The sequence below is a fragment of the Novosphingobium sp. ZN18A2 genome (genome assembly GCF_036784765.1).
Classification (GTDB): domain Bacteria; phylum Pseudomonadota; class Alphaproteobacteria; order Sphingomonadales; family Sphingomonadaceae; genus Novosphingobium.
The window spans coordinates 896,031-951,108 of record NZ_CP136651.1; the positions used below are offsets into that span (position 1 = coordinate 896,031).

Genomic DNA, 55,078 nt, shown 5'->3' on the forward strand with positions numbered 1-55,078 from the left:
CACCCGATCCACTTGCACGGGTTCCTGTTCGATCTCGTCAACGGCAAGGGGGACCGGCTGCCGAAGAAGCACACCGTCAATGTGCTGCCGGGCGGCTTCGTCGCGTTCGACCTTACCGCGGACGAGCCGGGGGACTGGGCATTCCACTGCCACCTGCTGCTGCACATGATGTCGGGGATGTTCAACGTCGTGACCGTGCGCCCGCTCGATGGAGGTGCGGCATGAAACAGGCACTCGCAATTCCCGCCGCACTCGCCGCCGCGCTTTGGCTTACGCCCGCACTGGCCCAGTCACCCAGTCATGACGGGCACGGCATGTCGGGCATGGACATGCCTGGCATGAAGGACAGTCCGGCTGCCGAACCGTCCGATGCGAAGCCCGATGCGATGCAGGGCATGGATCATTCGGGGCACACCATGACGATGGATGCCAGCCCGATGCACGCCATGCCGATGAAGTCAGACGGCGCAATTCCGCAATCGCCGCCGCCCCCCGCCGCGCAGTCCGGTCCCGCCCACGCCGCGGATGCCTTCTACCCGGACGGCGAGATGGCCCATGCGCGCGAAATGGTGACGCATGAGATGGGCGGCCTGAAAACGACCGTCGTTATGGTCGACCGGCTGGAAGCGCAGACCGGAAAAGGCGGCGGCAGCTGGGCCTGGGAGGGCGCCTTGCGCACCGGCGGAGATATCGACCGGCTGTGGATCAAGACCGAAGGCGAAGGCGAGCTTGACGGGGGAATAGACGATTCCGAAGTTCAGGCGCTGTGGGGCCATGCGATCGGCCCCTGGTTCGACCTTCAGGCCGGTGTGCGGCAGCAGTTCATGCCCGGTCCGGACCGCACGCAGCTTTCCGTGGGAGTGGAAGGGCTTGCGCCCTATATGTTCGATATCTCGGCGGAAGCGTTCGTTTCCACGCAGGGAGAATTTACCGCGAAAATCGGCGCGGAAATCGACCAGCGGTTGACCCAGCGACTAATCCTGCAGCCGCGTGTCGAGGCGAACCTTTCGGCGCAGGATGTCCCGGAAATCGGCCTTGGTGCGGGTGTTACTTCGCTTCAGACCGGGGTCAGGCTGCGCTACGAATTCCGGCGCGAATTCGCGCCCTATGTGGGCGTTGAATGGCAGAAGCAGTTCGGTCGCACCGCGGACTATACCAGGGCCGACGGCGGAAATGCCGACAGGGTCGTCGCACTGGTCGGCCTTAGGGCGTGGTTCTGACCGGCATGCAAGCGGCCGGATCGCCCCGGTGGTCCGGCCGCGACGTCTCCAGTGCGGATGACTGGTCCAGTGCGGATGACCGGCCAGCAACATGACCGGCCAGCAACATGACCGGCCAGCACCATGACCGGATTGACGCGCCGCGAAAAACGCCCCAATAGCGCGCTTCCTGCGAATGCGGGCGGTTAGCTCAGTTGGTAGAGCATCTCGTTTACACCGAGAGGGTCGGCGGTTCGAGCCCGTCACCGCCCACCATTTCCGCGTCTCGCAAGTCGTCCGGGGGACGACTTGCGCGAAAATTCCCGAGCCTAGGCGAAGGGGTGAAGCGTCTCGTAACGCTTCTCAGTCCGCAGCCGGTCCCTGCTATTTGCCTGCCAGTGTTTCGGCCAGCATCGCGTCGGTTCGCGCGCCTGCCCAGTCGTGCGCGCCGATCATGCGCCACACTTCCTTGCCCTTCGCGTCGTACAGCACCGTCGTCGGCAGCAGGCCGGTGTTGTAATGGAAGCTGAGGTTGGTGTCGGGGTCCATCCACGGTTCAAGGTGCTTGAACGGATGGCTGGAAAAGAACGGAGCAACCTTCGCGGCGCCCTGCATGTCCTGGCTGACGGTCACCACGCGCAGCTTGCCCGCATATTTGCCGGCAAGTTCGTCCAGCATCGGCATTTCCACCACGCATGGCCCGCACCACGTTGCCCACAGGTTGATCAGCACCGGTTTGCCTTCGAGTTCGGTCAGGCGCAGCGTGCGACCGGACGGATCGGCAAAGGTAAAGTCGGGCATCGCTTCGCCGCGGTGCGATATGTCCAGCGTGCCGTTCTGCTCCGCGCTTGCGCCGGGCACCTGATCCGGGCCGCTTTCGCTCTGCTGTTGCACGGGAGCGGGGCTTTGCCTATCGCACCCGCCCAGCGCGAGGAGCGCGGCAGCAGGGACCAGGACTTTGGCGGATCGCGGCGATAAAATGGGCAATTCGGGCTCCAACCAGATGTGGGGCGGCAGGTTCGCCGCGGGTCCGTCGGCGATCATGCGCGAGATAAACGCCTCGATTCCCTTCGACAAGGCTCTGTGGCGGCAGGACATCGCGGCAAGCAAGGCGCATGTGGAAATGCTGGGCGCGAAGGGCATCGTCTCGGCAGCGGATGCCGCGACCATCGCGGACGGGCTGGACAAGGTCGCCGCCGAATACGAAGCGAACGGCGTGCCCGAGGACTGGGATCTCGAAGACATCCACATGACCACCGAAAGCCGCCTTGCCGAACTGATCGGCCCGGCGGCGGGGCGGCTGCATACCGCGCGCAGCCGCAACGATCAGGTGGCGACCGACTTCCGACTGTGGGTGCGTGAGGCACTGGACCAGGCGGACGCGGGGCTGAAGGCGCTCCAGCAAGCGCTGGTGGTGCGGGCGGGCGAACACGCGGACAGCATCATGCCGGGCTTCACCCACTTGCAGACCGCGCAGCCGGTGACGCTGGGCCATCACCTCATGGCCTATTACGAAATGGTGCGGCGCGACCGTTCGCGCCTTGCCGATGCCCGCGCGCGGATGAACGAATGCCCGCTGGGATCGGCGGCGCTGGCGGGGACCGGCTTTCCGATCGACCGGCAGGCCACCGCGCGGGCGCTGGGTTTCGACAAGCCGACCGACAACAGCCTCGATTCGGTGTCCGACCGCGATTTCGCGCTCGATTACCTGATGGCGGCCACACAGTGTTCGCTGCACCTTTCGCGGTTGGCCGAAGAGTTCATCATCTGGGCCAGCCAGCCCTTCGGCTTCGTTACGCTGCCCGACAGCCTTTCGACCGGCAGTTCGATCATGCCGCAAAAGAAGAATCCGGATGCGGCGGAACTGGTGCGCGGCCATGCGGGGCGGATTGCCGGGTGCCTTACCGCGCTGACGATCACCATGAAGGGGCTTCCGCTCGCCTATTCCAAGGACATGCAGGACGACAAGCCGCCGGTGTTCGAGGCGGCAAGCCTGCTTGCCCTGTCCATCGCGGCGATGACCGGCATGGTCGCCGATGCGAAATTCCGGACAGAGCGGATGCGCGGCGCGGCAGAGCTTGGCTATGCCACGGCAACGGACCTGGCCGACTGGCTGGTTCGCGTGGCCGATATCCCCTTCCGAGAGGCGCATCACATCACCGGCGCGGTGGTGAAGGCGGCGGAAAGCGCGGGGCTGGCGCTTGACCAGTTGTCGCTGGACGACCTCAAGGCGATCGACCCGCGCATCGACGAGCGCATCTATGATGCGCTGTCGGTCGAGGCTTCCGTCGCCGCGCGCGCCAGCCATGGCGGAACCGCGCCCGACGAGGTAAGGAAGCGCGTGGCCGAGGCGCGCAAGGCGCTCGGCCTTGAAGGAGACGCATAGTGCCGCGTGCCGCCGCCGCAAAGATTGTCGCGCTTGCCGCGCTGGCGCTGTCCGGATGCGGCAACCGGCGCGAGCTGAAACCCGTGGCGGGCGCGGACCTTCCGCCGCCCGCCTATGGCCAGGGCTATCGTCCCAGTTCGGACGACCTGCTCAAGCTGCCGGTCCAGGCAGCGCCCGCACGCAACGTAGAATTGCGGCAACGGTCCGAAGATCGCGAAGACGATCCTTTCGACCTGCCGCCGGAAAACTGACCGGAACGACCCTTCGATGGACCATTTTCAGCTTCGTAACGGCGTCCTTTACGCCGAAGACGTGCCCCTGCCGCGCATTGCGGAGGCGGTGGGCACGCCCGTCTATGTCTATTCGCGCGCCACGCTGGTGCGCCATGCCCGCGTGTTCCGCGAAGGCCTCTCGGCCCTCGACAATCCGCACATCGCCTTTGCGGTGAAGGCGAACCCCAACCTTGCGGTGCTGAAGGTGCTGCAAAAGGAAGGCTATGGCGCCGATGTGGTTTCGGGTGGAGAAATGGCCCGCGCGCTGGCCGCCGACATGGCGCCGCGCGACATCGTGTTCTCGGGCGTGGGCAAGACCCATGCCGAACTGCTCCAGGGTCTCGAGGCCGGGATAGGGCAGTTCAACCTCGAATCCGAGGAAGAGGGATACGAACTGGCGATGCTGGCCGAACGGCACGGCAAGCGCGCCGCTTGCGCGCTGCGCGTGAATCCGGATGTGGATGCGCGCACCCACGCGAAGATTTCTACCGGCAAGCGCGAAAACAAGTTCGGCGTGCCGATCGATCGTGCCGCGGCGATCTATGCCGCGCTTGCCGCGCAGCCGGGGCTGGATATGCGCGGCATCGCCGTGCACATCGGCAGCCAGCTTTCCGACCTTGAGCCGATGGAGACCGCGTTCGCGAAGGTGGGCGCGCTGATCGCGGACCTGCGCGGACAGGGCCTTTCGGTCACGCATGCCGATCTCGGCGGCGGGTTGGGTGTGCCATACAAGGCAGGCGACGTGATGCCTTCGCCCGCCGAATACGGCGCGATGGTGGCCCGCGCGACGCGGGGCTGGGACGTGCGCCTGATGTTCGAGCCGGGGCGCGTGATCGCAGGCAACGCCGGCGTTCTGATGACGCGCGTGATCCGTTCGAAGCGCAGCGGTAACGGTCCGCCGTTCGTGATCGTGGACGCCGCGATGAACGATCTTGCCCGGCCCGCGATGTACGGCGCCTGGCACGATTTCGAAGCCGTCGAACCCACGGGTGATCGCATGACCGCACACATCGCCGGGCCGATCTGCGAAACCGGCGATACGTTCGCGATGGACCGCGAAACAGATGCGCTGAAGTCCGGCGATCTTGCCGTGTTCCGCACCGCCGGAGCCTATGGCGCGACAATGGCATCCAGCTATAACAGCCGGGGTTTTGTGGCCGAAGTGCTGGTGGATGGAGACAAGTTCGCCGTCGTCGCCGATCGCATTGCCCCGCAGGCGATCCAGGATGCCGAGCGGGTTCCGGACTGGCTGGCCTGACATGAAAAGCCTGCCGCTGTTCCACCGCGTTTCCGGCCAGCCGGTGATCGTGCTGGGCAGCGGGGAGGCGGCGAAAGCGAAACGGCGGCTGGTGGAACGGGCCGGCGGACAGGTTTTCGATTCAATCGACGAAGGCGTGGATCGCGGTGCGCGGCTTGCCTTCGTTGCGCACGAAAGCGCGGCGGCGACCGAGGCCGATTGCCTGCGGCTGCGCGGGCTGGGCCTGCTGGTGAACGCGACCGACAGGCCCGAACTTTGCGATTTCACGGTGCCATCGCTGGTCGACCGCGATCCCGTGCTGGTCGCGGTGGGGACGGGCGGCGCATCGGCAGGGCTGGCGAAAGCGTTGCGTCTTCGGCTTGATGCACTGCTGCCACAGCGGCTGGGCGCCCTGGCGAATGCCCTTTTCGCGGCGCGCGGCCGATTGCGCGCGCGCTTTCCCGAAGCGGCGGACCGTCGCCGCGCGCTCGATGCGGCGCTCGACGCGGGCGGCCCGCTGGACCCGCTCGACGGCGACGCGGCGGAGAGGGTCGAGGAATGGGCCGAAGGCACGATGGGCGATCATGCGGTGCGGGTTGAAATCCGGCTCCGCTCGGTCGATCCCGACGAACTGACGCTGCGAGAGGCGCGCTGGCTGGGCCGTGCCGACGTGCTGGTGATCGACGGGGCGATCCCGCCCGCCATCCTGGCCCGCGCCCGCGCCGACGCGGTTCGCGTTCCCGCGGGCACCAGGGTTCCGCTCAAGGGAACCGTGGTTACGCTTCGCGTGTCCTAGGCGGCCCGGTCGTCGTTCGGCTTTAGCAGGAAGTTCATCCAGGCTGACGCCACCGGCTTGTCGCGCGCGTCCTGCCAGGCTTCGACACGAAGATTGGCCACGCGCCGTCCGGACCGGATGATCCGCCCCATCGCGAACGTGCGTTGCTCTGTCCCGCCGCGCAAATATTCGATCGAGATGTTGACCGGCTTGAAACGCACCTGCACGCCCTTTTCGTCAAGCGCGGCATGCAGCGCGGCATGGGCCGCCATTTCCAGCAGTCCGCCCAGCGCGCCGCCGTGGAGATATCCGGGGCGGCCTTCGATCTTGTGGCTGAAATCGTAGGCGAGCACCGGCACGCCATCGTCGAACCGGTCCACCTCCATGCCCATGGTGCGGGCATAGGGCGGCAGCACCGAAGCGATGCGCTGGATTTCGTCGTCCATGTCGCTCAACCCTCGCCGATCAGGATGAAGATGCCCGCGGCATGGGCAATCGGATCGTCAAGATCGCCTTCATGGGCAATACCGCGCACAAAGGCCATCGACCGCTTGATCTGATAGCATTCGCCGCGACCGTAGATCTTCTTGCCCGGCGTTGCGGCGCGCAGATAGTCGATACGCAGATCCAGCGTGACCTGAGGCTGGAACTTTCCGCGCTTCACCCAAACCCCGATCGACGTCGCGTTGTCGAGTAGCGAGATGACCGGGCCGGATGCCAACACGCCCGTTTCCGCCATGCCGACCAGGTCTTCGCGCCAGGGCAGGGCAAGTTCCACCCAGTTATCGCCGTGATCGGAATATTCCATCCCGATATAACCGCTGTGGCCGCGCCCCGTCATCGACGAACCCAGGGTTTTCGGATCGAAGTCCCTCGCCAGTTCGGTGAACAGGGCCCACGCGCTTTTGCTGTTTTCCGGATCGCTCCCCATTCCCGGTTCCTGCCTGCCCGCGGATGCTGTTGCAATCTTTTAATTCGCCTGTTTCGCGTGGTTGCGCTCCTTTCGGATGCCCGGTGCAAGGCCGGTTGCCGAATGGAGAATAACCGAAATGAACCTTCCTGACCTCGCGATCGAAACGCTTCCGGACCTGCCGCTGGAAAGCGGCGTGTTTGGTTCCACCAGCCGCCCCGACGCAGGGCTTTCGATGGCGGATGACCTTGTGATCGTCATCATGGTCTACACCTACAACCGTAATGAACCTTCCTGACCGGTTGATCATCGTCATGGTCGATATCCACACCCGCTTCCGGGCGGCCCATGCGGATTGACCCCGCGATGGCGGCGCTGCGCGACGATCCTTCGCCGGTCGTCGCGCAGTCCCGCGCCGCCGGAGAAGCGCTGGATGCCTGGCGCGCGGGTGCCGCGACGCGCGCCGTGCTCGATGCGCTGGACGCCTATGGCGCCGGCAGGCCGCTGGCCGGGTGCACGGCACTGAACGCGGCAATGGAACCGGAGTCGGCGCGTCATTTCGTCTCGGGCGTCATGGCGGCGCTGGTTGGCGCAATGCGGTCCGGCCCGCTCGGCCAGCCGCGGCTGGTTTCCTCCAGCGTGGGCGCGATTCACCGGCTGACGCTTGCCGCCAGCGGCCGCGCCGTGCTTTCGCTGGCGCTGGTTGATGGCGATGCACTGGCGCAAGGGCTCAGCCGGATTTCCCCGCGCGTCGTTTTCCAGCCGGGGGAAACCTGCCTGACCATCTTGTCGGGGCGAGGGCGGGGACGGATCGCGCGGCTTGGCGCGGGCGACCTGCACCTGCGCCGTGTTGCCTTTCTGCCGGTCGCGCTCAATTCCGGCAAACGGCTTTTGCTCGATGCCGGGTGCGAAGCGCTCGACCTGCTTGGTGTCGACGGGTCGTTGGTGAGCCTGCGCCTGCATCGCCGCGCGGAGGAGATACAGCCGATCCGCGAATACGATCTGGAAACGGGCAGCCTGGTCCACCAGTCCGCCGGCGAACCGCGTGAGAGCCGCCTTGCGCTTGCGGCGGCATTGCTGGGTCGCATGAAGCGGCGCGATGCACTTCCCGCGCTGGGCGCACTGGTGCGCGGCACGGGAAGCGCGGAACTGCGCTGGCAGGCCCTGCGCGAAGCATTGGCGCTCGATACCGCGCAAGGCTTCGCCCTGTTGCGGGAAATCGCCGTGCGGTGTGACGATCCGCTGGCATCGGCTGCGGTCCGGCTATCGCAGGATCTGTGTGCCCGGCATCCGCAACTCGCCGCCCTTGCAGGAGACGCGCTTTGCCCCGCGTAATCGACTGCGCCGACCAAGGTGCAATTTCGCTGGCCGAATGCACGGACCGGCTGGCCCGGCGCGGCTTCGACCCGGCCGATGAAGAAAGCCTGCACGAAGCCGCGCGAGACTTGCGTCGGCTGGGCAACGATCGCTCTTTCCTGGGCGATCTTTTGCTGGATGAGCTTGAGCGTGGATTTTCGGCGGCGGCCGAACATGGCGAAAGCTATGGGCCGCAGGTGGTCATGCTGGCAAATCCGTGTGGCGATTGCTTCCTGCGTGCCAACATCTGGCCCGCCGCCAGCGAAACGATCCTGCGCGCCAGCGGCGGCGATGCCTTTGCATTCGGATTGCCGCACGATCACAACTTCGATTTCCTGACGCTCGGCTATTTCGGCCCCGGCTATCGCAGCGACTATTATACCTACGACTATCAGGCTGTTGCGGGCTGGAGCGGCGAACCCGCGCACTTGCACTTTGTTGAACGCGGCGGTCTGAAAGAGGGCGAGATCATGCTTTATCGCGCGCATCTCGACGTCCACAGCCAGATCCCGCCAGAGGCGCTTTCGGTTTCGATCAATGTCATGCACATGGACGCCGCGCAGGGTTGGTTCGATCAGTACGCCTTCGATACGCGGAACGACACGGTACTGCGGATCCTCAGCCAGGGCGCCAACGACGTGGTGCTGCGCATGGCCGTGGCGATGGGAAGTGACGATGCGCGCGCACTGGCAGAGGATTTCGGCCTTCGCCATCCCAGCGACCGGATGCGCCTTGCCGCATGGGACGCGCTGGCGCTGGCCGACCCTGCCCCCGCATCGCGCGTGGCCATCTGGGAGCGGGCAGAGGCGCGCGGAAGCCCGATGGTCTCGCGCGAGGCGCAGCGCCGACTTGCCCTCATTCCGGCGTAGTGATTCCGCCTTAGGTCCTGACCCTAGAATGCGGAGCCGGCCAGCGCGTCTATCGCGCCTTGCAAAATCAGCGCGGCGGCGTGCGAATCGATCCGGTCAGAACGTTTCGCGCGGCTGAAATCCTGTTCTATCATCGCCCGTTCGGCAGCCTGCGTGGTCCAGCGTTCGTCCCACAACAGGATCGGCAGGCCGAATTCGGCAAGGTTGCGCGCCATCGCGCGGGATGCCTGGCTGCGCGGGCTTTCGCTGCCGTCCATGTTGAGCGGCAGGCCGATCACCATGCCTTTCACACCGCGCTCTTTCACAAGCGCCGCCAGTTGCGCCTTGTCGGCGGCGAATTTCCTGCGGGCGATCGTCTTGCCCGCGCCGGCAAAGCGCCAGCCCGCGTCGCACAGGGCGGTTCCGATCGTCTTCGTGCCGGCGTCGAGGCCGAGCAGGACCCCGCCATCGGGCAAAGCCGCCCGGAAATCGGGCACGAAGGACGTGATCAGTGCGTCTGCCACCAGGCCGCCTCGCGCCGTGCCGCGTCTTCGCGCAGGTTCACCCAGAACAACGGGATATCGTAAAGGTGATAGTTGTTGCCCGGCAGCACGAAACTGCCCAGATCGGGCGGGTCGCCGATCAGCAACATGCCGTCGGGCGCGCAGCGCGCCGGAACCTTGCCCGGTTCAATGGTGCCGTCGGTCAATTCGGAATTGGGAACCAGCGTGCCGTGGTTCGCGGCGGCATCGGCGCTCCCGCCCACGCTGCCGGTCAGCGGGTTGGTGCACAGGATCGGGGTGCCCGCGCGCGGCTTTCCGTCCAGACCGGGCCAGCGGCCATAGGCTTCGATCACCATCGACGGGTCCGCAGGCTCCGCAAAGCTTTCCCAGCTCATCACGCAACCGGCCTGGGTCGGCGTGGCGCAGGCGGGCAGGCCCATGAACGGCAGGTCGTGCACGGTCGATACCGGCCAGCCGATCACGTAGGCGGCGATCACCCGCTTCGCCAGCGGCGTGCCGGCCACCCGGTCTTTCAGCAGGTGCATCAGTTGCAGCGCGCCCTGGCTGTGCCCGGCAAGGATGATCGGCGTATCCTTCGGCGTGCTGGAGAGGAAATAGTCGAAGGCCTTGTCGATATCGCCATAGGCGAGGGCAACGGCCTCCTGCGCGGCGGGGCCGTCGGTCAGGAACGTGCCGATGGTCGCCTGGCGATAGCGCGGCGCCCACAGGTCCACCGAACGATTGAACGGGCTGGCCATCGCCTTTACCAGCAGATCGGCGCGCTGGCGGGAATCGTGGTCGTCCAGCGGGCCGTTCCAGTGTTCGCGGGCAAGATAGCTGGTCGGGTGGATGAAGAACACCGCCGCGCGCGATTGCGGCGCGGCACCCTGCTTCCAGCCCGATGGAATCCACTGCGCGGGATCGGTCGGCCCCTTGCCGGGGCGGGCGATCCACATTGCGGGATCGTCATAGACCTTTTCCGCCAGCGGCTTCTGCTGTTCGAAGGCGACGCGCGGCACGAAGGCGAACTTGGTCAGCTCGGTCGACCAGATGCGCATGGCAATCAGCGCTGCGATCACCAGGACGATCAGGAATGCGAAGAAATAAAGGAACTTGCGGGCCATGTTCTGGCGGTGCTCCGGTGTTCGGACGGGTCAGGATCGGTCGGGCATTGCCGGGGCGGATGCCGGCCCGGAAGAGGCTGGTTCTCCGTCCAGAGCGTTGCGGCGATTGGATTGGCGTTCAAGCGCGATCTTGAGCATCGCGACGAAAGGATCGGCAAGCGCAAGGCCCAGGATGCCGAACATCACCCCGAAGATCAGCTGCGCGCCCAGCACCAGCGCGGGGGCAAGGTCCACGGTCTTGCGCGCGACCATCGGCACGATGATGTTGCCGTCCACGGTCTGCACCACGACATAGACGATGATGCAGTAGATCCCCATGTCGACGCCGCCGGAAAAGCCGACAAGCACCATCAGTGTGCCCGAAATCGGCGCGCCGATGTTCGGCAGGAACGCCAGCAGCCCGGTCAGCAGGCCCAGCAGCGCGGCCATCGGCACACCGTAGATCGCCAGCAATACGCCGGTTGCCACGCCCTCTATCGCCATGCCCAGCAGGCGCCCGGCAAGCAGCATCCGCAACGATCGGCCCATGTGCCGCGCGGTTTCCTCGAAATAGCTGCGCTCTGCCGCGGGCAGCATCCACGAAATTCCGCGGCGGTAAAGCGCGGGCTCCAGCGAGATGTAGATCCCCAGGATCATGATCAGGAACAGCGTGGTCAGCCCGCCGAAAACGCCGCCGATCCAGCGCGTTACCGACCCCACGCCGTCCAGGACGGAACTCATCAGGCTGCGCAGGTCGAACTGCGCCACGTCTATGCCGTGGCTGCGCGCCCAGTCGAGCAGGTGGGTCACTTGCGCCTGGATCACGTCGGGCATCTGGGCCGCCTGGTTGGCGATCTGGTTGCCGCCGAAGATCACCAGCCAGACAAGGAACCCCGCGGTCGCGACAAGGACCATGACGATGCGGATGGTGCGCGGCAGGGGCAGCACCCGCCCGATCAGCCGCGCGCCGCCATCGATCATCGCGGCGAAGACGATTCCGCCGAAGATCACCAGAAGCGGCTGGGCAAGCAGGACCACAAGCGCGGCCAGCGCGGCCATGCCGATCCAGACCGCGGCTTTCTTCGCTTCGGTGCGGATCAGGACGTCGCGAAAGTCGGTCGGGCCGGGCTCGTGCGATTCGCCGCTGATCCTTGCCCCGCTTTCTCCCCTGTCCTTCATCGTTCGATCTTGCGCCTGTCGATCGGCGTGCGCAAGCTGGTGAGCGCGCGTTGGCGACGCAGGGACTTCCACCACGATAGCGGGTTCCAGCTTTCGCTGCCGTCGAGCGAGAAGGTGATGAATTCGGCCCGGCCGCCCACATCGGACAGCGGCACCGGCCCGCCAAGCCCCTTTTCTGAGATCGGCGCGCGGCTGTCCGCCGAAACGTCGCGGTTGTCCCCCATCAGGAACACGTGGCCCGGCGGGACGAGCGTTTCGGGATAATTGTCGAGCGGCTGGCCCTGTCGCAGGTCCACGATGCGATAGGTCGCGCCGTTGGGCATCGTTTCGCGCAGGATCGGAAGCTCGCAGAATTCCCTGCCCGATGCGTCGCGATAGCGCGCGCCGGGATAATCGGACGGGTAGCAGGGCTGGTTCGGGTCGACCGGCAGTTCCAGCGGCGGTTCCACTTCCTGCGGAACGGGCTTGCCGTTGAGGATGATCTGCCCGTTCTTCACCGCGATCCGGTCACCCGGCAGGGCCACGACGCGCTTGATATAGTCCTCGTCGTCGTTGGGCGGGACGACGATCACGATGTCGCCATATTGCGGATTATGCGGAAATATCCGCCACTTGCCACGCGGCAGGACGTGGAACGAAGCGGATGCCCAGTCCCAGCCATAGGGATATTTCGCCACGATCAGCCGGTCGCCCACCAGCAGGTTGGGCACCATCGACGTGGAGGGGATGTAGAACGGTTTCGCAACAAGGCTGTGGAAGGCGAGAACCAGCAGCAGCATCGCGCCAAGCCCGCGCAGTTCGGCCCACCAGTCGACGCCGGTTTCGGGTTCTGCGGGCGTTCCGGATTCCGCTGGGGCGTGGGAAGACGCTGGGTCGTCCGGCGACTGCTCTTCGTTCACAGCGCACGCGCCTCTATCACCACGAAGGCCTGGGCCCATGGATGATCGTCTGTCAGCGTCAGGTGCACGATCGCTTCGTGTCCGTCGGGCGTAATCGCCGCCAGCCGCGCCGCCGCACCGCCAGTAAGTGCCAGTGTGGGCGCGCCGGAGCGGGCATTGACCACGCCGATATCCTTCATGAAAACACCCGCCTTGAAGCCGGTTCCCACGGCCTTCGAAAAGGCCTCCTTGGCGGCGAACCGCTTCGCGTATGTTCCCGCGCGGGTATAGGGGCGGCGCGCGGCCTTGGCCCGCTCCACCTCCGTAAACACGCGCAGTTCGAAGCGCTCGCCAAAGCGGTCGAGCGAACTGGCGATACGCTCGATATTGCAGAGGTCGGAACCGATGGCGATGATCATCGCGCCGAATCCATCAGCTCGCGCATCCGCCGGATGCTTGCTTCCAGCCCGGTGAAAATCGCCTCTCCGATCAGGTAGTGTCCGATGTTGAGCTCCGCGATCTGCGGGATGGCGGCAACCGGCACCACGTTTTCATACGTGAGCCCGTGGCCCGCGTGGGGTTCGATGCCGTTCTTTGCCGCCAGTGCTGCCATGTCCGCGATACGCTTGAGTTCCGCCGCGCGTTCCTCGCCCGACAGATTCGCATATTCGCCGGTGTGGAATTCGACCACCGGAGCCTTGAGCTTCATCGCCGCTTCCACCTGCCGCGCGTCGGGCTCGATAAACAGGCTGACGCGGATGCCCGCATCGCCCAGCCGCGCGACCAGAGGAGCCAGCCGGTCGAACTGGCCCGCCGCGTCAAGCCCGCCCTCGGTGGTCCGCTCCTCGCGCTTTTCGGGCACGATGCAGGCGGCGTGGGGTTTGTGGCGCAGCGCGATGCCGACCATTTCTTCAGTCGCCGCCATTTCCAGGTTCAGCGGCAGATTGGTCGCCGCCCGGATACGCGCGATATCGTCGTCGCGGATATGGCGTCGGTCTTCGCGCAAGTGCGCGGTAATGCCGTCGCCGCCCGCGCCCGCCACCATTTCCGCCGCGCGCACCGGATCGGGATGGTCTCCGCCGCGCGCGTTGCGGATCGTCGCGACGTGATCGATGTTCACGCCCAGCCGCAGCTTGCCCGGGCTCAGCACGCTCGCCATCGGCATTATCCTTTCAGTTGAGCGGGAAGGGGCCGCGGGGTCAGGGCTTGGCGCGGCTGCCGGGCTTTACCGCGGGCGTCGCGGCAAGTTCGGGCGGCAGTTCGTCGTCGGCATAGGTCGGGAAGGATAGCGTGACGAGCGGGTAGAACGGAACGCCAAGATCGACGCTGCCCGCCGAACGGTCGACCAGCGCCGCCTCTGCTATCACTTCGCCGCCCGCGTCCTCTATCGCCTTGATCGCCTCGCGGCTGGAAAGGCCGGTGGTGACCACGTCTTCCACCATCAAAACCTTTTCGCCGGGTTCGATCGAAAACCCGCGGCGCAGTTCGAACGTGCCTTCGGGCCGCTCTACAAACATCGCTTCCACCCCGAGCGCGCGGCCCATTTCGTGGCCGATGATGACGCCGCCCATCGCCGGGGCGATCACCTTGCCGATCTGCTGGCGCAGTTCGCGCGGCATCTTCGCGGCAAGCGCCGCGGCAAGGCGCGACGCGCGCATCGGGTCCATCAGGACACGCGCGCATTGCAGGTAGTGCGCACTGTGCCGTCCCGACGAGAGCAGGAAGTGCCCTTCGAGCAACGCCTGGCTCGAACGGAACTCGGCGAGGACTTCTTCATCTTGCATGTCTTGAAACTTCTTCCATGATTTCGACGCCGCCCATTAGACGGCGACGTTGCGCTAGGTCAAAAATCGCCGTAGGGGCGGTTGAGTGGACGGGCAAGATATGCGAATGTGCTAATAAGCCCGCCGGGTTTGAAACAGGGGCGCACGGGGAAGTCATGCGCCGAACAGGGACAGGTGGAAACTACGGCGATGAGTCTTTCTGACACCATTCGAACCTTCGGCAAAGCGGCGCGCGGCGCGGCTCTTGCGCTCGCACTGACGATCGCGCCTCAGGCGATGGCTCAGGCCGCGGCTCCGGCCCAAGCACCGCTTCCGGCGGCCAATGCGGCCCCGGCCGCAGCCGGCGCGACCGCCGCGACCGATTCGGCAGCGACCGCCGCAGCGGCAGGCGATGCGGTAACCTATGTTCCGCAAAAGCCGGTTCCCGGCATCGGCATGCCGGTTGACGGGGGCATCACCTTCCAGAAGCAGTTCTCGCCCACCGGGCAGGAAGCTCTGGCGATGAACGATTACGTGCTGCTGCCGATCATCATCACGATCACCATTTTCGTGCTGATTCTGCTGCTGATCGTGATCGCGCGCTTCAACAGCCGTGTGAACCCGGTCGCTTCCAAGACGGCGCACAACACCATGATCGAAGTGATCTGGACGCTTGTCCCGGTGCTGATCCTGGTGGTGATCGCGGTCCCCTCGATCCGCCTTCTGGCCGCGCAGTACAAGGCGCCGCCGAAGAACGCGCTGACCGTAAAGGCCACCGGATACCAGTGGTACTGGGGTTACACCTATCCCGACAACGGCGGCTTCGAAGTCATTTCCTACATGCTCAACACCCCGGGTGAGCCGATCGTGAACCCCGGCGTTCGCGAAGACGGCACCAAGCCCTGGGACGGCCCGCACCACCTTGAAGTGGACAACCGCATGGTCGTTCCGGCCGGTGTGCCGATCCGCCTGCAGACCACCGGCGCCGACGTGATCCACTCGTTCGCCGTGCCGTCGCTGTGGTTCAAGCTCGACGCCATTCCGGGCCGCATCAACGAAAAGCTGCTCTATATCGACAAGCCCGGCGTCTATTACGGCCAGTGCTCGGAACTTTGCGGCACCAAGCACGGCTATATGCCGATCGCCGTCGAAGCGGTTTCGGTCCCGGTATTCAACGCCTGGGTCAAGCAGCAGGGCGGAACCGTCAACCCGGACATGGCGGGTGAAGCCGGCGTTGTTGCGCCGGCGGCCGATGCCAAGACCGTTCCCGCGGACGCGCAGGCGCCCGCTGCCACCGAATCGCCGGCGCCCGCCGCCTGAGCCGATAATCATCTGAAGGACAGGGACCAACAAGATGGCCTCCATTCCCGCCGAGACCGAGGGCTTCCAGGCCCACCACGATGACCACGCGCACGAGCACGACCACAAGCCGGGCTTTTTCGCGCGCTGGTTCATGTCGACCAATCACAAGGACATCGGGACGCTCTACCTTGTCTTCGCGATCTTCGCGGGGGTGATCGGTGGTGCCGTTTCGGGCATCATGCGCGCCGAACTGGCGCAGCCGGGTATCCAGTACCTTGGCTGGTGGGCCACGTTCCTTGGTGAAAACGGGGCTGATTTCAGCACCACGCTGCACCTGTGGAACGTGCTGATCACCGCGCACGGCCTGATCATGGTGTTCTTCATGGTCATGCCCGCAATGATCGGCGGGTTCGGCAACTGGTTCGTGCCGCTGATGATCGGCGCGCCGGACATGGCCTTCCCGCGCATGAACAACATCTCGTTCTGGCTGACGGTTGCCGGCTTCTGTTCGCTTATGATTTCGGCCTTCGTGCCGGGTGACGCAGTGGGCAACGGCGCCGGTACGGGCTGGACGGTCTATGCTCCGCTATCGACATACGGGTCGCAAGGGCCGGCGGTCGATTTCGCGATCTTCTCGCTGCACCTTGCCGGTGCGGCCTCGATCATGGGCGCGATCAATTTCATCACCACCATCCTGAACATGCGCGCTCCGGGCATGACGCTGCACAAGATGCCGCTGTTCGTGTGGTCGGTGCTCGTCACCGCGTTCCTGCTTCTGCTGGCGCTGCCGGTGCTGGCCGCGGCGATCACCATGCTGATCACCGACCGTAACTTCGGCACCACGTTCTTCGATGCTTCGGGTGGCGGCGATCCGGTGCTTTATCAGCACCTGTTCTGGTTCTTCGGCCACCCCGAGGTTTACATCATGATCCTGCCGGGCTTCGGCATGATCAGCCAGATCGTCTCGACCTTCTCGAAGAAGCCGGTGTTCGGCTATCTCGGCATGGCTTATGCCATGGTCGCGATCGGCGTGGTCGGGTTCATCGTGTGGGCGCACCACATGTACACCACCGGCCTCGACCTCAATACGAAGATGTATTTCACCGCCGCCACGATGGTTATCGCGGTGCCGACCGGCATCAAGATCTTCTCGTGGATCGCGACGATGTGGGGCGGCAGCCTTGAGTTCAAGTCGCCCATGGTCTGGGCGCTGGGCTTCATCTTCCTGTTCACCGTCGGCGGCGTGACCGGCGTGGTGCTTGCCAACGGCGGCATCGACGACAACCTGCAGGACACCTACTACGTGGTGGCGCACTTCCACTATGTGCTGTCGCTGGGTGCGGTGACCTCGCTCTTCGCCGGGTTCTATTACTGGTTCCCGAAGATGAGCGGGCGGATGCATTCCGAGCTGCTCAGCCACATCCAGTTCTGGGTGTTCTTCGTGGGCGTGAACCTGATCTTCTTCCCGATGCACTTCCTGGGCGTTCAGGGCATGCCGCGCCGGTATCCCGACTATACCCCGGCGTTCGAGTACTGGAACAAGATCGCGACCCACGGCTATGAAATCATGAGCGTCAGCGTGGTGATCTTCTTCATCAACATCGCCTATGCGTTCATCGCCGGAAAGAGGGCCGCGCCCAACTATTGGGGCGAAGGCGCGACCACGCTTGAGTGGACGCTGTCGAGCCCGCCGCCGTTCCACCAGTTCGAGACCCTTCCGGTCATCGACGACAAGGCTCACGCCTGAGCCGGGTAACGACGGACCGAACACCGAACACCCCGGTCCGGAAGGGCCGGGGTGTTCTGTTTCGGAGCCGTGAATTTGGTGGCCAGCCGCACGTCGGATAGCCGCCGGGGAGAGTGCAATGGTCGAAATGCGACGGATCGATGCAGGAGAGCTGACCTTGCGTGCCGCCGTTGCGGGAACGGGTCCGCTCGTGCTGATGGTCCACGGCTTTCCCGAAAGCTGGTATTCGTGGCGTCACCAGATCGGCCCGGTCGCCGACGCTGGCTTTACGGCCTGCGCGATCGACGTGCGCGGCTATGGCGGGTCTGACAAGCCGCAAGAGGTTTCGGCCTATGCGATGGAGCGCATCGTGGGCGATGTTGTGGGCGTTGCCAGGGCGCTTTCGCCCGATGCGCCCGCCATCCTTGTCGGCCACGATTGGGGCGCACCGATCGTGTGGAATTCGGCGCTGACCCATCCCGAACAGTTTCGCGCCGTCGCGGGGATGTCTGTCCCGTTCGCCGGTGTGCCTGAGCGCCCCTTTACAGAGGTGTTCCGTGAACACTTCACTTCGAAGGGACGGTTCTTCTACCAGGAATACTTCCAGGAACCGGGCGTCGCAGAGGCGGAGGCCGAAGCCGATCCGCGCGCATTCGTGCGGCGCATGATGTATTCGATTTCAGGGGACGTTCCGTCGGGCGATTACTGGAGCAAGCCGGCGGGCGCGACGTTCCTTGAAGGGCTGCCGGACGTTGACGATCCGGACGGGCTGCCGGCGTGGCTGACGGATGAAGACCTTTCGTTCTACGAAGCGGAGTTCCGGCAGTCGGGATTTCGCGGGCCGCTCAACCGATATCGCAACCACGAAGCAGACTATGCGTGGCTGCAGGGCTGGAAAGGCAAGCGGATCGAACAGCCCGCGCTGTTCATCGGCGGGGACCGCGATCCGGCAACGGGCCTTTTCGGCGCGGTATCCGATCCGGTGGCCATGATGCGCATGTTCGCGCCCAAAGTGGAAGGCCATGTCCTTGAAGGATGCGGACACTGGACCCAGCAGGAACGGCCCCGACAGGTCAACGCGCTTTTGCTCGACTGGCTGAATCGGCTGGAAGCGGGTAATTGATGCAATCCATGTCCCAAACGATTCAACCGACGATGCCCGCAGACTGGCGAGACTTTTACGCGCTGACCAAACCGCGCGTGATGAGCCTTGTCATATTTACCGGGCTTTGCGGAATGCTGGCGGCCCCGGTGTCGATCCATCCGGTGCTGGGCTTTACCGCCATCCTGTGCATCGCGGTTGGCGCGGGCGGGGCGGCGGCGCTCAACCAGTGGTGGGAAGCCGATATCGACGCGGGCATGAAGCGCACGGCCAAACGTCCGCTTCCCGCCGGGCGGATGGACCGCACCAGCGCGCGCGATTTCGGCGTGGCGCTTTCGGTCGGTTCGGTCCTTGTCATGGGCCTTGCGATCCACTGGCTCGCGGCGGCGCTGCTGGCGCTTTCGATCGTCTATTATGCGTGGTTCTACACCGTCTGGCTGAAGCCGCGCACCCCGCAGAACATCGTGATCGGCGGCGGCGCGGGGGCGTTCCCGCCGCTGATCGGCTGGGTGGCGGCAACCGGGCACGTCACGCTGATGCCGGTGCTGTTGTTCCTGATCATCTTCTTCTGGACGCCGCCGCATTTCTGGGCGCTCGCGCTGTTCGTGCAGACCGATTATGCGAAGGTGGGCATTCCGATGATGCCGGTCGTCGCCGGGGAAGCGTCGACCCGCCGACAGATCCTGATCTATGCGATTGTCCTGCTGCCGCTGGCCCTGACACCGTGGCTGATCGGCGGGACGGGCGCGGTATATGGCGTGTCGGCGCTCGTCCTTGGCACCGCGTTCCTGATCTTCGCCGCGCGGGTGGGCTTGCGCCGCACGGGTGAGAACGATGCGATGAAGCCGGAAAAGCGGCTTTTCGCGTTCTCGATCCTCTATCTTTTCGCGCTGTTCGCCATGCTGGTTGCGGACCGTTTCGCGAGCGTGCAAGGGTGGCTGGCATGACCGAGGATCGCGACGACAAGGACGAAACCCCGATCCGTGAATATCACGGTGCGCCGGGCGATATCCGGTGGGATACCCTGTCAGAGGAAGAAAGCAGGCTGATCCGCGCTCGCCAGCGTTCGCGCAATCGCGCGCTGGCGCTGGTGCTGGTGGCCCTGGTGGTGCTGTTCTTCGCGATCACCATCGTGAAGATGAAGGTCAAGGGGCAGATGTAAGGCGGCATGGCCAGCTCCGCTCCACGAAACAGCGCCCCCGGAGGCGACGAGGCGCAGCACAGCCGGAACAGGCGCGTGGGCCTGATCATGGCGCTGGTGGCGCTTGGCATGCTGGGGCTCGGCTATGCGGCGGTGCCGCTGTATCGCGTGTTCTGCCAGGTCACCGGCTATGGCGGCACGCCCAAACGCGTGGACGAAGCCGCGGCCAGTGGCGTGAAAGCGATCGGCAAGCCCATGTCCGTGCGCTTCGATGCCAACATCGATCGCGACATGCCGTGGGCGTTCAAGCCGGAACAGACCACGCAGGACGTGATCATCGGATCGCGTTCGATGGCGTTCTTCACGGCGGAAAACAATTCGGACAAGACCATTACCGGCACCGCCAGTTTCAACGTGATGCCCGAAGCGGCGGCCGCCTATTTCAACAAGATCCAGTGCTTCTGCTTTACCCAGCAGACGCTGAAACCGCATGAAAAGGTGCGGATGCCCGTCATCTATTACGTCGATCCGAAGATCCTTGAGGATCCCGATTCGAAAGACACCGAACAGATAACCTTGAGCTATACGTTCCACGTCTCGCCCGACAGTCCGTCGCTCCAGACAGATTGAGCCACGTGGGACAAGGGACCGGAAAGTGACTGGACCGGGCCGCAGGGCGGCGATAAAGGCGTATTGACAATCACAGGGCCGCGCGCGGCGAGCCTCAGCCATATGTGGGGGAAATAGACAGATCATGGCCGGCACCAAGAACCACGACTATCATATCCTGCCGCCCGACATCGTCCCGTTGACCACGACGATCGGCGCACTGACGTTCACTTCGGGCATGGTCCTGTTCATGCACTCGTTGCCGGGTGGCCATTTTGTGCCCTGGCTCGGCATGGCGATCCTGCTTGCTTCGATGTTCCAGTGGTTCACGAAGATCGTCGCCGAAGCGAAGGCGGGTGACCATACGCCGGTGGTGCAACTGCACCAGCGCTATGGCATGATCCTGTTCATCGCTTCGGAAGTGATGTTCTTCGTCGGCTGGTTCTGGGCCTATTTCGATTTCGCCCTGTTCCCGTCGCAGCTTTCCGACGTGATCGGCGGCCAGTGGCCCCCGAAGGCAATCGAAGCGGTGATGGACCCGTTCGACCTGCCGCTGCTCAACACGCTGATCCTGCTGTGTTCGGGCACCACGGTCACCTGGGCGCACCATTCGCTGATCCACGGCGATCGCGACGGTTTGAAGAAGGGGCTGTGGGCAACGATCCTGCTGGGCATGCTGTTCACCTCGCTGCAGGCTTACGAATACCTGCACGCGCCGTTCCCCTTCGGCAAGAACACCTATGGTTCGGCGTTCTACATGGCGACCGGCTTCCACGGCTTCCACGTGATCGTCGGCACGATTTTCCTGATGGTCTGCCTGAAGCGCGCCTACAACGGCGATTTCACGCCGCGCCAGCACTTCGGCTTCGAAGCGGCGGCATGGTACTGGCACTTCGTCGACGTGGTGTGGCTGTTCCTTTTCGTGGTGGTCTACATCTGGGGCGGCTGGGGCTATCCGACGCACTGATGGCCGACACGCCGGAAAACGAAACACCGGACAAACAGACGGAAGGGCAGCCCGGCTTGGTCGCGGCTGCCCTTTCCGCTTCGTGTCCCAAGTGCGGCACCAAGGGGATGCTGTTCGACGGCATCGCCCAGTTCGCCAAGCGCTGCCGCGTGTGCGGACTCGATTATACGCAGTTCAACGTGGGGGACGGGCCTGCCGCGTTCCTGACGCTGATCATCGGGACAATCATCGTCATCCTTGCCATCGCGGTCGATTTCGCATGGGCGCCGCCGCTGTGGGTCCACGCGATGCTGTGGATTCCGATAACCGCCGCCGCCGTGATCGGTTCGCTGCGCGTGGCAAAGGCGGCGCTTCTGATTGCCGAATATCGCCGCAAGGCCGGCGAAGGCCGGATCAAGGACGAGTGACCCGGTTCGCCGGGCAGACAAGGCCATGATTCGCCGCATCCCCGTTTTTCCGACGCTGCTCGTCCTTGCAGCGGTAGCCACGATGGTCTGGCTTGGCGTGTGGCAGCTTCACCGCCTTGCATGGAAAGAGGGGCTGCTTGCGCATTACGCGGCGGCCGAAAACAATCCCACCCCCGTTCCCTGGCCCGGCGATCCCGACGCGGTCGAGCAGGCGCTGTTCCGGCGCAGCTCGGTCGATTGTGTATCGGTTGCAGGTGTTGACGCACTGGCCGGTCGCAGCGCCTCGGGGCAGACGGGCTGGGCGCAGGAAGCGCACTGCACCCTGGCTGGCGGCGGAAAGGCGGATGTCGTGATCGGTTGGGCGGCCCGCCCCGAAACGGCCACGTGGTCGGGTGGAAAAGTGAGCGGCATCGTAGCCCCCGGAGCGCGGGGGACCGCGCGGCTGATCGCCGACAGGCCGCAGGCCGGCTTGCAGGCAAACGCCCGCCCCGACCAGAGCGAGATCCCCAACAACCACTTCGCCTATGCCGTGCAGTGGTTCACTTTCGCGGCCATCGCGCTGATCATCTATGTCCTTGCCTTGCGCAAGCGCCTTGCCGGGGACGGCGTGCGCCGCTAACCGCGCGGTTCATGGACTACGTCAGCACTCGCGGCAGCGCGCCCGCGCTCGATTTCCAGGGTGTCACCCTCGCCGGCCTCGCTTCGGACGGCGGCCTTTACGTGCCGCGCGAGTGGCCGCGCTTCACAGAGGCCGAGATCGCCGCGATGGCGGGCCTGCCCTATGCAGAGCTTGCTGCAAGGGTCATGCAACCCTTCGTGGGGGACAGCCTTTCGCCCGATTGCCTGCTGGACCTTGCACGGCAGGCTTACGGCCGCTTCGCGCACGTGGCGGTAACCCCGCTGGTCCAGCTGGATGAACGGCAATGGGTGCTTGAACTGTTCCACGGCCCGACGCTGGCGTTCAAGGACGTGGCGCTTCAACTGCTGGGCCTGCTGTTCGAAGAGTTCCTGGCGCGCGGGGACGAACATATCACCATCGTCGGCGCGACAAGCGGCGATACCGGATCGGCGGCCATCGACGCGGTGGCCGGCCGGGCCAAGGTGGATATCTTCATGCTGCACCCGCAAGGGCGCGTTTCCGATGTGCAGCGCCGCCAAATGACCACGGTGCTGGCCCCCAACGTGCACAACATCGCCATCGACGGCAGCTTCGACGATGCCCAGGCGATGGTGAAGCGGATGTTCGCCGATACGGCGATGACGGGTCGTTTCGCGATCAGCGCGGTCAATTCGATCAACTGGGCGCGGCTGATGGCGCAAGTCGTCTATTATTTCGCCAGCGCGCTGCAACTGGGCGCGCCGCACCGCAAGGTGGCCTTCAGCGTTCCCACCGGCAATTTCGGTGACGTGTTCGCCGGTTATGTGGCGGCGAAGATGGGCTTGCCGATCGAACGGCTGATCGTGGCGACCAACGTCAACGATATCCTGCATCGCGCGCTTTTGACCGGCGATTATTCGGCCGGAACCGTCACGCCCACGGCCGCGCCTTCGATGGATATCCAGGTCTCTTCCAACTTCGAACGCCTGCTGTTCGACGTGGGCGGGCGCGATGGCGCGGCGCTGGCCGAACAGATGCGCGGCTTCGAAGCGAAGAAGGCCATGCAGCTTACCAATGCGCAGCGCGAAGGCGCCGCGGCGTTGTTCACCTCGGCGCGCGCCGATGCGGGCGATATGCAGCAGGCGATGCGCTGGGCCTATGAGGAAACCGGGCAAGTGCTTGATCCGCATACCGCCATCGGCCTCCATGCGGCGCGCGCGGCCGAAGGCCTGCCGGCGGATGTGCCCGTGGTTACGCTTGCCACCGCGCATCCGGCCAAGTTTGTCGACGCAGTGGAGCGCGCAACCGGCTTCCGTCCGCCGCTACCCGCCCGCGTGGGCGACCTGTTCGAGCGTGAGGAACGCTTCGACGAACTGCCGGGCGATTACGATGCGGTGGCAGCCTATATCGCAGAGCGGGCGACACCGCGCGGCGGATGATGGCCGGTCTCGATCCGCAATCGAAGCTGCTCGCGGGGGAGAGCTGGGCCGATTTCGGCCTGATCGACAGCGGTCACGGCCGCAAGATCGAGCGATACGGGCCTTATCGTTTCATCCGTCCCGAACCGCAGGCGATGTGGGCGCCGCGCCACGGCGACTGGCAGGCCGATGCCGAATTCGTGCCGGGTTCGGACGAGGACGGCGGTGGCCGCTGGCGGTTCGATAACCCGGCCCCGCGCGAAGGTTGGGAGCTTGCCTGGCCGAACGGCGGCGAATCGGTGCATTTCACATCGTCATGCACCCCGTTCCGCCACCTGGGTTTCTTTCCCGACATGGCCCCGGTGTGGGACTGGATGGGGCAGCAACTGGCCGGTCGCACCGATGCGGCGACGATGAACCTGTTCGGCTATACCGGCGTCGGCACGCTGGCCCTTTCCCGATACGGGCCGGTCACGCACGTCGATGCATCGAAGAAGTCGGTTGCCCAGGCGCGTGAAAACGCCGCGCTTTCGGGCATGACGGAGCGCCCGGTGCGCTGGATCGTGGACGATGCGGCCAAGTTCGCCGCGCGCGAAGTGCGTCGCGGGCGGCGCTATGACGGCATCATCATGGACCCGCCGAAGTTCGGGCGCGGACCGGGCGGAGAGGTGTGGCGCCTTGAAGAACATTTGCCCGCGCTGGTCGCAGACAGCCGCAAGCTGCTGGATGGTGACAGCCGCTTCCTGTTCCTTACCGTTTACGCGGTGCGGATGAGCAGCCTTGCGATTGGCGGATTGTTGGCCGACGCCTTTGCCGACATGCCGGGCATCATCGAACACGGCGAACTGGCGATACGTGAGGAAGGACCGGGCGGGCGCTTGTTGCCTACCGCGATCTTCGCGCGCTGGCGCAACGGCTGAAGGTTTGGCGATGGGCGCCCGCGATTTTCTGTTGATGGTCGTCGTCTGCGTCGTCTGGGGATTCAGCAACGTCCTGTCGAAAGTTGTGGTGGGGGAATGGGACGTCCCGCCGCTGTTCTTCGCCGCGATCCGGTTTGGACTGGTCGCCTTGCTGACGGCGCCCTGGCTGCTGCCGGTGCCGCGACCGGCATGGCGCATCGTTGCCGTGGGGCTGGCGATGGGCGCGGGCAGCTTTGCCCTGCTGTTCGTCGGCCTGAAGACGGCAACGCCTTCGGCTGCCGCAGTGGTCGTGCAGGCGGGGGTGCCGATTACCACGCTGCTTTCCGTGCTTGTGCTGGGCGAGCGTATTCACTGGCGCAGGGGACTTGGCATCGCATTGACGCTGGCGGGCGTGCTGGTGGTGATCTGGAAGCCGGGATTTGCGCTGTCTACCGGCCTGCTTTTCATCCTGGCGTCTGCCTTCACCAGCTCCATCGGGGCGATCATGATGAAGCAGATGCCCGATATCGCACCGCTGCGCTTCCAGGCGTGGGTGGGCTTGTCCACAGCAGTGCCCTTGGCGGCAATTTCCTGGGTCATCGAAAGCGGCCAATGGCAGACCGCCCACGCGGCGGGGTGGCCGTTCGTTGCCGCCGTGGTTTTCTCGGCCGTTGTCGTCTCGATCGGAGCGCACACGGCGTATTATGGATTGATCGCCCGGCATGAGGCCAACCTCCTGGCGCCGCTGACGCTGATGACGCCGCTGTCCACGATCGCGCTTGGCATCCTGATCACCGGGGACCGGCTTGACGCGCACATGGTCGCGGGCGCGGTGCTGGCACTGGCCGGCGTGCTGATCGTGGCGGTCCGGCGCAGCAGCGCGCCAGTGGTCGAAGTCCAGGAACGCGCCTGATCTAAGCCCCTGCAAGCGACCCAACGTCGCCAGCGGACTTGATGGCCCAACCCCTGCGAGGCGGGCCGGTGTGGCCGAAAAGCGCTCTAATCCAGCGCCGCCGTTTGCAGGCCAAGGCCCGGCACGCCGACCGTGCGCCTTCCGCCGAAATCGGTGCGCACCACGATCAGCCCGTCACGTTCCATGTAATCGAGCAGGCGCCGGATGCGGCCGGGCGAGTGTGTACCGTAAAGCCGGCCAAGCACGTCGTCGTCCGGGCAGGGTTCGCCCTCGATGGCCGCGCGTCCGATGGCAAGGAACGGGGCAAGCATATCGTCGGGCACGTTGCGCGCGGCTTCCAGCAAGCTGGCCCAGCGTTCGTCGCCCGCATCTTCCATGCCGTTGAGCGCAAGCGCGAAAAGGCGGCGGAAGCGGACGGCGTCCAGACGCGGATCGCCGATCCGCTCCATCCGGCAGCGGACGGAGAAATCCTGCATCAGCGAAGACGTGGGCTGGAACGTGGCGTCGGGCTCATCCGCCATGGCGCGCAATATGCCAAGGAACACGGCTTCGCGCTCCGCGTCGTCGAGCGGGGGCGGTGCGGTGCGTTCGTCGCCATCGGGCGGTGCCACCGCATCGGGCAGCGAAAAGCTGGAGATCGTTTCCACCAGCCGCTCGCTCTCGTCGCTCGACGCGCGGCGCGGCGGGGGCGGGGCGGGAACCTGCTCGTCTTCCGCCCAATCGGCAAAGAGCATGGCCTTCATGTCCTCAGGGCTCGCGTCCGGCAGGGGGGCGAGCGCGGGCGCGGCGGTTTTCGCGCCGGTCTTTACCGGGCCGATCCGCACCGACACCGGCCGGCGGCTGATCGCCGGGCCAAGGCCCAGGAAATGGCCGCGCGCAAGATCGCGGATCTGTTCCGCCTGCCGCCGCTCCATGCCCAAAAGGTCGGCCGCGCGCACCATGTCGATGTCCAGGAAGGTGCGGCCCATCAGGAAGTTCGAGGCTTCCGCAGCCACGTTCTTGGCCAGCTTGGCAAGGCGCTGCGTCGCGATCACCCCGGCTAGTCCGCGCTTGCGACCCCGGCACATCAGGTTGGTCATCGCCGCAAGGCTGAGGCGGCGAACTTCGTCGGAAACGTCGCCTGCCGCCGAAGGGGCGAACATCTGCGCTTCGTCCACCACGACCAGCGCGGGGAACCACTGTTCGCGCGGGGCATCGAACAGCGTGCCCAGGAATTGCGCGGCGCAGCGCATCTGTCCTTCGATCTCCAGCCCGTCCAGCGCCAGGACAACCGAGGCGCGGTGCTGGCGGATGCGGGCGGCGAGGCGGGCGATGCCGTTCGCATCGTGTTCGGAACCGTCGATCACGACATGGCCGAAGGGCTCGGCCAGCGTCACGAAGTCGCCTTCCGGGTCGATCACGATCTGCTGGACCAGTCCCGCGCTCTCTTCCATCAGGCGACGCAGCAGGTGCGATTTTCCCGAACCGGAGTTGCCCTGCACCAGCAATCGCGTGGCGAGAAGTTCCTCCACGTCTATCGCAACGGATTTTCCGCCCGTTTCCTCGCCGATGATCACGCTTGCGCCCACCCGGTTCGCTTAGGCAATCGGGTGCGGGGCGGACAAGGGCGGCGGGCTGCCGCGCTGGGGAAAAAGAAACGCGTGCAGAATGAAACCCGCGCCGGCGTGGACTTTTGGCCATAGGCCTGCCAAGGCGCAACGCCTGATTGCTGCAGGAATATTGCCTTGGCCGACAGCCTGTTTCTCGAAGTCGCGAATATCGAATCCGATGTGCTTACCGGGATCTACTCGGAAGAAACCGGGCGTCCGCAGCCATTGCGCATCACGATCCGCGCCGAACTGAAGGCGCTGGACTTCTACGGGCCGGATAATCCGCTGGATGACAGCAAGAATTATATGGACCTCAAGTGGTCGGCCACGGAAGGCCTGCCGCGCGGGGTGCATTTCAAGTTGATTGAGGCCGTGGCCGATCACATCTGCGCCACGCTTTTCGCGCAGGACACGCGCATCCTTTCCGTCGAGGTGAAGATCGTCAAGCTGGCGATCAGCGAACATGGAGAGGAAATCGGCATCACCATGAAGCGGGACCGCAAGGGGTGAGCGCGGAACGTCCGCTTGCGCTGGTAACCGGCGGCTGGCGGCGCATCGGCGCGGCCATTGCCCGCACGCTGGCGGCGGACGGATGGGATCTGGTGCTCCACGCACACCATTCCGACACGTTCGAGGACGGGTTGCAGGCGGCGCTTGAAGCGAGCGGCGCGACCGTTTTCCGCGTGATCGCCGATCTTGGTCACGCGCCCAGCGCAGAGGCGCTTCCGGCCAATGCCCGGCGGCTGGCGGGAAGGGCCGCCTCGCTGCTGGTGAACAATGCCTCGCTTTTTTCGGAAGATACGATCGGCACGGTAACCGCGGATGCGCTTGAAGGGCATTTTCACGTGAACCTTTTCGCCCCGGTCCTGATGGCCCGCGCCTTCGCGGCAGAGCTGGACGGCGGGAAGGGCGCCATCGTCAACGTGCTGGACCAGCGGGTGGCCAACCCGGTGCCGGACCAGACCAGCTATACCCTGTCCAAGCAGGCGCTCCATGCCGCCGTGCGCACGCTGGCGCGATCGCTGGCGCCGCGCATAAGGGTGAACGGTGTAGCCCCCGGCCTGACCTTGCCGACTGACGATTACGGCGATGACCAGTGGGAACGACTGGCACGGCTGATGCCGCTCGATCGGCTGGCCGAACCGGGAGAGATCGCGGAAGCGGTGCGCTATCTCGCGCGGGCGGGCGCGGTTACGGGGCAGACGGTGTTCGTCGATGCGGGCGCGCATCTTGAGTCTTACCCGCGAGACTTCGTATATATGGAAACGTGACCCAGTCCGCCCCGCCTCTTTCCGCCGCACCGCTTGTCGACCGGTTCGACCGGCGCATCACCTATCTTCGCCTGTCGGTGACAGACCGGTGTGACCTTCGCTGCGCCTATTGCATGCCAGAGCGGATGGAGTTCCTGCCGCGCGCGGAAGTCCTGACGCTTGAGGAAATGCACCGGCTGGCGCTCTCTTTCATCGATCGCGGTGTGACGAAGATCCGCCTGACCGGTGGCGAGCCGCTGGTGCGACGCGACATGATGCAGCTGGTAAGGGCGCTTGGTCGCAAACTGGGTGACGGGCTGGAAGAGCTGACGCTTACCACCAATGCCACCCGGCTGGCGGAATTTGCCGACGATCTGCGCGCAGCCGGGGTGGAGCGGGTCAACATCTCGCTCGACACGCGCGACCCGAACCTTTTCCGCCAGCTTTCGCGACGCGCCGTGCTGCCGCAGGTGCTGGACGGGATTGCCGCCGCGCGTGAAGCGGGGCTTAAGGTGAAGATCAACACCGTCGCCCTGAAAGGGCTGAACGAAGCGGAAATCCCTTCGCTGGTCGAATGGGCGCACGGGCAGGGTTTCGACCTGACGCTGATAGAAGTCATGCCGCTGGGCGAAGTGGAGGGCGACAGGTTCGATCATTACCTCCCGCTCGACGCGGTGCGGCGCGATCTGGAAGGGCGCTGGTCGCTTGCCGATATCCCGCTGCGCACCGGCGGTCCTTCGCGCTATGTCCAGGTGGCCGAAACGGGCGGACGCATCGGCTTTATCACGCCGCTCACCGGGAATTTCTGCGCGGGCTGCAACCGCGTGCGGGTGACGGCGACGGGCCAGCTTTTCATGTGCCTTGGCGGCGAAGGCCAGGTGGACCTGCGCGCGGCCTTGCGCTCGGCCGATCCCGACGCGGCGCTGGCGCAGGCGTTCGAGCGCGCGATGGGCGAAAAGCCCGAAAAGCACCACTTCGTTATCGATCGTCCCGGCGCGGCACCGGCGCTGGCGCGCCATATGTCGACCACCGGGGGCTGACGCGCGCGATGGCCGTAACCCTGCAGTTTCTCGGCCGGCTTGAGGATATGGCCGGCGCGCCGGAGTTGCACCTTGCGCTGGAACAGCCGCAGGCGCTGGAAGTGCTGGTGCGCCACCTGGATGCCGCGCTGGCCAACGCGGTCATGGTGCCGGAAGTGCGCGTGGCGATAAACGGTGCGCTGGTCGCTCATCCGTGGGAGACACTGGTCGGTCCCGGCGACGAAGTGGCGTTCCTTCCTCCTGTCAGTGGCGGCTGACGTGCGCGCGGACGTGCGGCTGGCCCTGGGCGCCTTCGATCCCGCGCAAGAGAGCGCGCGCTTTGCGGCGATCCATCCCGAGGCCGGGGGCGTGGTCAGCTTTCTCGGACAGGTTCGTGCGGAAGCCGGCGAAGATGCCGTGCTTGAGCTTGAATTGCGCCACTTCGATCCGCTGACGCTTCCCGGCATGGACGAACTTGCGCAAGAGGCGCTGGCGCGCTGGCCACTGGACGGACTGTTGGTGATCCACCGCAGCGGCACGATGGCGCCGGGCGACCCGATCGTGCTGGTCGCTGCAGCCGCGCGGCACAGGCGCGATGCCTTTGCCGCGGCGGACTTCGTGATGGATCACCTGAAAAGCCGGGCGTGGTTCTGGAAGCGGGAGCGGACGGCCAAAGGCTGGCGCTGGATAGAACCGCGCGAAGAAGACCATGCCGACCTTGCGCGGTGGACGCGCTAGATATCAGCCGGCGAGACGCGCGGCATAGGCGTTTATTGTTTCGCTTTCCTGGCGAACGAGGACCGAAACGTCCACGTGCGCGGCGCGAATCGCGGAAAGATCCGTCGATGACTGGCCGGCCGAAGCGAGATTGGCGGCGAGCATCATCGCATCGAGATCGGCAAGGATAACCGAAGTATCGTTGCGCGCCGATTCGAGGCTGGCGAGTGACAGCAACGCCACCGACCATGCCTCGGTGCCCGTGCCGGCGCCTCTGCCGCTTGCGGTAAACCGGTCGGCCGCCGCCTTGCGATCCAGGAAGCGCTGGTGCGCTTCCGCCGCGTTGCCGCGCAACAGTGCGAGCTTGCGCAAAAGCGTGGCGTCCGGCGGCACGGGTGTGGCCGTTGCGGCGGGTTCCGGCGCGACCGGCAGGGCCGCCGCATAGGCGCGCTCTGCAGGGCGGGTCGCAAGCGAGGGGTAGCCGCCTTGCGCGCCCGCGCACGCGGAGAGCAGGACAAGCGGCACGAGAACGGGCAATATGCGACGCATGGCCATCGCCATAGCACGCCGCGCGCGCGCCGCCAGCCCGTGCCAGGGCGCCCATCCGGATTCGCCCCGATGACCGATTTTCGGGCGATCGCGCGTTGACAGGAGCGGCCCGTTCGATTATCGGCGCGTCTCTTTCCGGCACCCTGCCTGTTGCGGGGTACTGGCGTGTTGCCCGATTTTCGCGCGATTCGCACTTGCGGCAAGCCGTAAGCGTGGAGCACCGGGGAAGGCAGGGCAGCCACACACGAGAAACGGATAGCAGAAACCATGTTCGCAATAGTGCGCACGGGCGGCAAGCAGTACCGGGTAGCCGCCGGAGACAAGATCGCGGTCGAAAAGCTGGCTGGCGAAGCCGGTGACAAGATCACGCTGGGCGATGTCCTCCTCGCGGGCGAAGGCGCCGACCTTGCCGACGCGGCGAAGGTTGTCGTTTCGGCCGAGATCATCGCGCAGGCGAAGAGCGAAAAGGTCGTGGTGTTCAAGAAGCGCCGCCGCCACAACTATCGCCGCAAGAACGGCCACCGCCAGCAGATGACCCTGCTGCGCATCCTGGCCGTGGGCGACGAGAAGAAGAAGGCAGCGCCGAAAAAGGCCGCCGCCAAGACCGACGAGGCCCCGGCTGCTGACGCCGGCGCGGCCGCCTGAACGCAAGATTCGGAGTAGATCGAGATGGCACACAAGAAAGCAGGCGGCTCCTCGCGTAATGGTCGCGATTCGGCAGGCCGTCGCCTTGGCGTGAAGAAGTTTGGCGGCGAACAGGTCGTCGGCGGCAACATCATCGTGCGCCAGCGCGGGACCAAGGTGTATCCGGGCAACGGCGTCGGCATGGGCAAGGATCACACCCTGTTCGCGCTCATCGAGGGTCGCGTCCGCTTCCACGCGGGCAAGCTCGGCCGCAAATACGTCTCGGTCGACATGGCAGCGGAAGCCGCCGAATAACCGGATGGTCGATAAAGGGCCGTCCTTGATGGGATGGCCCCGCCGGACCCGCAACAGGACCGGCTGAATGAGGGAGAGGGGCCGACCCGTCTCCCTCTTTTCGTATCTCCCTCGTCACCCCGCCCGCCCGGCGCAGTTTGCGCACCGGTCGGCGAAAGACGAAACACTTCCGTCATAGCAGGGCGTTACAGGCGCATCTGCCATGCGGGGGCGAGAGGAGTTGAGCCGTGTTCATTCGCACCGAACGCCTGTTCCTGAGGCCGGGCTGGCCCGAAGACTGGACCGAGTTGCTGGGCCTGATTGCCGACGAAGGCATCGTGCGCAACCTTGCGCGCGCGCCGTGGCCCTATCGGTCCGAACACGCCCGTGACTTTGCCCGCAAGGGGCAACATCCGCGCATGCCGCACTTCTTCGTCACGCTTCCCGGCGCGGGCGGGTCGACGCTGATCGGCACCGCTGGCCTGGGCCAGGCGGAGGACGGTTCGGTGCAACTGGGTTACTGGATCGCGCGCGATCACTGGAACCGGGGTTACGCGACAGAGGCCGCGCGCGCGGTGCTGAGCCTTGCGCGGACGCTGGGACATGGCCGCATCACGGCGCGGCACTTCCTTGACAATCCCGCCTCCGGCCGTGTGCTGCGCAAGGCAGGCTTCGCGCCGACCGGCCGTGTGACTGCATCGAGCAGCCTTGCCCGGCGCGAGCCTGCGCTGGCGGCGCTTTATGTGGTGGACTTCGACGATGCAGGCGGCAGCGATACGCCGGGCGGCAGCAATGCGCCGGGCGGTGACGACGCGATGGCCGGCAAGGTTCGACGCGCCGCCTGACCGGCAATGACCGGGGCCGCTCCCGGAAAGGAAGCGGCCCCGGTCGTGATTTGCCCGTCAGGTCGGACCGATCACGCCGGTTGCATCACCGCGTCGGGAAATTCGCTGTCGGCCTTGGCAATCAGGCCGCGGTCGTCGTGGTTCCACGGGTGGAAGCCGGGCATGAAATAGCTCAGCCACGCCGGGAACACGCGGCGCAGAACACCGGGCGTCACCAGCAGATAGCTTGCCAGCCGCCATTTCCACTTCGCGCCGGTCAGCCCGTCCTGCGCAAGCAGGTCCAGCGTGTCTTCCACGCGGTTGGTGAGGAAGTTCTTCGTCACCACCAGCATCATCAGCGACTTCACCTTCCACCGCTTCCAGCGGCTCCAGTCCTTCGTCGCGTGCAGCCAGGTGTCATAGGCGACTCCCTTGTGCTCGATCTCCTCGATCGCGTGCCAGCGCCACATCGCGGCGCTTTCCGGTTCGGCGCCGGCGAAGTGTTTCGGGTTCGCCAGGAACTCGTGCGCCATCATCGCGGTATAGTGTTCCAGCGCCATCGTCGCGGCAAGGTTGAGGATCGCCGGGCGGTCCTTGGTCAATGCCAGCATCTCGGCCACGCGCTGGTCGATCTTGTCGATGTCGTATCCCGCTTCACTCGCCGCGCGGTTGAAGGCGACGTGTTCGCGGGTGTGATTGATCTCCTGCTTCACAAACGCGCGAATCTCTGCCTCAAGCTTCGGCGATGCACCTTCGCGATGCGCTTTCACCGCCTCGATGAAGAAAGCCTCGCCGCGCGGGAAGGTGGCGGAAAGCGCATTGTGCCACGCGGTTGCTACCGGATCGCCCGCCAGCCACCAGCGGCCGGGCTTGCGTTCGCGGCCGAAGCGGCGATCGCGCACGGTGATGGCAAGGTCAGCAGGCGTCGGCGCGGACTTGCCCGTGGTGGCCGCGCGTTCTAGGTCGGAAGAAAGATTTGCCGGTGCGTTCATGCCCAACAGGATAGATTAACTTACACTGATGTCAATAAGAAAGCGTCTCAGCCCCGAGGAATCGCGCACCGCCGCGCTTGAAGCGGCACGCGCGCTGTTGATCGAAACCGGCCCGCAATCGGTTACGCTGAAGGCGGTGGCGGGCCGCATCGGGCGGACCCATGCCAACCTTTTGCACCATTTCGGATCGGCTTCCGGTCTCCAGAAGGCGCTGGCGAAAGACCTTGCCTCCTCGATCTGCGCGAAGATTGCCGATGCGGTGATTGCCAGCCGTTCTGGCATCGGCACGCCGCGCGATGTGGTGGACCTGACGTTCGATGCCTTCGACAAGGAGGGCGCGGGCGCGCTTGCTTCATGGATGCTCTTGTCGGGTAACGAGGACGCGCTGGATCCCATCGTCGATGCGATCCACGACCTTGTGGTCGAACTCAACGAATTCGGTTCGGAACATTTGCGCGATTCCACCCTGGCGCTCACGCTCATGGCGTTGGGAGACGCGCTTCTGGGCGGGCCGCTTTCCGCGTCGCTGGAACTGCCACGTACCGCGGCGCGCGACCGGGCGGAAGCAATGTTGCTCGGCTCGATCGACCAGGCCGGAACCCTCGCGCCGGAAGGGTAAGCGTTCAGTCTTCCCCGGCCGGCGACAGGTCCATCCAGTCGGGGGCAAGCGCCGGGTCGATGGCGTCCACCCGCAAGTGGTCCACCGCAAGCCCCAGGTCGGGATAGGCGGCGCGACGGCGCTTTTCGTCGGACGAATCCAGCGGCACCACGATCAGCCGGCGGTTCACTTTCTGCCGCCAGTTCATCCGCGCGGTGTTCTCCTGCCCGATGTAACAGCCCTTCGTGAATGAAACGCCGTTCAGTTCCACCGCGTTCGCCTCTAGCCACAGCGTTTCCGCATCGCCCAGTTCGGCGCGGCCTTCGGGTACGCCCAGCCGCAACCGGTGCGCGCGCCACGCGTCGTCCGCAGGCTCGTCAGTATCGGAAACGGGGGCGATCCAGCGTTGGCCCAGCGCGGCAAGCCGCGGATCGGCGGCACCGCCATCGCCCGGCTCGGGTTGCCAATAGACGCCCAGCGTTTCGTCGCGCGCAAGCTCTATCTTGCGACGCAGGCGATAGAGCGACAGGCGCTTGATCAGCGCGTCGGCCACGTCCGCTTCGCAATCGATCAGCAGCGCGTCCTCGCCCGAAGGCCAGACAAGGAAATCGAACAACGCCTTGCCCTGCGCGGTGAGCAGCGCCGTCCACACCGGAAGGTCTCCTGTCACGTCGCTGGTGACGAGGCCTTGCAGGAAGTCGGCCACGTTCTCGGCCGGATCGAGAGGAGTCAGGCGCACCACGGCGCGTTTCGAAAGTCTGGTTGCAGTCATGGATGACAGATAGGGGCCACCGGCCCTAAGGGGAAGGGATGGCAACCGAGCAGATTCTCACCATCCGCCGTCCTGACGACTGGCACGTACACTTGCGCGACGGCGCTATCCTGGCCGGCGTAACGCCCTATACCGCGCGCCAGTTCGCTCGGGCGATCGTGATGCCCAACCTTTCTCCTCCGGTAACGACGGTGGACGCCGCCCGTGCCTATCGCGACCGGGTGCTGACAGCGGTGCCGAAGGGCATCGATTTCACCCCGCTGATGACCTGTTACCTGACCGATTCGACCGATCCCGAAGACGTTGCGCGCGGGTTCGACGAAGGCGTGTTCACCGCCAGCAAGCTCTATCCTGCACACGCGACCACGGGGTCCGCCCACGGGGTGACAGATATTGCGAACATTGTGCCGGTGCTCGAGCGCATGGCGGAAATCGGGATGCCGCTGCTGGTCCACGGCGAAGTGACCGACCACGATATCGACATCTTCGACCGCGAAGCCGTGTTTATCGAACGCACGCTGGCGCCGCTTGTCGCGCGTTTGCCCGAACTGAAGGTGGTATTCGAACATATCACCACGCGGCAGGCGGTCGAGTTCGTGGAAAGCGCGGGTGACAGGGTGGGCGCGACGATCACGCCGCAGCACCTGCACATCAACCGCAACGCGATGCTGGTCGGTGGAATCCGGCCGCATGCCTATTGCCTGCCCGTGGCCAAGCGGGAAGAGCACCGGCTCGCCCTGCGCAAGGCGGCGACCTCCGGATCGCCCAAGTATTTCCTGGGCACGGACAGCGCGCCGCACGCCGTCAGCGCCAAGGAATCGGCCTGCGGTTGCGCGGGCATCTTCAACGCGCCCTTCGCGCTGGAAAGCTATGCCACGGTGTTCGACGAAGAGAGCGCGCTTGACCGGCTGGAGGCATTTGCCAGCGAAAACGGGCCGAACTTCTATGGCCTGCCGCTGAACCGGGGCACCGTTACGCTGGAGCGGTGCGATGTGGAGGTTCCCGCAACTGTCGACGCGAACGGCACGCCCATCGTGCCGTTCCACGGCGGCACGAAGATTGGCTGGAAGCTGCGCGCATAGCGTTCAGGTGCCGCGCGGGTTTGGCGCGGTTTCCTTGCGCTTCGCCAGTATGTCCCGGACGAACAGCGTTATCGCGATCCAGATCAGCACGAAGCAGGCAAGGCGCGTCGGGCTCAAGGGTTCGCCGAAGACGAAATGCCCGATAAGAAACGCCAACGTGGGCGTCAGGAACTGCAGGAAGCCGATGGTCGACAGGTTCATCCGTCGCACGGCTACCGCGAAAAGCAACAGTGGCACCGCCGTCAGCACACCGGACAAGGCGATCAGCGCGCTTGTGGACGTCGAAATGGCCAGTGCGGAACCGGCAGGCCCCTGGCCGGACCACGCAACGATAGCCACCGCCGGCAGCAGGAGGATGGTCGCTTCGACCGTAAGCCCCGGAACGGCCCCGATCGGCGCAAGTTTGCGGATCAGACCATATCCGCCGAAACACAGCGCAAGGGAAAGCGCGATGCCCAGCATGTCCAGCGCGCCGCCGATCAGCAGCGCGATCCCCGCCCCCGCGATGCCCACGGCCAGCCATTGCGTGCGCGAAAGCCGCTCGCCCAGCAGGAACGTGCCCAGAAGGACGCTGACCAGCGGGTTGATGTAATATCCAAGGCTGGCGGCAAGGACGCGGTCGCTGGTGATGGCAATCACGTAAATCAGCCAGTTTCCGCCGATCAGCAGGGCAGAGGCGGCCAGCGCAATCAGGATGCGCGGCGTGGTGAGCGCCATGCGCAGTTGCGCGCCCTGCTTGCGGAACACGATGATCGCAAGGCAGATCGGCAAGGTGAAGATGACGCGCCAACCCACCAGCTCCAGCGGTGCGATCCCGCGGAGCAGATGGTAATAGAGCGGCAGGAAGCCCCATATCGTATAGGCCGCCAGGGCAAGCGGCAGTCCGTTTGCAGCCCGTTCTGGATGCGCTTGCATGGTTGCGCCCTGCCAGCACAAATGCCGCGCGCCAAGCCGAAAATCGGCAACGCGGAATTAACCATGACTCGGGCATGATGGAACGATGTCCGCCGTCATCCGTCCAGCGGGGCTTTCGCGCCATGCCGCCGCGCCGATTTGCGCGCTTGCGGTATTGGCGGCGCTGTCCGCCTGCGGTCGCGCATCGCACGGACCGCAACGGCAGGATTTCGACCCGGCGATGACCGCGGCAATCGAAGCGCCGATCATGGTGGACCCCGACCTTTCGTTGCAGAATGCACGATTCGCCGCCCTTTCCCCCGGTGGCCCGGCGGACGGATCGCTGCCGATGTTCGACAACAGCGAAAGCGAACGGCAGGCTGCGTATAACCAGGCACTTGCGCTTGCAGGCGGACGCTTGCGATCGCCGCCGTCGCCTGGTCCCGCTTCCGGTCACCTTGCCGCGATCGCGGGCGAAATCACCCTGATTGGACGCGCGCGCCGAATAACAGCCGCGCCGGACTGCGTTGCCGGCGCGAACCCCGGCATGATCTGGGGCGCGCGCCTTCCTGCCAGTCTGCCGGCCTATCCGCGCGCGCACTTGCGCGAAGCATGGGGCAACGCGAAGCGGGGCTGCGAATTGCGCGCGGCGAGTTTCATGTCCGGCGCGAAGGCCGACGATGTCCTGTCGTTCTATGCAACGATGGCAAGCCGTGGCGGATTCGCGCTTGCGCTTTCGCAAGATGCGGGCGGGACGCTGCTGGAAGGGCGGCGCAAGACGGATCGTGCGCGGTTCGGCGTACTGGTGCGACCCGGTCCGAAAGGGGCCGTGCTGATAGACGTGGTAACGCTGAACGCCTGACCGGAAGCGCTCTAGTCGCTGCGCAAACCCACGCCTATGCTGGCGCGGGGCTGTTCCACTTCGGTGGAGGCGACCGGATAGGCGCAGTAATCGGCCGCGTAATAGGCGCTGGGCCGGTGATTGCCCGAAAGTCCGATTCCGCCGAAGGGCGCGGCCGAAGAGGCGCCGTTGGTGGGGCGGTTCCAGTTGACCACGCCGGCGCGGATGTTCGCCCAGAAGCGATTGTAATCCTGCGGCGACCCGCCGACCAGCGACGCAGAAAGGCCGAAGCGCGTATTGTTCGCCTCGGCAATCGCTTCGTCGAAATCGTCGACCTTCACGATTTGCAGCAGCGGGCCGAACAGTTCCACGTCGGGGCGTTCGTCCATCCCCGTTACGTCGATGATCGCGGGCGAAAGGAAGGGCAGGCTCTCCTGCGTGCGCACCATGTGCTTGATCGCCTTGCCGCCGTTGGTAAGCAGATAGACGAAGCTTTCGGTCAATCCGTTCGCCGTCCGGTTGTCGATCACCGGCCCCATGAAGGGCGCGGGTTCGTCAAACGGGGCGCCCACGATGATGCGGTCGGCAATCCGCTTCACCTCTTCCACCACGGCATCGTACATCGACGCCTTCACGATCATCCGCCGCGCCGCGGTGCAGCGCTGGCCCGCGCTGGTGAAGGCCGATTGCGCGACGATCACCGCGGCATCGTTGATCTTGGGCGTATCCCATATCACGATCGGGTTGTTGCCGCCCATTTCCAGCGCGACGATCTTGCCGGGATTGGACGCCAGCTTCCGGTTGATTGCTATCCCCGCGTGGGCCGATCCTGTGAACAGGACGCCGTCCACCCCGTCGTGCGCGACAAGCGCCTGGCCTTCTTCCGGTCCGCCGATCAGAACCTGCACGACAGCCGCCGAAATGCCCGCGCGGTGAAAGCACTGGGCCAGCAGGTGGCCGGTTGCCGGCGTCTTTTCCGACGGTTTGAAAACAATCGCGTTCCCGGCGATCAGGGCGGGAACGATATGGCCGTTGGGCAGGTGCGCGGGGAAATTGTAGGGGCCGAGCACGGCCATCACCCCGTGCGGCTTGTGGCGCACGGCGGCGGTTCCCTGCAACGCGCTGTCCAGCTTTCGTTGCGCGGTCCGTTCCGCATAGGCGCGGATCGAGATTTCCACCTTGTTGACGACGCTTTCGACTTCGGTGCGCGCTTCCCACAGGGGCTTGCCCGTTTCGCGCGCGATCATCGTCGCCAGGTTTTCCGCTTCCTTGCGCACTTCGTTGGCGAAGCGGCGCACCAGCTCTATCCGCGTGGCCAGCGTCTGGGCCGCCCAGGCGGGCCAGGCGCGGCGTGCGCGGTCCACGGTTTCGTCCACGTTGCCGGGCGTGCCGCGCCACACTTCCTCGCCCGTCGCGGGTTCATACGATACGATTTCGGCCGCAGCCTGCGTTTCGGAGTTCATCTGTGTCCTGACCGCGCGGGGGACAGCCCCGGCATTCCTCTGTGTTCCTTCCATATAGTCAAGAATGTAATCAAACAAAGAAACTCCTATCCGGTGCGGACATTCCCGGCCGGCGCAGGAGGCGGGGCAAGTGCTTCGCCCATGCGGCGCAACGCCGCGACCTTGGCTTCAAGCGCGCTCCAGTCGTCGGATTGGGCGATGCCGTCCCATATCGCCTCGACCTCGTCGATCAGCATCGACTGGGGCGCATCGTCGTTCCAGTAGGGATGGTCGAGCGCACCCTCCACGGCACTGTAGGGGGCAAGAGCGGCACCAAGCGTCTTCTGCGTCGCACCGGTTCCGGGTTTTCCGCGTCCGGCCCTGTGCGCGAAGAAAAAGGCGTCCACGCCGGTCCCGCTGTCACGCATCGCCATTTCGCATGCGCCGATCATCCGCGTGTCTTCATCGTCGCCGCGCGGCTGGACGCCAAGCCGCCAGCACCAGCGCCGGATCATCGCCTTGCGATAGAGTTCGGGATATCGTTCCAGCGCTTCGATCAGCGGTGGGGCGTCCGAAAGCTGGCGCAGCGCAACGGCAAGCTGATTGCAGTTCCAGTGGATCGCTTCGGGCTGGCGGCCGAAAGCATAAAGGCCGGCATGGTCGAAATAGGCGGCGGTAAAGCCCGGCTCCCATGTCGGAAGCCAACGCCACGGGCCATAGTCGAAACTTTCGCCCGAAATGTTCATGTTGTCGGAATTGAGCACGCCGTGGACGAAGCCCGCGACCATATAGCTCGCCGCAAGGTCGGCCAGCCGTTCCACCACCTGGTGCAGCAGCAGCGCCGCCTTGTTCTCCGGCTCGCTGGCGCCGTCGGGCATCGCGGGGCCGGGGAAGGTTTCAAGGCAATAGTCGACAAGCTGCGCCATCTCGTCCTTCAGCCCCAGCGCGGCGAGGCGCTGGAACGTGCCGATGCGGATATGTCCGTGGCTGAGGCGCACCATCACGGCCGAGCGGGTGGGCGAAGGCTCGTCCCCCCGCTGCAGTTCCTCTCCGGTTTCGATCACGGAGAACGTGCGGCTGGTATAGACGCCCAGCGCCTCCAGCATTTCGGTGGCGAGCACTTCGCGCACCGCGCCCTTCAGCGTCAGCCTGCCGTCGCCCTGCCGGCTCCACGGCGTCTGCCCCGATCCCTTGGTGCCAAGGTCCATCAGGCGCCCGGCGCCATCGCGCATCTGGGCGAAAAGAAATCCGCGCCCGTCGCCCAGCTCGGGGTTGTAAACGCGGAACTGGTGCCCGTGATATCGCAGCGCCAGCGGTTGCGGCAGGTTGCCGGCCAGCGGCTCAAACCGTCCGAAATGGCGCAACCAGTCCGCCTCTTCGAGGCCGTGAAGCCCCACCTCTTTCGCGGCGCGCGCATTGCGGAAACGCAGCACAGTCCGGGGGAATGGGGCCGGTTGAACCGGATCGCCGATCCACCCGGCCAGCGTGGCAAGGCAAGGGTCGGGACGATAGATCGCGTCTTGCGGGGATGGCGCCATACCGGCAATAGTGGGGTTCACAGGCCGCGCTTGCAACCGGCTCGCCAATTCGAAGGACCGTTACCCGTCATCATGCCCGAAACCGAGGAGCGGAACTGGGTGGACCGCCACTGGACCACCCGCGATGGCCTGAACCTGCACTTCAGGGAATATCCCGGCCCCGCCTGGCGGCCACCCGTATTGTGCCTGCCAGGCCTGACGCGCAACGCGCGCGATTTCGAGGATCTGGCCGCGCGGCTTTCGCCCGACTGGCGTGTGCTGTGCCTTGAAATGCGCGGGCGCGGTGACAGCGATTATGCCCGCGACCCGATGAGCTACAACCCGCTTCAGTATATCGAGGATATCGAGGAACTGATGCATCAGCAGCAGATCGCCCGTTTCGTGTCGATCGGCACGTCGCTGGGCGGATTGCTGACGATGATGCTGGCGGGCCGCAATCCGGACCGGATCGTGGCCGCGGTGCTGAATGACATCGGGCCGGAGGTCGATCCCGAAGGAATCGCGCGGATTCGCGGCTATGTGGGGCAGGGCCGCAATTACGAAACCTGGATGCATGCCGCGCGCGGCCTTCAGGAAAGCCAGGGCGATGCCTATCCCGGCTATGGCATTTCGGACTGGCTGCGCTTTGCCAAGCGCGTGATGGCGCTGGGTACGGGCGGGCGCATCTCTTTCGATTACGACATGAAGATCGCCGAACCGTTCGAACGGGACGACGGCACACAGGCGGTGGACATGTGGCCCTTGTGGCGGGCGCTGGCGGGGCGGCCGGTCCTGCTGCTGCGCGGCGAACTGTCGGACATCCTTCCTGCCGCCGTCGCGCGGCGGATGGTCGAATCCATTCCCGATGCGGAACTGGTGACGATCCCCGCCACCGGCCACGCGCCGACTTTCGACGAGCCCGAAGCCATCGACGCGGTCGAACGGCTGCTTGCCCGGATCAGGTGACGCCGGAACAGGGATGGCCAGGGTGACAGGCGGCAAGCCATTGCGGATTCTACATCTCCACTCGTCGTTCGGCACGGGCGGCAAGGAAATGCGCGCGGTCGCGCTGATGAACGCGTTCGGCAAGGGACTGCGCCATGCGATCGTATCCGCCCAGCCCGGCGCAACGGGGGCGAAGGCGCTGATCGGCAAGGACGTGGAGGCGGGCTTCCCGTTCGGCTTTCCGCCGCTGGCGGGCAAGTTTGGCATCCGGCGGATGCAGAAGCTGGCCCGCGCGATGAAGGATTTCGACCTTGTCCTGACCTATAACTGGGGGGCGATGGACGCGGCGATGGCGCACGCGATGTTCGCGCCTTCGATGGGCCTTCCCCCGCTGGTCCATCACGAAGACGGCTTCAACGAGGACGAGGCCGTGCGGCTGAAGCCCACCCGCAACTGGTACAGGATGGTGGCGCTGTCGCGCGCCAGCGCGGTGGTCGTTCCGTCGCGGCGGCTGGAACAGGTTGCGCTGCGGGCATGGCGCCAGCATCCGGGCAAGGTCGTGCGCATCCCCAACGGCATCGACACCGCCGCCTATGCCCGCCCGGTAAAGCCCGATGTTCTGCCGCGGCTGGTAAAACGGCGCGACGAACGCTGGGTGGGCACGCTGGCGGGGCTGCGCCCGGTCAAGAACCTGCCCCGGCTGGTGCGCGCCTTCGCGGGACTGGACGACCTGTGGCAACTGGTGATCTTCGGCGAAGGGCCGGAACACGATGCCATCCGGGCCGAAGCCGAGGCGCTGAACGTTGCGCACCGCGTGTTCCTGCCCGGCCATGTGGACGAGCCGTGGAAGGCAACCGGCCTGTTCGATATCTTCGCGCTGTCTTCGGATAGCGAGCAGTTCCCGCTTTCCGTGGTGGAAGGCATGGCCGCCGGCCTGCCCGTGGTCGCGCCCGCGGTGGGCGACATCGCCGAGATCGTAGCAGCGGAAAATGCGCCCTATATCGCTCCGCCGGGGGACGAGGCCGCGCTTTCCGATGCGCTTGCCGCCGTTGCGGCGTCGCAGTCGCTTCGCGAAACCATCGGCAAGGCGAACCGCGCCCGCGCGGCGGCGGAGTTCGATCGAGCAGACATGGTTTCGGCCTATGCCGCGCTCTATGCCCGCGCGCTGGGCCGGGAGAGCTTTCCCTGAGCGAAGGCCGCATTCCGCCTTCACCGGGCGTTCACGCGAAGGGCTCCACGAATCTTCGACATTGAAATGGCAGGCCCATCCGCTAAACAGCCCGCCACGTCCCAATTACCCCCGGAAAGCACCCCTTGGCCCTCGGAACCGACAAGAAGCAATCCCGCAAGGAAGAAATCGCCAAGCGCAAGGAATTGCAGCAGGACGTCTTCATGCGCGAAGTCGACGACGCGCTGCGCGAAGACCAGATGATGGACGCGCTGAAGCGTTACGGCATTCCGGTCGGCGTGCTGGTGCTGGCCGGGCTGATCGCACTGGGCGGCTACCTCTGGTACAACAACCACCAGGTGACGCAGGCCAACACGCGCGGCGAGGAACTGGTCCAGTCGCTCGATTCGATCGACGCGTCTAACTTCAAGGACGGCGAAGCGAAGCTGCAGCCGCTGGCAAAGACTGATGGCGGCTATGCGGCCGCGGCGGACCTGCTGGAAGGCGGGATCGCCGAACAGCAGGGCAAGGCGGCCGATGCGTCGAAGGCGTTCGCCGCTGTCGCCGCGGACAAGACCGCGCCGCAGGCCTATCGCGATCTTGCCACGATCCGTGAAGTCTCTGCGAACTTCGACAAGATGAAGCCTGAAGATGTTGTGTCGCGGCTCAAGCCGCTGGCCGTTCCGGGCAATCCGTGGTTCGGCAGCGCCGGCGAACTGGTGGGCGTCGCCTACATGAAGCAGGGCAAGAATGACCTTGCCGGACCGCTGTTCGCGTCGATTTCCAAGGACAAGGACGTCCCCGAAACTCTGCGCCGCCGCGCCCGCCAGCTGGCCGGCCTGCTGGGCGTCGATGCTATCGAGGATCCGGGCAAGGCCGCTGCCCGTGGAATCGGCCAGGAGCCCACCGAATGACGATGACAAAGGTTTTTCCCGCCCGCACCACCGCGCGTCGCGGCGTGGTTTTTGCCCGCGCCGTTTTGCCGATCGCCGCGCTGGCGATGGCGCTGGGCGGCTGCGGCGTGCTGGGCAAGAGCAAGGTCCGCACCACGCCGACCCTCGGCAAGCGCGAACCTGTGCTGTCGCGCATCGAATCGGGCGCGAAGATAGATGACGCGCTGGCGGCGATTTCGGTCGTCCTGCCGCCGCCGGTCGAAAACGCATCGTGGGCGCAGCCGGGCGGATCGGCTTCCAAGTCTTACGGCAACCTGGCGCTGGCCGATGCGCCGCAGCGGGCGTGGACCGCGAAGATCGCCGGATCAAACGGCCGCCGCCGCCTTGCCGCCGCGCCCGTCGTGGGCAACGGGGCGCTGTTCGTTTACGATACGGACGGGGTGATCCACGCGTTCGATACGCAGAACGGCGCCGAGAAATGGTCTGTCAGCTTCCGCACCAAGTCCAACAGCGACGCGCTGTTCGGCGGCGGCGTCAGCTATGACGACAACCGCGTCTATGTGACCACCGGCCTTGGCGAAGTGGCGCAGCTCGACGCGACGAACGGCAAGGAACTGTGGCACGTTTCCACCGGCATGCCGCTGCGCGGTTCGCCCACCATCGCCTTCGGTTCGGCCTTCGTGATGACGCAGGACAACCAGATCATCGCGCTGTCGCTGCAGGACGGATCGACCCAGTGGAACGAAACCGCCGCACCGGGGCAGACCGGCGTGTTCGGTGTTGCCGCGCCGGCGGCGGGGCAGGGTTCGGTCCTGGCCGGATATTCCACCGGCGAACTCGTTGCCTACCGTTACGAAAACGGCCGCCAGTTGTGGAGCGACGCGCTGGCGCGCACCAGCATCGCCACCAGCGTTTCCACGCTGACGGACATCGATGCCGATCCGATCATCCAGGACGGCCGCGTCTATGCGCTGGGTCAGGGCGGCCGCATGGCAGCCTATGAACTGGTTTCGGGCCAGCGCATCTGGGAACTCAGCCTGGCGGGCATTTCGACCCCGGCGGTGGCGGGCGACTGGATCTTCACGCTGACCGATCAGGACAAGCTGCTGTGCATCGCCAAGTCCACCGGCAAGGTGCGCTGGATGACGCAGCTGGCAAGCTGGAAGAACGAAAAGAAGAAGAAGGGCGCGATCTACTGGACCGGCCCCGTGCTGGCCAACGGGCGGCTGTGGGTCGCCAACTCGCGCGGCGAGGTGGCTTCCGTTTCCAGTGCCGACGGGTCGGTCACGCCATTCACGCGCCTGAAAGACAGCGTCTCGCTCGCCCCCATCGTGGCCGACAAGACGCTCTATGTGCTGGACGACGGCGGCCATATCACCGCCTGGCGCTGACCGGAGGCGCGGGCGGCACGGCAAGATCCTGCCGGCCCGCGCACCCCTCACCGTCATTTCAGGTAGAAGTTCACCGTGGTGACCACGCGCACCTTTTTATAGGGCGTGTCGGATACGCCCCAGCCGCCGCCCGAATCGCCGTCGCGCGCGCTGATGCTGAAATATCCCTGGGTCGCGTCCTTGATCGCGCCAACCGTCGATCCGCTGTCATGGGCGAACTGTTCGGCCGCCGCGCGCGCGTCCTTCGTGGCCGCTGCCACCATCTGCGGCTTTATCCGGTCAAGCCCGGTGAAGGTATAGCTCATGCCCGATCCGTCCTCCAGCATGACGCCGCGCTTCACCAGGTCGAACTGCTTGCGCACCGCTTCTTCCGCCCGCTTGATGTCGGTGCTGCGCAGCGCGATGCGCTGGCGCACCGTGAAGGTCACGTTGCCGCGATCGTTCATGCTTGAAACGTTTACGCCGGTGGGTTGCAGCGCGTCGGCCGGGAAGCCCAGATCCTTGAAGAAGGCGCGGATCTCGCGCGTGTCGCGGTCCACGCCCGCCTGCGCGCTGGCAAGGTCGGGCGCGCTGGCGGAATAGGCGACGGTCCAGGTGGCAAGGTCTGCCGTCACTTCGCGCTCTGCCAGCCCGCGCACCGTTACCGTGCGGTCGGCATAGTGCGCGCGCAGCAATCCGTTGCCCAGCAGGTATCCGCCCGCGACCATTCCCGCCGCAAGGATCGCCGCGCTTGTCACCCAGCGCAAAGTCGCCGGCTCTCGCCACGGCTTGCGGGCTTGGGTTTCGGCTTGCTCATGGTTATCTGTCGGCGTGACGGTATCGTTCATCGCTGCGCTCTCCCTGAAAGATCGGTGGGCGCGACCCTGCGGTGAGTTGTGTAATTCTGTCGATGAACCGAGTTTGAACGGAAAGGCATCCGCGTGACGAAGTTTCTCCATTCCATGATCCGCGTGAGCGACCCCGACGCGACGATCGCGTTTTTCGAGCTGGTCGGGTTGAAGGAAGTGCGCCGCTTCGACAGTGAGCAGGGCCGCTTCACGCTGATCTTCCTGGCCGCTCCGGGCGAAGAGGGCGTTGCGGAGGTCGAACTGACCTATAACTGGCCGCCAGAGGATGGCGCGACCGAGACCTACACCGGTGGCCGCAATTTCGGCCACCTCGCCTATCGCGTGGACGATATCTACGAAACCTGCCAGCGCCTGAAGGACGCCGGCCACATCATCCACCGCCCCCCGCGCGACGGGCACATGGCCTTCGTCAAGTCGCCGGATGGAATCTCGGTGGAACTGCTGCAAGACGGCCACCTGCCGCCGCAGGAGCCGTGGGCCAGCATGGAAAACACCGGAACATGGTGAAAGGCGAAGGCGCCGTCAGGCGCCTGGAGCGGGTGAAGGGAATCGAACCCTCGTCGTAAGCTTGGGAAGCTTCTGCTCTGCCATTGAGCTACACCCGCAAACCCGTGGAAAACCGATGTTTTCCAATGGGCGTGCACGAGCGGTTTACAGCGTGGTTCACAGGCTGGCCCGCAAGCGCGCTGCGATTGCCATATTCCCTGCGCCCCGGTCAATACAAGTTCGTCAGTCCCCGGTTCGCAGGCGTGGGGCGAGGGCGATCATGCGCCCCATGCGAAGTGGCGCGCGGTGGCCGCTTCGCATGGGGGCAATCGTTGTCAGAACCTGATGCGGGCCTGCACCGCGAAAGACCGGCCGCGGTCGGTCTGGGCATAGCCGTTACCCGGAACAAGCGGTTCGTTGTTGCTGTTGTACGAGGTGAGGACGTCCGTCAGGTTCTTGCCCAGCACGGCGATTTCCCACTTGTCGTCGATATTCGCCAGCGCCAGCCGTGCGTCGATCTTGTCGAAGGCGCCCTGCATTCCGTAGATCGGATCGCCGTTACCCGCGTTGAAGAAGCTCGACGAATGGCTGAGGTTGCCCATGACCGAAACCTTCAGGCTGTCGGTGATCGGCGTTTCATAGTTGACGGACAGGTTCCCGGCGAACTCGGGGGCATAGGTCAGCCGGTCCCCGGTCGCATCGCGATGGGCGGTGGGCGTTCCCAGGCCGATGCAACCTCCGCGGATCGGGCTTGCGGGGCTTACCCAGCACGGCGCATCGGGGAAGCTGGTCCACTTGGCATCGAGGATGCTGCCCGATGCGTTGATGGTAAGGCCGTCCACCGGCACCCACGACGTATCGAATTCGATGCCCTGGCTGCGGGCCTTGGCGGCATTGACCACCAGGAACGCGGTCGCGCCGTCGAAGATCGACACCTGGAAGTTGTCCACGTCCACGCGGAACGCGGTGACGTTCAGGCGCAGGCTGTTGTTGAACAGCGTGGACTTGATGCCGACTTCATAGCTTGTGGCGTTTTCCGGCCCGTATTCGAAATAGGGGCTGTCGTTCTGGCGAAGGAAGCGGGCATCGTAGCCGCCGCCCTTGGTGCCGGTCGACACAGTGGCATAGGCCATCACGTCCGGGGTGAAATCGTGCTGCGCGGTGATGGTCCAGTTGACCTTCTTTTCGCTGCGCCGACGCCCCTGGATGTTGTGCTCATAGGTTCCCAGCAGCGCGGAATAGACCAGTTCCGTCAACCCGCCCGGCGAAGGCAGGCCCGGCCCGAGCGGCGTGGAGCCGAACGTGGAGGCAAGGAAGCGGTCGTATTCTTCCGGCGTGTTGCCGAACGCCAGCGTCCCGGTGGGGAGCGAGGCCAGCGCGCTGTAATCCCATCCGCCGGTGAAGAACTTGTTCAGCACATGGCTTGCCGCCTTGTTGTCCTTGAACCAGCGCAGGCCGCCGATCAGGCGCGTGCTGGGCGTGACGTTCCACGTCGCCTGCCCGAAGACCGAGAACATCTCCTGGTTCTGGATGAAGCGATAATCGCGCGACAGGTTGGGCAGCAGCAACGGCGTGGGCAGGCCAAGCCCGCTATACGCCAGCGCGGTGCCGAACGCCTCGGTCGAATTGAAGTCGATCTTGGCGTTATGGTAATAGCCGCCCACGATATATTCGACCGGCACGTTCTTGGCCGAGGTGAGCCGGATTTCCTGGCTGAACTGGCGATAATGCTCGCGCGCATCGGCCTGGACCAGCGGCAGGGCCGCGAAGTCGCAGTCGCAGATGTCGCGATAGCGATAGCGCGTATAGCCGGTAACGGACGTCAGCGTTGCGCTGCCGATTTCCAGCTCGGCCGTCACGGAGGCGAGGTCCATGTTGGTCTTGCTGAACTCCGGAAGATCGGGAAAACCGGGCAGTCCCTTGAACTGCGGTGCGACCTGGCCGAGCAGAGCGCCGCCGTCGTTCACGACTGCGCGCTCAAGATCATAGGTTTCGGGCGTGCTTGAACCGCTGCCCAGCGCGACGAGCGCACTGTTGAGGTTGGAGAACGCCGCGCCTGCCGACGTGAACGGGTTGATGACCGAAAGCTGGGTCGACTGCTCGCCGCGATTGAACTGGCTGTGTTCCCACTTGGCGCTGATATGCAGGGTATCGGTGGCTTCGTAGGAAAGCTGGCCGCGCACGGTCCAGTCATCCTCGCTCGACGCCATCTTGCCGGTCATGACGTTCTTGACCCAGCCGTCGATGTCGTACTTGCGGGCCGACACGCGGGCTGAAAGCCTGTCTGTGATCGGGCCTGACAGCACGCCGATGAATTCGGATTCGCCGTCGCTGCCGTAAAGACCGCTCAGCGATCCTTCGAACGTGTTGGTCGGCTTGTTGTCGATCACGTTGATCGCGCCGCCGATGGTGTTCTTGCCGAACAGGATGGACTGCGGACCGCGCAGCACTTCAACCCGCTGGACGTCCATCACCGGCGCGCGGGAAAGCTGGTTGCGGCCCATGTAGATGCCATCGTGGAACATCGAAACCGAAGGCTCCACGCCCTGGTTGACGCCCGGCGTGCCGATGCCGCGGATGAAAATATAGCTTCCGATCGGCCCCTGCGCGATGGTGACCGCGGGCATCGTGTTGGTCAGGTCGGTCATGCTGGTGACCGCCAGATCCTGGATCTGCTCACCGCTGGTCGTAAGCACCGAGATCGGAACCTTCTGCAGGTTTTCCGAACGCTTTGTGGCGGTAACGATAATCGCCTGAACGCCTTCGGTGGCGGCGGGCTCCTGTGTGTCCTGCGCGGCTGCGGCAAACGGTGCGCAAAGCGCGGCGGCGCTTGCCAGCAAGGCAAACTGCTTCATTCGTACCCCTCCCAATTATGTGCGTCGTCCCTTGCACGGGTAAGCCCGGTTCTTCTTGCCAAACCGCGAATATTTTTTTGCAAAATACGAAAACGGGGCTATCATCCGGGCGTGTAGAGCCGAGGGACAAATGCTTGCAGACCGTTCATCTGGCAGGCCGCGTGCAGCATCCAGAGGCGCGGAATCGAGGGGCATGGTCCCCGTCGGCAATTTCAAGCGCGCGGGTGGCTTTGCCGGCCTTACAGAGTTGATCGCGGAGAAGGGCGGAGACGTTGCGGCCATTCTGGCGCGTTTCGGGATCGGCCCCGCCGACCTGTCGAACAGCGAAGCCTATCTGCCCTATTCCCCGGTGATCCATCTTCTGGATTATTGCTCAGAAACGCTGGGCGTGCCGCATTTCGGGCTGGAACTGGGGAGCAGGCAATCGATCGAGGCGATCGGTCCGCTGGCACCGCTGTTGCTGGCATCTTCCACCGTGAAGGAGGGGCTGGAACTCGTCGCGCGGTATATGATGGCCCATGCGCCCGGCGCACGGATGGAACTGATCGAGGACGCGGATTCGGGACGGCTGAGCTATATGGTCGTCGAACGCTCGGCGACGTACAGCCGCAACGGAAACGAATTCAACATGGCGGCGGCCTATGGCGTGATGAAGACGATCATCGGCCCTGCGCTGCGGCTGTCCGGCGTCTCCATCGCGGCAGACGCGCTCTCTGGAAGCACGTCGATACCCGAACGGCATTTCGGTGCGCCGGTGAAATACGGACAAGTGACCAGTTACCTGGAAATGCCCTCTCACTTCCTGCAACGGAAGGTGGACAGCGGCAATCCGCTGCTCCTGAAGCTCGCGCAAGCGCAGTGCGAGGAACTGTGCCCGTCCGGCGCGGACGATGTCGAAGCGATTGTTTCGATGCAGGTGCGCAAGCTCTTGCCGTTCGGCGAATGCTCTCTGGAAACGATCTCTCGCCAGTTGTGCATCCATCCCCGTTCGCTGCAAAACAGGCTGGCGGAAAAGGGGCTGGTTTTCCGCAATATCCTGCGCGCGCAAAGGCAGGCGCTGGCGGAGACCTATCTTGGCCGGACGGAAACCCCGATCGCGGAAGTGGCGATCCTGCTGGGCTATTCGGATCAGGCGACCTTTACCCGCGCCTTTGCCGACTGGACGGGCCTTTCGCCCAAGCGTTTTCGCACGGCTGCCAGGAACGGCGGGCACGATGTCCCGCCCAAAACGGCGGCAATGTCGTTGGAACCGGCACGGCAGGCTGGCTGAACGGGACAGGCGGCATGTCCGGTCTGACGGATCAATTTCGCCTTCCCACTGCGCGCCCGAATTGCTATGCATCATAGCAATCAAGGGAGAGTATCCATGAATTTCGAACGCAAGAACCCGCTGACCGGTGAAGTCGCCTCGTCCGCCGCCGCGATGAAGGCGGCAGATATTCCGGCGATTGCGGCAAGGGCCGCCGCCGCGCAGCCCGCGTGGGGCGCAATGGGGCCGAATGCGCGGCGCGGCGTTTTGATGAAGGCGGCTGACGCGCTGGAAGCCAAGAAGGATGCCTTCGTCGAAGCGATGATGGGCGAAATCGGCGCGACCGCCGGATGGGCGATGTTCAACCTTGGCCTGGCCGCCAGCATGGTGCGCGAAGCCGCCGCGCTGACCACGCAGATCAACGGCGAGGTGATCCCGTCCGACAAGCCGGGCTGCCTGTCGATGGCCTTGCGTGAGCCGGTGGGCACGATCCTGGGCATCGCGCCGTGGAATGCGCCGATTATCCTGGGCGTGCGCGCTATCGCTGTGCCGCTCGCGTGCGGCAACGCGGTGATCCTGAAGGCGAGCGAAACCTGCCCGCGCACCCATGCCTTGATCGTGGAAGCCTTTGCCGAGGCCGGTTTCCCGGAAGGCGTGGTCAACGTGGTGACGAACGCGCCCGAGGATGCGCCCGAAGTGGTCGGCGCGCTGATCGACGCTCCCGAAGTGAAGCGCATCAACTTCACCGGTTCCACTGCCGTCGGCAAGATCATCGCCACGCGCGCCGCCCAGCACCTGAAGCCCTGCCTGCTGGAACTGGGCGGCAAGGCGCCGCTGGTGGTGCTTGAAGACGCGGACCTTGACGAAGCGGTGGCCGCCGCCGCGTTCGGCGCCTTCATGAACCAGGGCCAGATCTGCATGTCGACCGAACGGATCATCGTGGTCGAAGCGGTGGCCGACGCCTTTGCCGAAAAGTTCGCCGCGAAAGTGAAAGCGATGCCGGTAGGCGATCCGCGCGCGGGCAACACCCCGCTGGGCGCGGTGGTCGACACCAAGACCGTGGCGCATTGCCGCAGCCTGATCGACGATGCGCTGGCCAAGGGCGCCAAGCTGCTGGTTGGCGGCGAAACGGAGCAGGGCGTGCTGATGCCCGCGCATGTGGTGGCGAACGTCACCCCGGACATGAAGCTGTTCCGCGATGAAAGCTTCGGCCCGGTCGTCGGCATGATCCGCGCGCGCGATACCGAACACGCGGTCGAACTGGCGAACGATAGCGAATACGGCCTGTCTGCCGCGGTGTTCACGAAAGACATCGCCAAGGGTCTGGGTGTTGCGCGCCGCATCCATTCGGGCATCTGCCATGTTAACGGCGCGACGGTGCACGACGAAGCGCAGATGCCGTTCGGCGGCGTGGGCGCATCGGGCTATGGCCGGTTTGGCGGCAAGGCGGGGATCGACAGCTTTACCGAACTGCGCTGGATCACCGTCGAAACGCAGGAAAGCCATTACCCGATCTGATCGGGTCGATCATCGGGAATGACCGGCTCAGCGGCGGGGTTTCTCGCGGCTGAGCCGGGTCATCAGCAGTGCCGCGCGCTTGATCTGGCGCGGGAAGCTGGAAAGGTCCACGCGCTCTTCGGGTGTATGATCGCCCGTGCTGCTCGGCCCCATGCCGGCCAGCCCGTCAACGTATTGCGCAACGAAGCTGATGTCGCCCGCGCCGCGCTTCAGCGGATCGAGCGCGGGCATCTTCGGCAGGTCCAGATCGGCGTTTATGGCGTTCAGCCTGTCCAGCAGCGCGCGGTTTCCGGCGGTGGGCATCATTGGCGGATAGCCTTCCTTGAACACGATCTTCGCGTCGGTCAGCGGCAGGTGCCGCGCGACGATTTCCTGCATCTTCGCTTTCACCCGCTCGATCTGGTCGGGCGTCAGCGCGCGGAAATCGCCCTTGGCTATGGCGACGGGCGGAATGATGTTGGTCTTGCCCGTTGCCGTGATCGTCGCTTCGTCGTCGCTCAGCTTCGTGGTCGCGCCTCCGGCGACAAGGCCGATGTTGAAGGTGAGGTTGGGTTCGGGCAGTTCCTTGCGGAAGCTGTCGATGATCCGCGCCAGTTCATAGACCGCGCCATAGCCGGTATCGTCCGAGAATATCCCGCTGGAATGGCCGGACTTGCCGGTGGCGGTGATGGTATAGCTGCCGGACGAGCGCCGTGCGATCGAGCCGTAATCCTGCCCGTCCAGCACCACCAGCCCTTCGAAATCCAGCGCGACGTCGGCGTGCTTCGCGGCTGAAACCAGGTCCGCGCGCGAGATGCTGATCGGTTCTCCCGCCGCTTCCTCGTCACCGGTAAGCACGACGGTGATATTGGCGTCTTTCAGCGTGCCCGCTGCCTTCATCGCGTTGAGCGCGGCCAGCATCACGACCATGCCGCCCTTGTCGTCCGCCGCGCCGGGGCCGTGCAGCTTTTCACCCTCCCGCGTGGCGCTCTGGAACGGGGAACCCGGTTCGAACACCGTATCGAGGTGCCCGATCAGCAGCATCCGCGTGGTGCCCGGCTTGCCCTTGTGCGTGGCGATCAGGTGCCCGGCGCGCTTCACCGCGTCCATCGGCACCCATTTCGTGGCGAAACCCAGCGCGGCGAGTTGGGGCGCCACCATGTCGCGCACCTTCTTCACGCCTTCGACGTTGCGCGTGCCGCTGTTCTGCGCAACCAGTCGCTCAAGCAGCGCCGTGTCCTGCGCAAGGCCCGCGTCGGCCGCTTTCACGATCGTGTGTTCCCGCGGCGAGAGCTTCGCGAATGCCGGCGTGGTGACGAGGATGAGCGGCAACGCCGCAAGAATTCTGCGCTTCATGGGCGCGCACGATAGCCGGACGGATAGGCCGCGCAAGGGGCAGGGCCGTTCGCCTTGCCCCTTGCGCTTCCTCCAGGGAATTGCGGTTACTTCAGTCCCAGCGCCTTGTCCTCGTTGGCGCGCTTGATGATGTACTGGCGGATATCCTCGACATCGTCCTTGCTGAGCGCGGACTTGAACGAGACCATGCCCTTGGCATTGTCACCGTGCATCAGCGCGCCGTCGATCACCACCGAACGGATGCCTTCGGGGGCGTTGATATAGACAGAGTGGCGCAGGTCCGGGTTAAGCCCGCCGGCAATCGCGCCGTCGCCGTGGCACACCACGCAATAGCGCCCGAACAGCGCGCCGCCGCGCGCCACCTGTTCTGCCGTGCCGGTGAACGGCGGCGGGTCGAGCGGCAGCTTGTTGTCGGGTGGCGACGCGGGCAGCTTGGCATCGCCGTTCAGCTTGAACACCATGATCCGGCTGATGTTGCGGATATTGCCCGACTTGGCCGAGAGTATCCCCGCGCTGACCGCATAGGAACCGCCCCAGCCGACCAGCACCGCAACGTATTGCTGCCCGTCCACCGAATAGGTCATCGGCGCGGCGATCACGCCGCTCTGCGTCGGGAAAGACCACAGCTTCTTGCCCTTGTCGGCGCTATAGGCATCGAACGTGCCCGCCGCGGTCCCCTGGAACACAAGGTTGCCCGCCGTGGCCAGCGTACCACCGTTCCACGGTCCCACGTGCTGCACGCTCCATGCCGGCTTGCCGGCAACCGGATCCCACGCCAGCAGCGAACCGGTGGTCATCTTCAGCGTCGCCGCGCGCACTTTCGGATCGGCCGGGAGCGATACCTTGGATACGTCCATCGCGACCTGGTATCCGATGTCGCTGGGCTTCCAGCCCTTGTCGGCGGCATAGCCCTGGACCACGTCGTTCACCGGAATGTAGACGAAGCCCGTCTTCGGGCTGTAGCTCATCGGATGCCAGCTGTGCGCGCCGGTCGCACCGGGCAGGCCGACGAAGGGCTTGCCGGTCTTTTCGTACTTCGCTTCTTCCGCGACGATCGGGCGGCCGGTCTTGGGATCGATGCCCGTGGTCCAGTTCTGCGAGACAAAGGGCTTGGCGGCGATGAACTGGCCGCTTGCCGCGTCGAGCAGGTAGAAATATCCGTTCTTCGGCGCGTGCATCACCACGTGGCGCTGCTTGCCGTCGATATCGAGGTCCGTGACCGTGATCTGGGCGTCGCTGTCGAAGTCCCAGCGGTCTTCCGGGGTTTCCTGGAAGTGCCACTTGTAAGCCCCGGTATCGGCATCCACCGCCACGACCGACGAGGTATAGAGGCTGTCGCCGTCACGTCCGTTTGCGGTGGGCACCCAAGGTTCGGCATTGCCGGTGCCGAAGATCACCAGGTTGGTTTTCGGGTCGTAAGTGATGGCGTCCCACACGGTGCCGCCGCCGCCCAGCTTCCACCATTCGGACTTGCCCCATGTCTTGGCCGCGGCTTCCATCGCCTTGGCGTTGGGGCCTTCCTTGGCGAACCCGTCTGCCGGGTTGCCGGGCACGGTGTTGAAGCGCCACACCTGGTCGCCCGTCTTCCAGTCGTATGCGGCAAGATAGCCGCGCGCCTTGTATTCGGCGCCGCTGCCGCCCAGCAGCACCTTGCCCTTCACCACGCGCGGGGCGACGGTGATGGTATAGTTCTGCTGGTCGGGCACCACGACCTTGTCGAACAGCACCTTGCCCGTTTTCTGGTCGAGTGCGACGAGCCGCCCGTCGAGCGTGCCGACGAACACGCGGTTGCCGTAAAGCGCCACGCCGCGGTTCACCGCGTCGCAGCAGGCGCGCACAAGCGTGCTGCGCGGTACCTTGGGATCGTAGGACCAGATCAGCTTTCCGGTCTTCGC

At 65.2% G+C, this 55,078-nt stretch carries 59 protein-coding genes, 2 tRNA genes and 1 pseudogene (2 of these 62 only partly in view); 40 read left to right on the plus strand and 22 right to left on the minus strand.

The window, feature by feature from the left end; translation table 11 throughout:
• The 3 genes from RXV95_RS04395 to RXV95_RS04405 form a co-directional block, all read left to right on the plus strand.
• Positions 1-225 carry the 3' end of a copper resistance system multicopper oxidase gene (locus tag RXV95_RS04395; protein WP_338467800.1) on the plus strand. Its footprint begins 1,533 nt before the window's first position, so the window shows 225 of its 1,758 coding nt (coding positions 1,534-1,758); the start codon falls outside the window, past its left edge; its stop codon occupies positions 223-225.
• The gene (locus RXV95_RS04400) at positions 222-1,220 is read left to right on the plus strand and encodes a copper resistance protein B (protein WP_338467801.1); all 999 of its coding nucleotides are present in this window, start codon (positions 222-224) and stop codon (positions 1,218-1,220) included. Before RXV95_RS04395 ends, RXV95_RS04400 begins: the two co-directional genes overlap by 4 nt.
• Positions 1,221-1,399: 179 nt before the next feature.
• A tRNA-Val gene (locus RXV95_RS04405) sits at positions 1,400-1,475 on the plus strand.
• Between the two features lie 108 nt (positions 1,476-1,583).
• Here RXV95_RS04405 and RXV95_RS04410 read toward each other — a convergent pair.
• Entirely contained in the window at positions 1,584-2,093 is a 510-nt protein-coding gene (locus tag RXV95_RS04410; protein WP_338467802.1) for a TlpA disulfide reductase family protein, read from the minus strand.
• A gap of 109 nt (positions 2,094-2,202) precedes the next feature.
• Here RXV95_RS04410 and argH point away from each other — a divergent pair, with 109 nt between their 5' ends.
• Genes argH through RXV95_RS04430 form a run of 4 tightly spaced genes read left to right on the plus strand, consistent with a single transcriptional unit; the run spans position 2,203 to position 5,890 of the window.
• On the plus strand, positions 2,203-3,585 hold the full coding sequence (argH, locus tag RXV95_RS04415; RefSeq protein ID WP_338468494.1) for an argininosuccinate lyase: 1,383 nt from the start codon (positions 2,203-2,205) through the stop codon (positions 3,583-3,585).
• Positions 3,585-3,836 (plus strand): hypothetical protein, encoded by a 252-nt coding sequence (locus RXV95_RS04420; protein WP_338467803.1) that lies wholly within the window; start codon positions 3,585-3,587, stop codon positions 3,834-3,836. The genes argH and RXV95_RS04420 overlap by 1 nt, the downstream gene beginning before the upstream one ends.
• 16 nt (positions 3,837-3,852) lie before the next feature.
• Positions 3,853-5,115, plus strand: a complete 1,263-nt coding sequence (gene lysA / locus RXV95_RS04425) for a diaminopimelate decarboxylase (protein WP_338467804.1) — start codon at positions 3,853-3,855, stop codon at positions 5,113-5,115.
• A complete protein-coding gene (locus RXV95_RS04430; protein ID WP_338467805.1) occupies positions 5,084-5,890 on the plus strand; it encodes a siroheme synthase in 807 nt (268 codons plus the stop codon). Before lysA ends, RXV95_RS04430 begins: the two co-directional genes overlap by 32 nt.
• On the opposite strand, the gene RXV95_RS04435 is transcribed toward RXV95_RS04430, so the two are convergent.
• Both RXV95_RS04435 and RXV95_RS04440 read right to left on the minus strand, forming a co-directional pair.
• Positions 5,887-6,315: a hotdog fold thioesterase gene (locus RXV95_RS04435; RefSeq protein WP_338467806.1), complete on the minus strand. Its 429-nt coding sequence runs from the start codon at positions 6,313-6,315 to the stop codon at positions 5,887-5,889. The genes RXV95_RS04430 and RXV95_RS04435 overlap by 4 nt on opposite strands.
• A 5-nt stretch (positions 6,316-6,320) precedes the next feature.
• A complete protein-coding gene (locus RXV95_RS04440; RefSeq protein ID WP_338468495.1) occupies positions 6,321-6,710 on the minus strand; it encodes a PaaI family thioesterase in 390 nt (129 codons plus the stop codon).
• 208 nt (positions 6,711-6,918) lie between these two features.
• On the opposite strand from RXV95_RS04440, the gene RXV95_RS04445 reads away from it, so the two are divergent.
• From RXV95_RS04445 to RXV95_RS04455, 3 genes are read left to right on the plus strand one after another with little or no spacing between them, the layout of a single operon-like run.
• On the plus strand, positions 6,919-7,077 hold the full coding sequence (locus tag RXV95_RS04445) for a hypothetical protein (RefSeq protein ID WP_338467807.1): 159 nt from the start codon (positions 6,919-6,921) through the stop codon (positions 7,075-7,077).
• Positions 7,078-7,127: 50 nt separating this feature from the next.
• On the plus strand, positions 7,128-8,114 hold the full coding sequence (locus RXV95_RS04450; protein ID WP_338467808.1) for a hypothetical protein: 987 nt from the start codon (positions 7,128-7,130) through the stop codon (positions 8,112-8,114).
• A complete protein-coding gene (locus RXV95_RS04455) occupies positions 8,102-9,004 on the plus strand; it encodes a transposase (protein ID WP_338467809.1) in 903 nt (300 codons plus the stop codon). The genes RXV95_RS04450 and RXV95_RS04455 overlap by 13 nt, the downstream gene beginning before the upstream one ends.
• A gap of 23 nt (positions 9,005-9,027) precedes the next feature.
• Here RXV95_RS04455 and ruvX read toward each other — a convergent pair whose 3' ends face one another.
• From ruvX to pyrE, 7 genes are read right to left on the minus strand one after another with little or no spacing between them, the layout of a single operon-like run.
• Positions 9,028-9,510: a Holliday junction resolvase RuvX gene (gene ruvX / locus RXV95_RS04460; protein ID WP_338468496.1), complete on the minus strand. Its 483-nt coding sequence runs from the start codon at positions 9,508-9,510 to the stop codon at positions 9,028-9,030.
• Entirely contained in the window at positions 9,492-10,610 is a 1,119-nt protein-coding gene (locus tag RXV95_RS04465; protein ID WP_338467810.1) for a DUF3089 domain-containing protein, read from the minus strand. The genes ruvX and RXV95_RS04465 overlap by 19 nt, the downstream gene beginning before the upstream one ends.
• A 30-nt stretch (positions 10,611-10,640) precedes the next feature.
• Positions 10,641-11,768, minus strand: a complete 1,128-nt coding sequence (locus tag RXV95_RS04470; RefSeq protein ID WP_338467811.1) for an AI-2E family transporter — start codon at positions 11,766-11,768, stop codon at positions 10,641-10,643.
• Positions 11,765-12,667 (minus strand): signal peptidase I, encoded by a 903-nt coding sequence (lepB, locus tag RXV95_RS04475; RefSeq protein ID WP_338467812.1) that lies wholly within the window; start codon positions 12,665-12,667, stop codon positions 11,765-11,767. The genes RXV95_RS04470 and lepB overlap by 4 nt, the downstream gene beginning before the upstream one ends.
• Positions 12,664-13,065 carry a holo-ACP synthase gene (gene acpS / locus RXV95_RS04480; protein WP_338467813.1) on the minus strand — a complete coding sequence of 134 codons (402 nt, stop codon included), beginning with the start codon at positions 13,063-13,065 and terminating at the stop codon, positions 12,664-12,666. Before acpS ends, lepB begins: the two co-directional genes overlap by 4 nt.
• Positions 13,062-13,805: a pyridoxine 5'-phosphate synthase gene (locus tag RXV95_RS04485; protein ID WP_338467814.1), complete on the minus strand. Its 744-nt coding sequence runs from the start codon at positions 13,803-13,805 to the stop codon at positions 13,062-13,064. Before RXV95_RS04485 ends, acpS begins: the two co-directional genes overlap by 4 nt.
• A gap of 40 nt (positions 13,806-13,845) precedes the next feature.
• A complete protein-coding gene (gene pyrE / locus RXV95_RS04490; protein WP_338467815.1) occupies positions 13,846-14,430 on the minus strand; it encodes an orotate phosphoribosyltransferase in 585 nt (194 codons plus the stop codon).
• Between the two features lie 189 nt (positions 14,431-14,619).
• Between pyrE and coxB the strand changes: the two genes are divergently transcribed.
• The 12 genes from coxB (at position 14,620) to RXV95_RS04550 (ending at position 25,491) form a co-directional block, all read left to right on the plus strand.
• A complete protein-coding gene (gene coxB / locus RXV95_RS04495) occupies positions 14,620-15,729 on the plus strand; it encodes a cytochrome c oxidase subunit II (protein ID WP_338467816.1) in 1,110 nt (369 codons plus the stop codon).
• A gap of 34 nt (positions 15,730-15,763) precedes the next feature.
• Entirely contained in the window at positions 15,764-17,458 is a 1,695-nt protein-coding gene (gene ctaD, locus RXV95_RS04500) for a cytochrome c oxidase subunit I (protein ID WP_338467817.1), read from the plus strand.
• 118 nt (positions 17,459-17,576) lie between these two features.
• Complete coding sequence (locus RXV95_RS04505) at positions 17,577-18,560, plus strand: alpha/beta hydrolase (protein ID WP_338467818.1); 984 nt, start codon at positions 17,577-17,579, stop codon at positions 18,558-18,560.
• Positions 18,561-18,568: 8 nt separating this feature from the next.
• Positions 18,569-19,486: a heme o synthase gene (locus RXV95_RS04510; protein ID WP_338467819.1), complete on the plus strand. Its 918-nt coding sequence runs from the start codon at positions 18,569-18,571 to the stop codon at positions 19,484-19,486.
• Entirely contained in the window at positions 19,483-19,701 is a 219-nt protein-coding gene (locus RXV95_RS04515) for a hypothetical protein (RefSeq protein ID WP_338467820.1), read from the plus strand. The genes RXV95_RS04510 and RXV95_RS04515 overlap by 4 nt, the downstream gene beginning before the upstream one ends.
• Before the next feature lie 6 nt (positions 19,702-19,707).
• Positions 19,708-20,310: a cytochrome c oxidase assembly protein gene (locus RXV95_RS04520; RefSeq protein ID WP_338467821.1), complete on the plus strand. Its 603-nt coding sequence runs from the start codon at positions 19,708-19,710 to the stop codon at positions 20,308-20,310.
• Between the two features lie 124 nt (positions 20,311-20,434).
• On the plus strand, positions 20,435-21,256 hold the full coding sequence (locus RXV95_RS04525; RefSeq protein ID WP_338467822.1) for a cytochrome c oxidase subunit 3: 822 nt from the start codon (positions 20,435-20,437) through the stop codon (positions 21,254-21,256).
• Entirely contained in the window at positions 21,256-21,663 is a 408-nt protein-coding gene (locus tag RXV95_RS04530; RefSeq protein ID WP_338467823.1) for a DUF983 domain-containing protein, read from the plus strand. Before RXV95_RS04525 ends, RXV95_RS04530 begins: the two co-directional genes overlap by 1 nt.
• Positions 21,664-21,688: 25 nt before the next feature.
• Positions 21,689-22,282, plus strand: coding sequence for an SURF1 family protein (locus RXV95_RS04535; RefSeq protein ID WP_338467824.1), 594 nt, complete (start codon positions 21,689-21,691; stop codon positions 22,280-22,282).
• Positions 22,283-22,293: 11 nt separating this feature from the next.
• On the plus strand, positions 22,294-23,700 hold the full coding sequence (gene thrC, locus RXV95_RS04540; protein WP_338467825.1) for a threonine synthase: 1,407 nt from the start codon (positions 22,294-22,296) through the stop codon (positions 23,698-23,700).
• Positions 23,700-24,599, plus strand: coding sequence for a class I SAM-dependent methyltransferase (locus tag RXV95_RS04545; RefSeq protein WP_338468497.1), 900 nt, complete (start codon positions 23,700-23,702; stop codon positions 24,597-24,599). Before thrC ends, RXV95_RS04545 begins: the two co-directional genes overlap by 1 nt.
• 10 nt (positions 24,600-24,609) lie before the next feature.
• Positions 24,610-25,491 (plus strand): EamA family transporter, encoded by an 882-nt coding sequence (locus RXV95_RS04550; protein ID WP_338467826.1) that lies wholly within the window; start codon positions 24,610-24,612, stop codon positions 25,489-25,491.
• 86 nt (positions 25,492-25,577) lie between these two features.
• Here the strand turns inward: RXV95_RS04550 and RXV95_RS04555 are convergent, their stop codons facing one another.
• Entirely contained in the window at positions 25,578-27,059 is a 1,482-nt protein-coding gene (locus tag RXV95_RS04555) for an ATP-binding protein (protein ID WP_338467827.1), read from the minus strand.
• A gap of 156 nt (positions 27,060-27,215) precedes the next feature.
• Here RXV95_RS04555 and RXV95_RS04560 point away from each other — a divergent pair, with 156 nt between their 5' ends.
• Genes RXV95_RS04560 through RXV95_RS04580 form a run of 5 tightly spaced genes read left to right on the plus strand, consistent with a single transcriptional unit; the run spans position 27,216 to position 30,087 of the window.
• Entirely contained in the window at positions 27,216-27,590 is a 375-nt protein-coding gene (locus RXV95_RS04560) for a dihydroneopterin aldolase (RefSeq protein WP_338467828.1), read from the plus strand.
• Complete coding sequence (locus RXV95_RS04565; protein ID WP_338467829.1) at positions 27,587-28,351, plus strand: SDR family oxidoreductase; 765 nt, start codon at positions 27,587-27,589, stop codon at positions 28,349-28,351. The genes RXV95_RS04560 and RXV95_RS04565 overlap by 4 nt, the downstream gene beginning before the upstream one ends.
• Positions 28,348-29,370 carry a GTP 3',8-cyclase MoaA gene (gene moaA, locus RXV95_RS04570; RefSeq protein ID WP_338467830.1) on the plus strand — a complete coding sequence of 341 codons (1,023 nt, stop codon included), beginning with the start codon at positions 28,348-28,350 and terminating at the stop codon, positions 29,368-29,370. Before RXV95_RS04565 ends, moaA begins: the two co-directional genes overlap by 4 nt.
• A gap of 8 nt (positions 29,371-29,378) precedes the next feature.
• Positions 29,379-29,627 carry a MoaD/ThiS family protein gene (locus RXV95_RS04575; protein ID WP_338467831.1) on the plus strand — a complete coding sequence of 83 codons (249 nt, stop codon included), beginning with the start codon at positions 29,379-29,381 and terminating at the stop codon, positions 29,625-29,627.
• Between the two features lies 1 nt (position 29,628).
• Positions 29,629-30,087, plus strand: a complete 459-nt coding sequence (locus RXV95_RS04580) for a molybdenum cofactor biosynthesis protein MoaE (protein ID WP_338467832.1) — start codon at positions 29,629-29,631, stop codon at positions 30,085-30,087.
• 3 nt (positions 30,088-30,090) lie between these two features.
• On the opposite strand, the gene RXV95_RS04585 is transcribed toward RXV95_RS04580, so the two are convergent.
• Positions 30,091-30,615 (minus strand): hypothetical protein, encoded by a 525-nt coding sequence (locus RXV95_RS04585; RefSeq protein ID WP_338467833.1) that lies wholly within the window; start codon positions 30,613-30,615, stop codon positions 30,091-30,093.
• Positions 30,616-30,882: 267 nt separating this feature from the next.
• On the opposite strand from RXV95_RS04585, the pseudogene rplU reads away from it, so the two are divergent.
• The 3 genes and pseudogenes from rplU to RXV95_RS04600 all read left to right on the plus strand — a co-directional run.
• Positions 30,883-31,236 (plus strand): annotated as a pseudogene (gene rplU / locus RXV95_RS04590) (50S ribosomal protein L21); the annotation flags it as partial.
• 48 nt (positions 31,237-31,284) lie between these two features.
• Positions 31,285-31,554 (plus strand): 50S ribosomal protein L27, encoded by a 270-nt coding sequence (rpmA, locus tag RXV95_RS04595; protein WP_338467834.1) that lies wholly within the window; start codon positions 31,285-31,287, stop codon positions 31,552-31,554.
• A 227-nt stretch (positions 31,555-31,781) separates the two neighbouring features.
• Complete coding sequence (locus tag RXV95_RS04600) at positions 31,782-32,378, plus strand: GNAT family N-acetyltransferase (RefSeq protein WP_338467835.1); 597 nt, start codon at positions 31,782-31,784, stop codon at positions 32,376-32,378.
• Between the two features lie 71 nt (positions 32,379-32,449).
• Here the strand turns inward: RXV95_RS04600 and RXV95_RS04605 are convergent, their stop codons facing one another.
• On the minus strand, positions 32,450-33,349 hold the full coding sequence (locus tag RXV95_RS04605; RefSeq protein ID WP_338467836.1) for a metal-dependent hydrolase: 900 nt from the start codon (positions 33,347-33,349) through the stop codon (positions 32,450-32,452).
• Between the two features lie 28 nt (positions 33,350-33,377).
• Between RXV95_RS04605 and RXV95_RS04610 the strand changes: the two genes are divergently transcribed.
• Positions 33,378-33,968 (plus strand): TetR family transcriptional regulator, encoded by a 591-nt coding sequence (locus RXV95_RS04610; RefSeq protein ID WP_338467837.1) that lies wholly within the window; start codon positions 33,378-33,380, stop codon positions 33,966-33,968.
• Positions 33,969-33,972: 4 nt separating this feature from the next.
• Here RXV95_RS04610 and RXV95_RS04615 read toward each other — a convergent pair whose 3' ends face one another.
• Entirely contained in the window at positions 33,973-34,719 is a 747-nt protein-coding gene (locus RXV95_RS04615) for a folate-binding protein (protein WP_338467838.1), read from the minus strand.
• Positions 34,720-34,757: 38 nt separating this feature from the next.
• On the opposite strand from RXV95_RS04615, the gene pyrC reads away from it, so the two are divergent.
• On the plus strand, positions 34,758-35,801 hold the full coding sequence (gene pyrC, locus RXV95_RS04620; RefSeq protein WP_338467839.1) for a dihydroorotase: 1,044 nt from the start codon (positions 34,758-34,760) through the stop codon (positions 35,799-35,801).
• A 3-nt stretch (positions 35,802-35,804) separates the two neighbouring features.
• Here pyrC and rarD read toward each other — a convergent pair whose 3' ends face one another.
• Positions 35,805-36,716: an EamA family transporter RarD gene (rarD, locus tag RXV95_RS04625; RefSeq protein WP_338467840.1), complete on the minus strand. Its 912-nt coding sequence runs from the start codon at positions 36,714-36,716 to the stop codon at positions 35,805-35,807.
• 85 nt (positions 36,717-36,801) lie between these two features.
• Here rarD and RXV95_RS04630 point away from each other — a divergent pair, with 85 nt between their 5' ends.
• The gene (locus RXV95_RS04630; RefSeq protein WP_338467841.1) at positions 36,802-37,557 is read left to right on the plus strand and encodes a hypothetical protein; all 756 of its coding nucleotides are present in this window, start codon (positions 36,802-36,804) and stop codon (positions 37,555-37,557) included.
• An 11-nt stretch (positions 37,558-37,568) separates the two neighbouring features.
• On the opposite strand, the gene astD is transcribed toward RXV95_RS04630, so the two are convergent.
• Positions 37,569-38,999 (minus strand): succinylglutamate-semialdehyde dehydrogenase, encoded by a 1,431-nt coding sequence (gene astD, locus RXV95_RS04635; RefSeq protein ID WP_338467842.1) that lies wholly within the window; start codon positions 38,997-38,999, stop codon positions 37,569-37,571.
• An 86-nt stretch (positions 39,000-39,085) separates the two neighbouring features.
• A complete protein-coding gene (locus RXV95_RS04640) occupies positions 39,086-40,516 on the minus strand; it encodes a YdiU family protein (RefSeq protein ID WP_338468498.1) in 1,431 nt (476 codons plus the stop codon).
• A 72-nt stretch (positions 40,517-40,588) separates the two neighbouring features.
• Here RXV95_RS04640 and RXV95_RS04645 point away from each other — a divergent pair, with 72 nt between their 5' ends.
• The 4 genes from RXV95_RS04645 to RXV95_RS04660 all read left to right on the plus strand — a co-directional run bounded on the left by RXV95_RS04645 (position 40,589) and on the right by RXV95_RS04660 (position 44,892).
• On the plus strand, positions 40,589-41,461 hold the full coding sequence (locus RXV95_RS04645; RefSeq protein ID WP_338467843.1) for an alpha/beta hydrolase: 873 nt from the start codon (positions 40,589-40,591) through the stop codon (positions 41,459-41,461).
• A 13-nt stretch (positions 41,462-41,474) separates the two neighbouring features.
• Positions 41,475-42,629, plus strand: a complete 1,155-nt coding sequence (locus tag RXV95_RS04650) for a glycosyltransferase family 4 protein (protein ID WP_338467844.1) — start codon at positions 41,475-41,477, stop codon at positions 42,627-42,629.
• Between the two features lie 125 nt (positions 42,630-42,754).
• Complete coding sequence (locus RXV95_RS04655) at positions 42,755-43,522, plus strand: tetratricopeptide repeat protein (RefSeq protein ID WP_338467845.1); 768 nt, start codon at positions 42,755-42,757, stop codon at positions 43,520-43,522.
• Positions 43,519-44,892 (plus strand): PQQ-binding-like beta-propeller repeat protein, encoded by a 1,374-nt coding sequence (locus RXV95_RS04660; protein WP_338467846.1) that lies wholly within the window; start codon positions 43,519-43,521, stop codon positions 44,890-44,892. The genes RXV95_RS04655 and RXV95_RS04660 overlap by 4 nt, the downstream gene beginning before the upstream one ends.
• 53 nt (positions 44,893-44,945) lie before the next feature.
• Here the strand turns inward: RXV95_RS04660 and RXV95_RS04665 are convergent, their stop codons facing one another.
• Positions 44,946-45,719, minus strand: a complete 774-nt coding sequence (locus RXV95_RS04665) for an SIMPL domain-containing protein (RefSeq protein WP_338467847.1) — start codon at positions 45,717-45,719, stop codon at positions 44,946-44,948.
• A 93-nt stretch (positions 45,720-45,812) separates the two neighbouring features.
• Here RXV95_RS04665 and RXV95_RS04670 point away from each other — a divergent pair, with 93 nt between their 5' ends.
• A complete protein-coding gene (locus tag RXV95_RS04670) occupies positions 45,813-46,247 on the plus strand; it encodes a VOC family protein (protein WP_338467848.1) in 435 nt (144 codons plus the stop codon).
• Between the two features lie 24 nt (positions 46,248-46,271).
• On the opposite strand, the gene RXV95_RS04675 is transcribed toward RXV95_RS04670, so the two are convergent.
• A tRNA-Gly gene (locus RXV95_RS04675) sits at positions 46,272-46,345 on the minus strand.
• A gap of 216 nt (positions 46,346-46,561) precedes the next feature.
• Complete coding sequence (locus RXV95_RS04680; protein ID WP_338467849.1) at positions 46,562-49,081, minus strand: TonB-dependent receptor; 2,520 nt, start codon at positions 49,079-49,081, stop codon at positions 46,562-46,564.
• 193 nt (positions 49,082-49,274) lie between these two features.
• Between RXV95_RS04680 and RXV95_RS04685 the strand changes: the two genes are divergently transcribed.
• Together RXV95_RS04685 and RXV95_RS04690 are read left to right on the plus strand one after the other, a co-directional pair.
• The gene (locus RXV95_RS04685) at positions 49,275-50,351 is read left to right on the plus strand and encodes an AraC family transcriptional regulator ligand-binding domain-containing protein (protein ID WP_338467850.1); all 1,077 of its coding nucleotides are present in this window, start codon (positions 49,275-49,277) and stop codon (positions 50,349-50,351) included.
• Between the two features lie 96 nt (positions 50,352-50,447).
• On the plus strand, positions 50,448-51,848 hold the full coding sequence (locus RXV95_RS04690; protein WP_338467851.1) for an aldehyde dehydrogenase: 1,401 nt from the start codon (positions 50,448-50,450) through the stop codon (positions 51,846-51,848).
• Between the two features lie 27 nt (positions 51,849-51,875).
• Here the strand turns inward: RXV95_RS04690 and RXV95_RS04695 are convergent, their stop codons facing one another.
• The gene (locus RXV95_RS04695) at positions 51,876-53,183 is read right to left on the minus strand and encodes a M20/M25/M40 family metallo-hydrolase (protein WP_338467852.1); all 1,308 of its coding nucleotides are present in this window, start codon (positions 53,181-53,183) and stop codon (positions 51,876-51,878) included.
• An 86-nt stretch (positions 53,184-53,269) separates the two neighbouring features.
• On the minus strand, positions 53,270-55,078 hold the 3' portion of the coding sequence (locus tag RXV95_RS04700; RefSeq protein WP_338467853.1) for a PQQ-dependent dehydrogenase, methanol/ethanol family. Its footprint extends 333 nt past the window's final position; the window shows 1,809 of its 2,142 coding nt (coding positions 334-2,142); the start codon falls outside the window, past its right edge; it ends in the stop codon at positions 53,270-53,272.

Bases quoted from the DNA above. Each gene is read 5' to 3' on its own strand.
- RXV95_RS04400 (WP_338467801.1), top strand. From the start codon at position 222: ATGAAACAGGCACTCGCAATTCCCGCCGCACTCGCCGCCGCGCTTTGG.
- argH (WP_338468494.1), top strand. From the start codon at position 2,203: ATGTGGGGCGGCAGGTTCGCCGCGGGTCCGTCGGCGATCATGCGCGAG.
- lysA (WP_338467804.1), top strand. From the start codon at position 3,853: ATGGACCATTTTCAGCTTCGTAACGGCGTCCTTTACGCCGAAGACGTG.
- RXV95_RS04430 (WP_338467805.1), top strand. From the start codon at position 5,084: ATGCCGAGCGGGTTCCGGACTGGCTGGCCTGACATGAAAAGCCTGCCG.
- RXV95_RS04435 (WP_338467806.1), bottom strand. From the start codon at position 6,315: ATGGACGACGAAATCCAGCGCATCGCTTCGGTGCTGCCGCCCTATGCC.
- RXV95_RS04440 (WP_338468495.1), bottom strand. From the start codon at position 6,710: ATGACGGGGCGCGGCCACAGCGGTTATATCGGGATGGAATATTCCGAT.
- RXV95_RS04445 (WP_338467807.1), top strand. From the start codon at position 6,919: ATGAACCTTCCTGACCTCGCGATCGAAACGCTTCCGGACCTGCCGCTG.
- RXV95_RS04450 (WP_338467808.1), top strand. From the start codon at position 7,128: ATGCGGATTGACCCCGCGATGGCGGCGCTGCGCGACGATCCTTCGCCG.
- RXV95_RS04465 (WP_338467810.1), bottom strand. From the start codon at position 10,610: ATGGCCCGCAAGTTCCTTTATTTCTTCGCATTCCTGATCGTCCTGGTG.
- RXV95_RS04470 (WP_338467811.1), bottom strand. From the start codon at position 11,768: ATGAAGGACAGGGGAGAAAGCGGGGCAAGGATCAGCGGCGAATCGCAC.
- acpS (WP_338467813.1), bottom strand. From the start codon at position 13,065: ATGATCATCGCCATCGGTTCCGACCTCTGCAATATCGAGCGTATCGCC.
- RXV95_RS04485 (WP_338467814.1), bottom strand. From the start codon at position 13,805: ATGGCGAGCGTGCTGAGCCCGGGCAAGCTGCGGCTGGGCGTGAACATC.
- pyrE (WP_338467815.1), bottom strand. From the start codon at position 14,430: ATGCAAGATGAAGAAGTCCTCGCCGAGTTCCGTTCGAGCCAGGCGTTG.
- coxB (WP_338467816.1), top strand. From the start codon at position 14,620: ATGAGTCTTTCTGACACCATTCGAACCTTCGGCAAAGCGGCGCGCGGC.
- ctaD (WP_338467817.1), top strand. From the start codon at position 15,764: ATGGCCTCCATTCCCGCCGAGACCGAGGGCTTCCAGGCCCACCACGAT.
- RXV95_RS04505 (WP_338467818.1), top strand. From the start codon at position 17,577: ATGGTCGAAATGCGACGGATCGATGCAGGAGAGCTGACCTTGCGTGCC.
- RXV95_RS04510 (WP_338467819.1), top strand. From the start codon at position 18,569: ATGTCCCAAACGATTCAACCGACGATGCCCGCAGACTGGCGAGACTTT.
- RXV95_RS04515 (WP_338467820.1), top strand. From the start codon at position 19,483: ATGACCGAGGATCGCGACGACAAGGACGAAACCCCGATCCGTGAATAT.
- RXV95_RS04520 (WP_338467821.1), top strand. From the start codon at position 19,708: ATGGCCAGCTCCGCTCCACGAAACAGCGCCCCCGGAGGCGACGAGGCG.
- RXV95_RS04525 (WP_338467822.1), top strand. From the start codon at position 20,435: ATGGCCGGCACCAAGAACCACGACTATCATATCCTGCCGCCCGACATC.
- RXV95_RS04530 (WP_338467823.1), top strand. From the start codon at position 21,256: ATGGCCGACACGCCGGAAAACGAAACACCGGACAAACAGACGGAAGGG.
- RXV95_RS04535 (WP_338467824.1), top strand. From the start codon at position 21,689: ATGATTCGCCGCATCCCCGTTTTTCCGACGCTGCTCGTCCTTGCAGCG.
- thrC (WP_338467825.1), top strand. From the start codon at position 22,294: ATGGACTACGTCAGCACTCGCGGCAGCGCGCCCGCGCTCGATTTCCAG.
- RXV95_RS04545 (WP_338468497.1), top strand. From the start codon at position 23,700: ATGGCCGGTCTCGATCCGCAATCGAAGCTGCTCGCGGGGGAGAGCTGG.
- RXV95_RS04550 (WP_338467826.1), top strand. From the start codon at position 24,610: ATGGGCGCCCGCGATTTTCTGTTGATGGTCGTCGTCTGCGTCGTCTGG.
- RXV95_RS04575 (WP_338467831.1), top strand. From the start codon at position 29,379: ATGGCCGTAACCCTGCAGTTTCTCGGCCGGCTTGAGGATATGGCCGGC.
- RXV95_RS04585 (WP_338467833.1), bottom strand. From the start codon at position 30,615: ATGCGTCGCATATTGCCCGTTCTCGTGCCGCTTGTCCTGCTCTCCGCG.
- rpmA (WP_338467834.1), top strand. From the start codon at position 31,285: ATGGCACACAAGAAAGCAGGCGGCTCCTCGCGTAATGGTCGCGATTCG.
- RXV95_RS04605 (WP_338467836.1), bottom strand. From the start codon at position 33,349: ATGAACGCACCGGCAAATCTTTCTTCCGACCTAGAACGCGCGGCCACC.
- RXV95_RS04610 (WP_338467837.1), top strand. From the start codon at position 33,378: ATGTCAATAAGAAAGCGTCTCAGCCCCGAGGAATCGCGCACCGCCGCG.
- RXV95_RS04615 (WP_338467838.1), bottom strand. From the start codon at position 34,719: ATGACTGCAACCAGACTTTCGAAACGCGCCGTGGTGCGCCTGACTCCT.
- pyrC (WP_338467839.1), top strand. From the start codon at position 34,758: ATGGCAACCGAGCAGATTCTCACCATCCGCCGTCCTGACGACTGGCAC.
- rarD (WP_338467840.1), bottom strand. From the start codon at position 36,716: ATGCAAGCGCATCCAGAACGGGCTGCAAACGGACTGCCGCTTGCCCTG.
- RXV95_RS04630 (WP_338467841.1), top strand. From the start codon at position 36,802: ATGTCCGCCGTCATCCGTCCAGCGGGGCTTTCGCGCCATGCCGCCGCG.
- astD (WP_338467842.1), bottom strand. From the start codon at position 38,999: ATGAACTCCGAAACGCAGGCTGCGGCCGAAATCGTATCGTATGAACCC.
- RXV95_RS04640 (WP_338468498.1), bottom strand. From the start codon at position 40,516: ATGGCGCCATCCCCGCAAGACGCGATCTATCGTCCCGACCCTTGCCTT.
- RXV95_RS04645 (WP_338467843.1), top strand. From the start codon at position 40,589: ATGCCCGAAACCGAGGAGCGGAACTGGGTGGACCGCCACTGGACCACC.
- RXV95_RS04650 (WP_338467844.1), top strand. From the start codon at position 41,475: ATGGCCAGGGTGACAGGCGGCAAGCCATTGCGGATTCTACATCTCCAC.
- RXV95_RS04660 (WP_338467846.1), top strand. From the start codon at position 43,519: ATGACGATGACAAAGGTTTTTCCCGCCCGCACCACCGCGCGTCGCGGC.
- RXV95_RS04665 (WP_338467847.1), bottom strand. From the start codon at position 45,719: ATGAACGATACCGTCACGCCGACAGATAACCATGAGCAAGCCGAAACC.
- RXV95_RS04680 (WP_338467849.1), bottom strand. From the start codon at position 49,081: ATGAAGCAGTTTGCCTTGCTGGCAAGCGCCGCCGCGCTTTGCGCACCG.
- RXV95_RS04685 (WP_338467850.1), top strand. From the start codon at position 49,275: ATGGTCCCCGTCGGCAATTTCAAGCGCGCGGGTGGCTTTGCCGGCCTT.
- RXV95_RS04690 (WP_338467851.1), top strand. From the start codon at position 50,448: ATGAATTTCGAACGCAAGAACCCGCTGACCGGTGAAGTCGCCTCGTCC.
- RXV95_RS04695 (WP_338467852.1), bottom strand. From the start codon at position 53,183: ATGAAGCGCAGAATTCTTGCGGCGTTGCCGCTCATCCTCGTCACCACG.